This is a genomic window from Chelativorans composti (assembly GCF_039541695.1).
In the GTDB taxonomy this organism is placed as follows: Bacteria; Pseudomonadota; Alphaproteobacteria; order Rhizobiales; family Rhizobiaceae; genus Chelativorans; species Chelativorans composti.
Map to the genome: position 1 here is coordinate 1 of NZ_BAABGS010000069.1, position 54,943 is coordinate 54,943.

Here is a 54,943-nt window from a genome sequence, read left to right on the forward strand (position 1 = left end):
TCGCGCGGGCGGCCCTGCAACCCCAACCAGCGATGCCGCCCGCGCTGGCGCCACCACCATCATTGCACTAACAATCAAATTGGACCCGTCCGTGGGGGCCGATCAGTTCAAGGCCCGGTACAAAAGCTAGTCGCCATTTTCAGGCATAGACCCCGGCGTCAACGGCATCGATATAGTCAAGGACCTCCCCTGCCCTGCCCGAGAGGACGAGCTGCATCGCTGTCTGACCGGAGAACCCGGGGAGCGGCTCGGAGCGATACCAGGCGTAGGCCAGGAGAGCGGACCCGAAACGCGGCTCGACCTTGTTGATGATTTCCATCATCTCTCGCAGGCGCCGCTGGGTTGCATCAGAAAGCACCCGGTCCTTCCGCCGAACGGCATCTTCACTCAGTCCGGCGCTGCGAGCGATCTCGTCGCTCGTCGTGCGAAGGGCGGACGCGATCTTTTCCGGGGCGAAGTGGCCGTCTTCTGCGTACTGGGCAAGTCCCATCGGTTGGACTCCTCGAGGACCAAGTTCTAGTGAAGATATAGCGTTACGGGGCTGCGGCAACAAGGTTGTCGGGGTAAGTTAGGCGGAAAGCGCTTCGGTTGGGGAGGTATCACGTTGGGGCCGCATCGACCTCGCAAGTTGACTGCAGTCAACTCAGGGCCGCGTTAACTTTCTGTTAACCTTAAAGTCCTTGCCCCGCCGAGAGAATCGTGGCTACATGCGGTTCTTGAAGACAATCGCGCTCAAAATCGCATATGCGGAAAAATTCGATGAATGCAGTTGAAGAGGTGAGAGAGCAGATCGCGGAGGTGGATGTCCTGCTGACCCAGCAGGCGCAGGAACTTTCTGCGATGCTGAACGATCATCGCCTCGAAATTTTTCCTCCGAATGCGCAGAAGACTCTTCGTCCATTCCAGCTTAATGAAGTTGCCCATTACCTGGGCGTGTCCCCGGGTTATCTCAAGAATCTTTCCCTTGAAGGCAAGGGGCCTCAACCCCTCGTAACACCGACTGGCCGCCGTTCCTATACGGCGGAACAGATGCTGGAAATGCGCCGGTATCTGGACCGCAATAGCCGCACGCCCAAATATGTGCCGCATCGCCGCCCTGGCGAACATCTCCAGGTCATCTCGGTGGTCAACTTCAAGGGTGGTTCGGCCAAGACTACGACGACCGCGCACCTCGGCCAGCATCTCGCTTTGACCGGGCACCGCGTTCTCGTGATCGATCTCGATCCCCAGGCGTCGCTTTCCGCCCTGCACGGATTCCAGCCGGAAATCGATCACAATGAGTCGCTCTATGAGGCCCTGCGCTATGATGAAGAGCGCAAGCCGATCTCGGCTCTGATCCGGCCGACGAATTTCCCCGGGCTTCATATCATTCCTGCGAATCTCGAGCTGCAGGAGTACGAATACGACACGCCGCTGGCGTTGGCCGCCAAGGACGGCTCGATGGGCAGCCTGTTCTTCGGGCGGCTTGACGAGTCGCTGGGGGAAGTGGCAGACGATTATGATTTCGTTGTGATCGACTGCCCTCCGCAGCTCGGCTACCTCACGCTGACGGCCCTGTCGGCTTCGACCGCGATCCTGATCACGGTCCATCCGCAGATGCTGGACGTGATGTCCATGTGCCAGTTCCTGCTGATGATGGGCGAGGTGCTCGGTACGCTCAAGCGGGCAGGAGCCAACATGCAGCTCGACTGGCTGCGCTATCTCGTGACCCGTTACGAACCGACGGATGGCCCGCAGAGCCAGATGGTGGCGTTCATGCGTTCGATCTTCAAGCAGCACGTTCTGGTGAACGAGATGCTGAAGAGCACCGCCATCTCGGATGCGGGCATCACCAAGCAGACTCTTTATGAGGTCGATCGAAGCCAGTTCAACCGCGCGACCTACGATCGCGCGATGGAGTGCCTGCATCGCGTCAATCAGGAAATCACCGAGCTCGCTTACAAGGCATGGGGTAGATGATGTCGCGCAAGAACCTCCTTACGTCCCTCACGGAGCGGAAGTTGACTGCAGTCAACAATCCGCCGGCGACGCCTGCGCTGACGCCGGCTATGGAGCGCAATCGGACGCGAGGAGCCTTCGGCGCGATCACCCGCTCCATCGATGAATTGGCCGAGCGCGCCCAGGCGGCCAAGGAATACGAGGCGAAACTCCTGGAAGGCGCCGCGGTGGTCGAGCTGGAGCCTGAGAAGATTAATGGCTCTTTCATCGCCGACCGAATTGGCGATGACGAGCAAGCTTTTCAGGAACTGGTGGAAGCCATCCGGGAGAGGGGGCAGGATTCGCCCATTCTCGTGCGGCCGCATCCGCACGAGGAAGGCCGCTACATGGTCGTCTTTGGGCATCGCCGCCTGCGTGCCGCGAAGGCCCTGGGCCGGAAGGTCCGTGCGGTCATCAAGCCCCTCGACGACACCCAGCATGTCATCGCCCAGGGGCAGGAAAATGCGGTCCGCGCCGACCTCTCCTTCATCGAGAAGGCTCTGTTCGCCCACAATCTGGAGAGGTCCGGCTATTCGCGCGACGTGATCATGGCGGCGCTCAGCGTCGACAAGACCGTCGTTTCCAAGATGATCTCCGTCGTGAAGGACGTTCCAGCCGACATCATCACCGCGATCGGCGCGGCCAAGGAAAGCGGACGCGATCGCTGGTACCAGCTCGCCGTCAGGCTGCGTGACCCCAAGGCAGCTGCCTATGCCCGGGAGATCATCGGTACCGAAGCGTTCATCTCCGCTGGCAGCGACCAGCGCCTCAACATGCTGGCGGATGCGCTGCGGACGGAGAAACCACGGACGGCCCGGAAGGTGGAGCCGCTTACCTGGGCGCCCGCGGACCGTTCCGTCAGTGTGACACTCAAGTCTTCCGGCAAGCAGGCAACCCTGTCCCTTAAGGAACGGGATGCCGCTGCCTTCGCAAGGTTCATCGCCGACCGGATTGAAGACCTCTACGAGGACTTCCGGAAGGCACAAACTTAAACAGGAGAGTGAGGAAGAGCGCGCAAAAGAAAAAGGCCCCCAAACGTTCCCGTCGTGGAAGCCCTTCTCGTGTGGTGTAGCGACCCGGAGAATCGCATTTCCACGAATCACTGTCAAGACTCCTGAGCGTCATTTTGGCGGGCGGTTTTCTTTTGCCTGACGAAAGGTGAGAGAAGGAAATGCAAACCCAATTTGGAACGACCCCGTTCGGCGGTCGGCCGATGTCGCTCGCCCTCTTGGCAGCACAGAAGGCGGCTCAGGAAGCGGTGGCCGAGGGAAGGGCGGTCGACAAATGGGCCGTCTATCGCGACCTTTGCGAGGCGAAGTCCGTCATTGGCATTGGCGACCGTTCGCTGGCGGTTCTTGCCGCACTGCTTTCGTTTCATCCGGAGAATGAGCTGTCGGAAGAGACCGGCCTGATCGTCTTCCCATCCAACCATCAGCTGTCGCTGCGCGCGCACGGCATGGCCGGGCCGACGTTGCGCCGCCATCTCGCTGCGCTGGTGGAGGCCGGGCTCATCATCCGGCGTGACAGCCCCAATGGAAAGCGCTACGCGCGCAAGAGCAGGGGAGGGGAGATCGAGGAGGCGTTCGGCTTCTCGCTCGCGCCCTTGGTCGCCCGTGCGGCGGAAATCGCCACCGCGGCCGAACAGATCCGTGCGGAAGCCGCGGAGTTCCGTCTTATGCGCGAGCGCGTGACACTGCTTCGCCGTGACATCGCCAAGCTTATCGATGTCGCCCTGGAAGAGAAGATGGAGGGCGACTGGCACAGCCTCTGGCAGGATTTCCGCCGCATTGTCGAGGCTATCCCGCGCCGGGCGACGCTCCGGGATGTCCGCGCCGCTTTCGATGAATTGCTCGAACTGCGCCGCAGGGTGGACAAGGCTTTGGAAATCAAGAATGATTCCGATTATCTGAGCGGCAAAGATGCTCAATCTGAGCGGCAATACACTGAATCAAACACTGACTCTTATTTTGAACTTGAGCTAGCTCAAGAAAGAGCTCAGGTCACGCCGGTTCAGCCAACTGGAACAGCCAAACCGCCTGCAACATATCCGCTTGGATTTGTCCTGAAGGCTTGTCCGGATATTGCCGAGTACGCCCTGAACGGAATTGAAAACTGGCGCGACTTCAAGGATACCGCGGCGCAGGTGAGGGGCTACCTCGGCATCAGCCCGTCCGCCTACGAGGATGCCCTGGCGGTCATGGGGCCGGAAAACACCGCCATCGTGATCGCGTGTATTCTGCAGCGGGCCTCGCAAATCCAGTCCGCCGGCGGCTATCTGCGGGCGCTGACGGAAAAGGCCCGGGTGGGTGAATTCTCCGTCGGTCCGATGCTGATGGCCGGCCTCAAGGCGCATGGCGGCGGCTCACCGGGGCGGATGGCAGGTTGATCGTGCGATGCGGATGATGCTGCTACGGAAACGGGCCGCTTGGAGCTGGAGAGCGTAAGCGACCGGCTGAAACGGGTTGCCGGCGTTACTCCATTACTCGTAACCCCGGCGCCGTTTTGCGGCCGCGAGCCTGTTCATGGCCTGACGGGCGGCTTCGGCGGTTGCATGAAGATCGAGGCGGCAACGTCCGAGCGTACCGATCCGGCCCCACTGGCGCATGAGAGCATGCTCGCCGAACAGCGTCGGCTGGATGCTGAGGACATAGAAGCGCGCCCGGTTGCGGCTGGGATCAATGGAGGTGAGCACGATTTCCGACGGAGTATCCATGCGGAAAAGCTGGCACAGGCGGGAGCGGCCGACCAATGAAAAGGATGAATCAGTCGCTGCAAACCGATTCATCCCGTAGATGGTATCCGGCAGGAGCGCGTGGTCGCCGAAGGCAAGCCAAAGGTGTCTTTATGCGCTCTAAACCTCGCAAAGCCAGGGGGCTATACGGCCACGCGTCCCAGCATTGTGGCCGGGTGTGTTTCCGCCGGCGCCGGGGCAGTATGGTAGAGAGGTTCGCCGGAAGCCGGGAAAACCTTCCATTTCTTCGGGCGGAAGGCGATCCGGCTCCTCGTGGCGGCGGGATGCTCCACCGGCAACTCGATCTCGACGCGATGCTGTTCAGCGCCAATCTCGATCTCCACGTGCTTCGTGCCGGCCACGCGGCGACTGGCGACAACCGTTCCGGCGATGCAGCCGCCGCATCCATCGACGATCTCAATGTCGTGCGGACGGAAGAAGAGGGTGGCCGGCCCATCGGGGGCGTTGGGTTCCGTGAGCCCGATCGTCCTGTCCTGCAGCCAGACCTGGCCATTGGTGATCTTGACCGGCAGGGAGCTGGACTCGCCAATGAAGCTGAAGACGAAGGGCGAGACCGGATTGTCATAGATCTCGTCGGGTGTGCCGATCTGCTCCAGCCGTCCCTTGTTCATCACCACCACGCGGTCTGCGAGCTCCAGGGCTTCTTCCTGATCGTGGGTGACGAAGATGCTCGTGTGGCCGGTAGCGTCGTGGATTTCGCGCAGCCAGCGGCGCAGTTCGCGACGCACCTGCGCATCGAGCGCACCGAACGGCTCGTCGAGCAGCAGTACGCGCGGCTCGATGCAAAGGGCGCGGGCAAGCGCTACGCGCTGGCGCTGACCGCCGGAAAGCTGGTTCGGATAGCGGTTCTCAAGGCCGGTGAGTTGCACCAGGTCGAGCAACTCAAGGGCGCGGCGGCGAATTTCTGCGGCCGGCGGCCGGCTGCGGGCAGGGCGGATCTTGAGGCCAAAACTGACGTTTTCCAGCACCGTCATGTGCCGGAAGAGCGCGTAATGCTGGAAGACAAAGCCGACATTGCGCTCCTGCACGGACTTGGCCGAGGCATCCTCGTCGCCGAACAGAATCTGCCCGCTGGTGAGGAAGTCCAGGCCCGCGATGAGCCGGAGTAGCGTCGTCTTGCCCGAACCGGAGGGGCCGAGCAGGGCGATCAGCTCGCCCGAGCGGACATTCAGCGAAATATTGTCGAGCGCCGTGAACCCGTCGAAGATCTTCGTAACGTTTCGGATGGCGAGTTCCATGGTCGTCTCCTTAGTGTGTTCGGCCGCCGGGTGCGAGGTGATCGCCGTAGCGCCACTCGAGCCACGACTTGATGATCAGCGTCACCAAGGCCAGTCCGGCCAGCAGCGAAGCGAGGCTGAAGGCGGCGACGGTCGCATACTCGTTGTAGAACAGTTCCACCTGCAGCGGCATGGTCACCGTCTCGCCCCTGAGCTTGCCCGAAAGCACCGCGACTGCTCCGAACTCGCCCATGGCGCGGGCGTTGCAGAGCAGGACGCCGTAGAGCAGGGCCCACTTGACATTGGGCAGGGTGACATACCAGAAGGCCTGCCAACCCGTGGCGCCCAGAGAAATGGCGGCCTCTTCATCTCCGGTGCCCTGGTCCTGCATAAGCGGGATCAGCTCGCGGGCGATGAACGGGAAGGTGACGAAGATGGTTGCGAGCACGATACCCGGGATCGCAAAAATGATGCGAATTCCGAAGTTCTCGTAGAGGAACCCACCGATCGGGGCGTTCGTGCCCAAGAGCAGAATGTAGATCAGACCCGCGACCACCGGCGAGACCGAGAAGGGAAGGTCGATCAGCGAGATCAGGAACGCCCGGCCCGGGAACTTGTGCTTGGCGATGGCCCAGGCGGCCGCGACGCCGAAGACCAGGTTGCAGGGCACAGCGAGGGCCGCGACCAGCAACGTCAGCCAGATGGCCGACCGGGCGTCGGGGTTCTGGAAAGTCTCCAGAAACTTGCCCACGCCTGCCCGGAACGCCTCCCTGAATACGGTGACAAGGGGCAGAACCAGAAACAGGACGAGCAGCAGGATTGTAAGGCCGATCAGGATCAGCCGCGTGCCGCGCCTTTCCGTGACCGGCGAACGGTACGTCGCCGGCCCATAGGTCAGGCCGGGAAGATTGGAGGTAATATCAGCCAAGACCAAACCTCCTCTGCGACCATACCTGGATCAGATTGATGGCAAGCAGGATGGCAAATGAGACCGTGAGCATCACGGCCGCGATGGCCGCCGCCGCGGTATAATTGAACTCTTCGAGCCGGAACACGATCAGCAGCGGCAGGATCTCGGTCTGACGCGGGATGTTGCCGGCGATGAAAATGACCGAGCCGTATTCGCCCACGGCGCGCGCGAAGGCCATGGCGAAGCCCGTCAGGATGCTGGGAAGCAACGTTGGCAGCATGACGCGCAGGATCGTCTGGCGGCGCGAGGCGCCCAGCGTGGCCGCGGCTTCCTCGATCTCCCGGTTGAAATCCTGCAGCACGGGCTGCACGGTGCGGACCACGAAGGGCAGGCCAATGAACACCAGCGCGATCCAGATGCCGATCGTGGTGTAGGCGATACGGATGCCGAAGGGCGCGAACAGGCTGCCGATGATGCCGTTCGGCGCATAGATGGCGGTCAGAGCGATGCCTGCCACCGCAGTCGGCAGAGCGAAAGGCAGGTCGATGATGGCGTCACACACTTTCCGGCCGGGGAATTCATAGCGCACCAGTACCCAGGCGATCAGCAGGCCGATGACCACGTTGAACAGGGCAGCGAGGGCCGAAGTGACGAAGCTGACACGCAGAGCGGAGAGGAAACGGGGGCCCGTGACGATGCTGACGAACGTATTCCAATCCAGCTCGAAGGTCTTCACGAACAGGCCCGCAATCGGAATGATGACGATGATCAGCAGATAAAGGATCGTGAAGCTGAACGTCAGCCGAAAACCGGGTATGATGCTCGGTTGGCGGAAGTGGATACGTCTCATGCGCAACGTTTCCCCGTTGGCCAGTAATTCATGAAAAGATGGAGCATGCCGCGTTCACGGCAATGGTCAGGCCCAGACCCGGGTCCGAACCTGATCGTTTGCTTGCGGGTAGTAGAGCAGCCGGCAACGACCCCCTCAACTAGTTTGGCGAGTAGATCTGGTCAAAAATCCCGCCGTCGGCGAAATGCTCCTTCTGGGCCCTTTCCCAGCCGCCGAAGATTTCGTCGTCGACGGTCACCGTTTTGACCTCCGGGAAGCGTGCCCGGTCTTCCGGATCGGCGTGTTCCATATAGCGCGGCCGGTAATAGTTGGCGGCAATGATCTTCTGGGCCTCCGGGGAGTAGAGATACTGGAGATACTCCGTGGCGAGCTCCCGCGTACCGCGTGCGTCGACGTTCTTGTCGACGATGGCGACCGGCGGCTCAGCCAGGATCGACAGAGGCGGCACGATGATCTCGAACGATCCCGGGCCGAGTTCCTCGAGAGCGAGGAAAGCCTCGTTCTCCCAGGCCAGCAGCACATCGCCGAGGCCCCGCTGGGTGAACGTGTTGGTGGAGCCGCGGGCGCCGCTGTCGAGCACCGGCACGTGCTGGTAAAGCTTCGTCAGGAATTCCTTGGTGGCTTCCTCGTCGCCTCCGTTCTTGTCCATGGCGTAGGCCCAGGCGGCCAGATAGTTCCAGCGCGCGCCGCCGGAAGTCTTCGGATTGGGGGTGATGACCTGCACGTCATCGCGGATCAGGTCGTCCCAGTCCTTGATGTTCTTGGGATTGCCCGCGCGGACGAGGAAGACGATCGTGGAGGTGTAGGGCGTCGAGTTCTCGGGGAACTCCTGCTGCCAGCCGGGCTCGATCAGGCCCGCGTTGACCAACGGGAAGATGTCGCTGGCGAGCGCCAGGCTCACCACATCCGCCGGCAGACCGTCAACGACGGTGCGGGCCTGCGAGCCGGAACCGCCGTGCGTCGCGGTGAGCTTCACGGTCTCTCCCGTCTTTTCCTTCCAGTAGGCGGCGAAGGCCTCGTTGTACTGGCGGTAGAGCTCGCGGGTCGGATCATAGGAGACATTGGTGAGTTCCCGCTGCTGGGCGAAGGCAAAACCGAGCCCACCGAGCTGAACCGACGCTGCGAGGATTGCAGTAAAGAGCATGGAGCGTCTGGAATATCGCATTATCGCCTCCGAACCGTGTTGGACTGGCCCTACAATACCCATGGTAATGCACAATACCGCGACCAGCTGACACTGAATTATCGCAAACCATCAAATATTTTTACCCCTGCGCACATCGATGGGCGAAAGGAATTTCCTTGGAGCACTTCTTTCACGGGGTCCGAAGCGCGGCGAATTGACCCTCGCGATTGTGCGCGGTGAATGGCTTCCCAAAGCCATCCCACCGGGTTGGCGGTTCGCAAGCGGGGCGCGTCGAGGAGCGAGCGTGGAGGGATCCGAGGTCCGGTACGAGGAAAGGCGAAGGCCCGCGCAAGCCCGTACCATCCGTTGGCTCGGTGTCCGCGGTGAGCGCCGCATGTTCGGCACCGGCATGGTCCATGTGTCGATCGGGCAAAGCAATCAACCCGTGATACCAGTCAGACGATGAGCCGGGCGGCCTGCCCCAGCTCGCGTTCCGCGTCGTTGTAGTAGCGGGCCGCTTGCGAAACGGACCGGTGCTGGGACTGCTGCATGGCTTCCGTCAGCGGTATGCCACGTCGTGCCGTTTCGGTAAGGTAGCCGGACCGCAGGCCATGGGCGCTGAAGAGCGCAGGGTCGAGCCCGGCGAGTGCTGCCCTTCTTTTCAGGATCAGGTTCACGGACTGCGGCGTGAGGGCGCGCCGCTCCACATTTCCCCAGCGGTCGATGCGCCGGAAAACCCAGCCTTCCGTGATCTGGGCGCGCTCCAGCCATTGCCGCAGGGCATTCACCGGCTGACCGATCATCAGGACGTAGTTGTCGTCGTCCGCCTGGGTGGTCTTGGTGCGGCCGAGACGCAGCCGCACACAGGGCAAAAGCGGGCTCTCTGGATCCTCGGGATCCCGTGGTACGCTTTCCTGGGGAATGATCTGCTCGCAGCGCAGCGCAGCGACTTCGCTGCGGCGGCGGCCGCCTGAGGCGAAGGCGGTGAGCAGCAGTGCGCAGTCGCGGACGTCGGCAATGCGGTCCGATGCGCAGGTGGCGAGCAGTTGGGCAAGGATGTCGCTGGTGACCGCCCGTTCGCTCTTGCGCCGTCTTGACCGTGCGCTGGCTCTGATCGCGAGTCGCAGCGCGCTTTTCAGGGCGGGCGAGTCGAATCTGCCGGTGAGGCCGCGCCAGCGGGTAAGCGTCGACCAGCTGGACAGCCGGCGCTGGACGGTCGAGGGGGCGTGCGGCCCGTCGCTGCGAAGCAGGCCAAGTGCCCGCAGTTCGTCGCTCACATGCTGCGGCATGCCGTGCTCCGGATCGCTTTCGCGGCGTACCGGATCCCAGAGGTGATGGGCGACGAACTTCAGCAGCAGCGCTTCTGGCGCGGGCCAGGGCAGCGGCTCGCCGGTGGCGGCCGTGCACCATGCTTCGAGATAGCCAAGGTCGGAGACAAGCGCCCGCAGCGTGTTTTCGCCCAGGCCTTCCTTGGCGAGATGGCGCAGCGTCTCGATGTCGTCGGTGGTGAGGATCTCGGCCAGGAAATCCCGCCGGTCGAATGGCAGGATGGATTCCAGCGCATCCAGGGCCTCGGCCTTCTGGATGGTGGACCCTGACATCATTCCGCTACCGCTGATGATTCTGCTCATGGCTTCCACTGTAGCTCCTCTTCCTCTGCAACGGAATCCATCTCCCGGACAGGTTCCCGAGCGGGCAAAGACCCGTTTGGCGCGATTTTGCACCTTCACAGCCGTCACTGTCGATAAGGGGAACTTATCGATAATGAAAGGCGAAATCTCAGAGAACGGATGTGACTCAAGTAAATAGCGGAATAATAGGCATAACGGATGGAAATATAAACAATGTCAATAAGGTGAAGCAATAGAGAGGCGGCTCTTATTCGTCCGATCTGTTGCCTGGCCATCTAGCCGATGAGCGGTTAGGCCGCTCCGCGGGAAGCGCGGCAACCTTCAGTTCCCGGCCGTAACGAATTGGAATGGATGTTGACTGTCAGCGCGGAATCCGCCGCGTGATACCGCGCAAGTTGATCCGATTGGTGTACGCAAGCTTATGCGGTGGCGGCCGGCACATGAGACGGGCCCGGAGAAGGCATCGCCTTTACACCGGCGTGCAACTTCATCTGCGGAGGCTTTCTACTAGCGGCAGTTGTCGCGCCACCACCGCCTACCTGTCTTCCGCCGCCAATGGCGATTCGGTGACTTGCTCTGTTCGACGAGGGGAGGGTCCCTTGAGCAAGACCGTTGCAAGCGGGGCGAGAGGGCCGTCTAATATTGGCGGAACGCCATCCGCAGACGGCGATGGCCGTTCTAGAAGCCGCGTCAGAAGCGTATGACGCAGTCATCACCTAGGCCGATGACGCGAGCGGAAATATTGTCTCGGCGCAGTGGAACAAACGAGACCCCAGGCTGCACAACCAGCTCAAGGGCGGCGGCAAGCTGGCGAAGGACGATCTTCTGCACCGGCTCACAGATCCTCGCGATTCAGAGGCCGTCGAGGAACTAATGCGGCGCATTCCGGCAACCCAATAAGAGGCATTGCCAGAGCATCTTCGATCCTCACCGGCCTCTGCCAGGAAATCAGCAAGATGCTCCGGGCGCGCAGTTTCAAGTGTCAGGCGCCTGCCTCAATCTGTGAGGCTTCTGTCTGTCAGATGAACCAGAAGGCAACGATTGCAATCAGGGTCGGCGGGAGAGCCGACACGAGCAGCCCCAGAGGGTTGACCGTCTCGTCGTCGAAATGCCGGCGCAGAATGGAAAGACCCGCAGGGTTCGGAGCATTGGCGATCACCGTGAGACCACCGCCGGTCACGGCACCCGCGACAAGCGCGTATTTGAATTCGTCCGTCAGGCCCTCGACAAGGGAGCCGAGGTAGGTGAGGGCGGCGTTGTCGGTCACGGCGGTAAGTGCAGCCGCGCCGAAGTAGACCGCATCGGACGACATGCTCATCAGCACTGGCTGCAGCCACCACTGCTGCTGGCCGCCGAGCACCACCAGTCCGCCGAGGAAGAAGGCCACCAGCAGGCCTTCACGCAGAATCAGCCTATCCTGGTAGGAATTGTAGGCCTGGGCGACGCCGAGGAAGAAGAGGAAGATCGCCAGGAAGGTCGCGGGGTGGTGCGAGAACATGACCACCAGCGCGAGAAAGGCGAGGTGAATGGCAATCAGCGTCTTCGGCACGGGTTTGACAGCCGTTTCGGCTGCGGTCGGAAGGGTGGCGAGCTCCTTGCGGAACAGAAAGGCCAGTGCGGCGGCGTTGACTGCCACGGCAAGCGCGGAACGCCAGCCGAAGTGGGTCAGCATGTGGGCGAAGTCCCAGTTCCAGGTGCTTGCGACCATCAGGACGGGCGGCGCCGCGAAAGGCGTCAGTGTGCCACCGATCGAAACGTTGACGAACAGGACGGCGAGCGCGCCATACTTCAGCTTGGCCGAAATCCCGTGCGAAAAAACCGTCCTGGAAAGGATCATCGCGCCCACGGTCATCGCCGCCGGTTCAGTGATGAAGGAGCCGAGCAGCGGCACAAGGAACAGCACCGTGAAGAAATTGGAGATCTGCGTGGGCAGTGGTAGCAGCGATGCGAACAGTCGGACGAGCGCCTGGGCGAACTGCAGAACCGGCCGGGTGGCCGCGATCACCATGATCGCGAAGACAAACATCGATTCGGTGAAATTGCGGGTGTCGAGATAATGGACGGCTGTTTCCCGCCCTTCGATGGCGAACATGAAAAGCATCATCACCATCGCCCAGAACCCGAATACGACCTCGACCTCGGCAAGCAGGTGCCAGACTCCGCCGTGGCGGGGATCGCTATGGGCCAGCTTTTCGAACAACTTGACAGAAAACGTGTGCAGGATGGCGACGGCAAACAACAGCGCAGCGATAAGCTGAATGGTAGTCGGGTTCAATGTCCTGCTCCGTTATTTCAGAAGGCGGGAACGCCACGATCCGGGCGCTAACTGTTCCGCCCAGCGCTTCGTCTAGCGAAGGGGTAACTTCTTAGCGGGCACTTCGCAACGCTTAACCATCGCAAAGTGCACCTCTTCTTTATGTGAGGATGACTGATTGCTTCTCCGTGGGGCGCGCCATGGCCAGGTTGAAGTCCTTCATGAGGAGAAGGTCCTGGCAGTCAGTCAGCCTGTGAGCGCAGGCTGTGAGCGTAGATTGCTGGCGGAAGACGCTCTCCGCCACTGACGGCCGTGACGGAGATCACATATCAGGGAGAGTGCCCCGTTTCCTGCCTGCGCGATCAAACGGGCCGTTGTGGAAAGCGCTGGACCTGAAGTGGAATACCGCTCCCACAACCCCACCGGTCAGGCGCGGCCCGCAGCCCGCAGAATGGCCTTCGTCGCGGCGAGCGCCATCTCGGCCCGCCCCAGGGGATCGATGGTTGCAGCAAGCTTCCGGTGCGGGATCTCCACGCTGATGGTTACACCTTCCGGAACCGCCTTTGCCAGGCCCGTGAGGTCGATGCCACCCAGGCCAGGCATGAGACGTTCGTTGCGCGCGACGCGGATCAGCTCTTCGTCGGAAGGATCATAGGGGTCGGGTCCATCGCAGATCTGGACATAGTTGACCCGGCTGCGGGGCAGGGAAGCGATTTCCTCGAGCGGGGTCTCGGACCGGTCGTAATGAAGCGCATCCACCAGCACGCCACCATTCCCGCAGCCGGCACCCTCGACGATCCGGAGTGCAGCGGCGAGGTTGGGCACGGCCGTCCAGGGCATGAACTCGAGGTCGGCGGTCAGGCCGCGCGCTGCAGCCATCGTACAGAACCGGGCAAAGCTCTCGGTCAGCCGCGCGTGGTCGGGGTCGTCGCCCGCAACGAGGACATGCCGGGCCTCAAGTGCGGCGCACCGGTCGCAGAACCGGTCGTACAGCGCCCAGTCGTTCTCCGGCTTGAGCCGCACGATTTCGACATCGGCGATGCGGACACCCGTATCCGCGAGAGCCGATTGCACTTCCTTCAGAAGACGGTCGTCGGTAAGCAGCGGATAGTCAGGCTCGCCGGAAACTGCCGCCGGCAGGATGCGCACGCCGACAAGGTCATAACCGGCGCGTGAGGCAATTCTCACGGCGTCTACGGGGCCGACGTCGAAGACGGTCAGGAAGGCGAGGGAAAGCGGATGTGCCATGTCCAGCCTCACTGCAGCGGTGAGAAGGGCAGCGGCATGGCGATCTGACTCGTCATGTCGGGGCTCAGCCAGTCTGGTCCGCCCTTGGGCGGCCACTTGCCGTCGACGACGGATTTCATTCGCGCCTCGGTGCGCGCTGCGAGGCTCTCGTAGGGCCAGATCTGGGTGAGCCTCGGCTCTCCATCCAGGCCGTACATGGCGACCGTGAGCTTTGAATATTTTTCCCGCTCCGGCACAGCTTCCCGCCATTTCTCGATGGTCGGGGAGAGGCCGTTGATCTTCGTGCGGTAGGTGCGGAACTCGTAGACCGGACCGAACTTGCCCGCCTCGACCGGCGGCAGGAAATCCAGCGGGCGGTAGCTCTCCATCTTGAGGGATACGAGATGATCGGTGCAGCCCCACGGATCGCTGCTCCGCAACGCGCGCTCGCGCTCCTCCAGTAGTTCGCCCAGGTCGTCGAAGGCGCGCAGCACGAACACCCGGTTCAGGGTGCCGATGTCGGTACCCCAGGCTCCGCACAGCCGTCCCTTGCCCGCCTTCACCCAGGCCTCGATGCCGGGCGCGGCCTTTGCCGCTCCAAATATGACCGTGTCGAGCGTCGTCAGTTCGTAATAGGTCATGCAGCCTCCTCCTTCTGCTTTGAAATGCCCTTCACCGGCTGCCCGGCGAGCACCCTGCCGGCGATGTAGCCAAAGGTCATGCCCGGGCCGAGCGTGATGCCCCCGGACGGATAATTCCCGCCCATGATGGAGGCCATGTCATTGCCAACCGCATGCAGGCCGGGAATTGGATTCCCTTCGGTATCCAGGACGCGGGTGAGGGGATCGGTCTTCAGCCCGGCGAAGGTTCCGAGAGAGCCCGGCACAATCTTGACGGCATAAAAGGGCGGCCGGTCTAGCGGCGCCAGCGACGGATTGGGCCCGTGCTCAGGATCGGCCTGGACGCGATTGTAGGTGCTCTCGCCACGATGGAAGTCCGGATCCTCTCCCCGCACCGCGTAGCTGTTGAACCGGGCGACGGTCGCCTCCAAAGCGTCCGCCGGCAGATCGCAGGCCCGCGCCAGCTCGGCGAGCGTCCGGCCGCGCTTGAGATAGCCGGAACGAATAGCCGGACCGAGCGGGAAGGGGAAAGGCTTCGCCCATCCCAGCCCCCAGCGCCGCTGCGCGCGGTGATCGGCGATCAGCCAGCAGGTGGGAAGCTTGCCCGCGGGTGTCACAGCGATCAGGGCGCGCATGAAGTCGTGGTAGCTGTCGGCTTCCGAGACGAAGCGCTTCCCCTCGGGTGTGACGGCGATGATGCCCGGCTTGGCGCGCTCCACAAGGTGCGGAAAGTTGGCCACGGAGCCATCGCGGCGCGGCACGAGCGACACCGGCGCCAGCGCCACGCTGGAAGCCAGATCCCGTGCGACCGCACCGCCTTCCAGTTCGCCCAGGCGCAGGCCGTCACCCGTGTTCTCCCGCGGTGCGGCCGAATGGTGGCCGGCTCCGCCGCCGGCATGGGCGGCAAGTTCGTCGAGCCGCGGCGTGTCATGCGGAAAGCCGCCCGTTGCCAGCACCACACCCTTCGCGGCCCTGACGACGACAGTCCCGTCGGCCGTCGAAAGCTCGGCCCCGGCGATGCGGTTGCCATCGCGCAGCAGCATGGTCGCCGGGGCGCTCTCGATGAGCGTGACCCCCTTGTCGAGCGCGGAGCGCAATAGACGCGCGACGAGCGCGTTGCCGTTGACGAGCTGCATGCCCCTTCCATGCAGGGCGAGGTCGCGAAGATGCTTCGCAATGCGGCGGGCAGCGTGCAGAGCCGAGCGGAGATTGCGTGTCGCCTTGAAGAAGTGGGCCATGTCCGCACCGCTGGCGATGCCCATGCCCCAGAGGCTCGTCACGTCCAGCGGCGGGCGCAGCTTGTTGATCCACGGACCGAGTTCGCGGCCATCGTAGGGCGCTGCGGAGACGGACCGTCCGCCCTTGAGCGCGCCGGGTCCCTCATGGAAGTCCGGGATGCGGTTTCCGTCGATCCAGCGGACTGCCGTGTGATCGCGGAAGAACGAGACCATCTCCGGGCCGTTGGCGAGGAAAACCGGCAGGCGCGGATCCCGGGCACGCTCGCCTAGCTCGCTCTCGATATAGCGCATTGGTCCCTCCGGGGGCTCCTGGATGCCTGCCTCCACGGCCAGGGGATTGCGCGGAATCCACAGCCACCCGCCCGACCAGGCGGAGGTGCCGCCAAACACCGGGGCCTTTTCCGCCACGATGACCTTCAGGCCGAAATGCGCGGCAGTAACCGCGGCGGCAAGCCCCGAGGCCCCCGATCCAATCACCAGCACGTCGCAATTGAGCTCGCTCATTGACCGCGCGCCCATCGTCTCCTCCCCACGTCGTGCGCTATCGCTTTATGCTGCGGATAGAATATTCACCCGTGCCCGGCAGTTTATGCGGGCTCCAGTTCCCGCACCTTCGATCGAAAATATTGCGAACCGGCCGCGGCATGGCCGATTTCATCCGCGGCCGCCTTGAGCCGCGGGGCAAGCCTCGCCATCCGCTCCGGATCCAGCCGGACAGCGGGTCCGGCAATGGAAAGGCAGCCGAGCACTGGTCCGTCACCGTGAAAGCGGACGGGAACGGCCATGGCCGCCATGCCCGGAATGTAGCTGTCCACCGCCACGGCGTAGCCACGCTCGCGTGCCTCGTTCAGGCGCTGCAGGAGATCGGCGAAGGTATGGGGTGCGTTGGGGCCTGCGTCCTTGGCATTCCGGATGAGCCCCTGCGCGGAGACCCGGGCTATCGCCTCCTCGTCGGACATGGTTGCCAGCCACGCCTGACCGCCGGCGGAACTGGCAAGATGTGCGACGACGCCCTGTTCCTGGCCGGGATCGTAGCGCAGTCCGTGCGTGGTGCCCTGCGCCACGGCCACCCAGGTCAGGTTTTCCCCGTCGATGACGGAAAGGCGGATGAGTTCCCCCGTTTCCGCCGCCAGGGTGTCGAGCACGGGCTGGGTAATGTCGGTAATACCCGCCCGCGCGAGGAAGCTCAGTCCCATCGCCGGCAGCTTGATCGTCAGCATGTAGTCGCCCTGCGCGCGCAGTTGGTGGACGTAGCCGAGCCGGGCGAGTTCCTGAAGCGTGCGGTGGACGCCGGACAGCGGCTGGTCCAGTGTGCTGGCGATGGTGGAAACCGGAAGCCCGGCTGGATGTTCGATCAAAAGCTCGATGATCGCGAGGGATTTCTCTAGGACGCTGCTCATTGTCTGTTTCCGTTAGAGTGAGCCAGTCCCTGGGGGGATAATGATGAAAGATCGATCGCAATCCGGCCGTCGTCGCCCGCGGCCCGCCTGATGGCATCAATGACGATCATGTTCGCGGTTGCGTCCCGCAGGCTGACGCGCGGTGACGTCTCGGCGCCTTCGATCAGATCGGCGAAATGTGACAGCTGCAATGAATAGGGGTTGGCCGGAGCGACCGGGATCGACTCGGGCCGCAGCTTTTTCGTCCAGTCAGGTTCCCCTTCCGGCAGCCACAACGTCAGGTCCGGCAGGCTCAAAGCGCCACGCGTTCCGGCATAGTGGTGCGCGGTCACGTGGTGGGCGGGGAAGCGGGCAAGGTTCTCGCCGGAGGTGAGGTCCCATGCCCAGGGGCCGGAAGCCGAGTCGGAGATGACGAGCGTGGCCAGAGCCCCGTTTGCGAAGGTCAGGCAGACGGCAGCGCCGTCTTCCACCTCAAAGCTTCTCTGGCGGTGGGACGTGATGGCCTTCACCTCGGCGATTTCGCCGAAGAAGTGCCGCAGCAGGTCGATCTCGTGGACGAGATTGATGAGCAGCGGGCCGCCCGCGCCAGGAGTCTTGCGCCACTTGGCGTCGAAATAATCTTCGGGCTTGTAAAGGGAGCAGACCACATTGGCGATCACCAGGTCCCCGATCTGCCCGGACAGGATGATCTCCCGAGCCTTCCGAACGATCGGATTGTGGCGCCGGTGATGGCCGACAAGAACCGGAATGCCCGTGTCGTCGGCGATCCCGATCAGCTTCAGGGCCGAAGCGAGGCTTTCCGCGACGGGCTTTTCCAGCAGAACCGGCAGGCCGGCGCGCAGGAGCGATTCCGTCACGGGCAGGTGTGTCTCGTTAGGAGTGGCGACGATCGCCGCCCGCGCGATGCCGGATGACAAGAGCGCCGGCACATCCGGGAACCATGGCACGCCATATGATTCCGCCAGCTGCGCGGATGTGGGGACTGGATCGACCAGCGCCGCGAGCCGCAGCCGGTCGTGCTGCGCGAGAGTCTCGACGTGCGTGCGTCCGATTACGCCCGCGCCGACTACCGCCACACCAAGCCGTTCCGACATTTGCTGCATCCTTATTTGTATGCGTCTTGGATAAACGGTTTTCCGACAAAACGGAAGCACTTTTTATTCTTGAAACGGTTTCCATTTTTTGTCATGGTTCTCCGGTCCGGAGGAGAGGCCGGCTAAGGAGGAGCTCATGAATCGCGGATTGCGTCATGCCGCGGACAGCTATGATGTTGTTGTGCTGGGAGCCGGCGCGGGCGGCATGTCGGCCGCGGTGTTCGCGGCGCTGGAAGGCGCCAGGGTGCTGCTTGTCGAGCGCACTGAATATCTGGGAGGTACGTCCGCCTTTTCCGCTGCCACGACGTGGATACCGCTGACGCATCACGCCAGGACGGTCGGCGCGGAGGACAGCTACGACAAGGTTCTGGGATACCTCGACAATGCTGTCGGCAACCGAGCGCCACGCGCGATGCGGGAAGCTTTCCTCAAGGCTGGGCCCGGCGTGGTCGCTGAACTCGAGCGACGGACCGAGATGAAGTTCCGCCCGCGACCGCTGCATCCGGATTATCTCTCCGAACTGGAAGGGTCGACCGCTTGCGGTCGTGCGCTGGAGCCGGAGCCGTTCGATGCGCGTTCCCTGGGAGATGCACTCAAGCTGATCCGCCCGCCCATTCCGGAATTCACCATCCTTGGCGGCATGATGATCGACCGTGACGACATTCCCCATCTTCTCAAGATAGGCAAGTCGCTTGAGTCGACCGTTTACTCCGCCAAGCTCATCGGCAAGTACTATATCTCCCGCCTGCGCTACGGGCGCGATACGCGTCTTGTCATGGGCAATGCCCTGATCGGCCGCATGCTCGCGTCGGCGCTGCGCCTGGGCGTGCATATCCTGACGGAGACGGAAACCGTTGCGTTGCGCTCTAAGAATGGGGCCGTCACCGGACTGACCCTCCGCCAGAATGGGGAGTCGCGCGACATCGCCGTGGCGGGCGGAATCGTCCTGGCTTCTGGCGGCTTTGCCCGGCATCCCAGGATGCGGCAGGAAAAGCTGCCCCATCCGGTGCCGGAGTACAGTCCTTCGGCGCCGGGTCACACCGGCGCACTGCACGACCTTGCCTTCGAGCTCGGCGCCCATCACGGCGAGGAAGCCGCACAGCCCTGCTTCTGGGCCCCCTGCTCCATCCGCCGCAGGCCGGACGGAACCATGGCGGTTTTCCCGCACTTCGTTCTGGATCGATCGAAGCCGGGTATCATCGCCGTCGGCCGCGACGGCCGCCGCTTCGTGAACGAATCCACCAGCTACCATCTGTTCGGCGCGGCGCAGTTTGCGGTAAACCGCGACGGCTCGCACATTCCCGTCTACCTGATCGCCGACTCCCGCGCGCTCGCGAAGTACGGCATGGGCATGATCCGGCCGGGCGGTTCGGACATCAGACCGTTCCTCGCCGATGGCTATCTGACGGAGGGCGCGACTCTCGAGGAGCTGGCCGGCAAGCTCGGCATCGACGCCGATGGCCTGAAGGACTCCGTCGCCCGCATGAACCGCTATGCCGAGACCGGCGTGGACGAGGATTTCCAACGCGGCACCACCGTCTACCAAAGGGTCAACGGCGATCCCTCCCACGGGCCGAACCCGACGCTCGGCAAGCTTGAGACGCCTCCGTTCTACGCCGTCCAACTTTGGCCGTGCGACATCGGATCGGCGATGGGTCTTGTCGGGGATGAGAATGCCCGGCTGCTGCGTCGCGACGGTTCGGTCATCGAGGGGCTCTACGCCTGCGGCAACGACCTGCAGTCCATCATGGGAGGCGTCTATCCCGGCCCCGGCATCACCATCGGCCCTGCCATCGTCTTCGGTGCAATCGCAGCGCGCCACGCGGCGGCCCGGGCCGGCGCGTCCCGGCGGAGCGAGGCAGCATGAGCAAGGTTCTCGTCACCGGCGGAAGTGGCTTTGTTGGGCAACCGACCATCGCCCGGCTGATGGCGGCCGGCCACGGGGTCCGCGTCTTCGACCTCAAGCCGCGGCAGGAGGCGCTTCCTGCCGGCGTGGAGGTCGTCGCGGGTGACGTGACCGATGCGAAGGCGGTGTCGGCTGCGGTGGAAGGCTGCGATGCGATCGTGCATCTCGCCGGTCTGATGACGGTCGATTGCGCCCGCGATCCGGTGCTGGGTGCGCAGGTAAACGTGATGGGCAGCGTCAATGTCTTCGAGGCTGCGCGCCAACGCCGACTGCCGGTTGCCTATCTCAGCACGGCGGGCGTGTACGGACCGGACGATGCGGTCCATCCCCTGCCCATGTCCATTTACGGGGTTACCAAGCTCGCCGTCGAAGGTATCGCGCGTGTTTACTGGCTGGACCACCAGGTTCCGAGCCTCGGGCTGCGCCCCTACATCGTCTATGGGCCCGGCATCAGTTCGGGGATCGCGGCTGGTCCGTCGATCGCAATCGCTGCAGCGCTCCGCAGGGAGCCGGCGACCATCCGCTTTTCCGGGCGTGTCGGCTTTGTTTACGTGGGAGATGTTGCCCGCCTACTGGCCGCCGCTGTCAGTGGCGGTCTGTCCGGGGCCCGCGTGCTCACGATGGCCGGGGATACCCATGCCATGGAGGACTTCGTGGCCGAGCTCGCGCGCCAGACGGGGTGGAGCGAGATCACCATCGAGGGCGCTCCGCTTCGCATCCCGGCTGATCTCACCTCTGATCCGGTTCCGCCGGATCTTGGCAGCCATCCCGTGACTCCGATCGCGGACGGAATATCGCAAGCTTTAACCGAGCTCAGGGAGAGAGCCCGTGCACTTTAGCACCCTACCGGCACACTGGCGTCCCGACGGGGCGGCCAGCTCGCACCGTGCCGCCTCCATTCAGGCTGAAGCGGGAGAAAAAGCATGACCGCTCCGCTCAGGATCGACGGGGAAACGAAGGTCTTCCCGATTATCGGCCATCCGATCGGCCAGGTGAAGTCGCCTGCGTCTCTCAGCCAGATCATGGCAGACCGCGGTTTCAACGGCATTGTTGTCCCCGCGCACATCCTGCCGGAAGACCTGAGCGCATGGCTGGACCAGGCCGGTGCCCTGCGCAACTGCGACGGCATCATCGTCACTGTCCCGCACAAGGGACCGTGCTTCAGCCACTGTACACGCGTTACCGCACGGGCCCGCGCCGCGGGAGCGGTCAACATCATGATCCGCGACAGGGACGGATGGCTGGGCGACGCCACCGACGGCCAAGGTTTCATGGATGGTGTTGCGGCGGAAGGCTTCGACGTTTCCGGCAAGCCCGCCCTGCTGGTGGGCGCAGGCGGCGCCGGATCGGCGATCGCCTACGAGATCCTGGCGCGCGGCGCCACGGAACTTGCCATCCACGACATCGACGCGGTCCGTAGGGACACGCTGATCGAGCGTCTCAAGGTCTTTTTCCCGGGCCGCGTGCGGGCAGGGAGCCCGGATCCGAGGGGCGTTGCTCTGGTTGCGAACGCGACACCCCTGGGGATGAGGGAGGGCGATCCGTTCCCGGTAGATGTGGATCTGCTGGTTCCCGAACAGTTCGTCGGCGATGTCGTCACCAAGCCCGCGATCACCCCGCTGATCGCGGCCGCGCGAAAGATCGGTTGCGCAACAATGCCGGGATCTGGAATGTTCAGCGCCCAGGCGGTTCTGCTCGCCGAGCTGCTGATGGGCGTACGGAAACTGGAGATAGCTGATTAGAGAACTGTGATCCCGCAAGGGAGGCGCGTTCTGGCGCAGGCAAGACGATCGGGAGGCCCCGTCACGCGAAGGGCAATGGTCAGTGGTCTGCGGCAGTTTCGGGAGGGCTGAGAAGCCTGCTGCTCGCGGTGTCCGGATGGTCGCGGATGCAGCTCGAGGAATATCCGGGGATATGGGAGGAATGAAATGCTGAAACAATTACTGGCCACCACGGCCGCCGCACTCGCTCTGTCGGCCGCGACCGCTTCTGCTGATGTGAAAATCGGCTCGATCGTCGAGCTTTCCGGCCCCGGCGCTGCCGCGGGTGTCAACTTCCATGACGGCGTGAAGATGGGCTTCGAGGAGATCAACGCTGCCGGGGGCATTCTCGGCGAGAAGGTGGAACTCCTTGAGTATGACAGCCAGACTGATCCGCAGGTCAGCCGCGCGATGGTGCAGCGTGCCATTGACGACGGCGTCTATGCCATCACCGGCACGGTGTTCTCGTCCTCGACCGTGGTGAACATGCTGGTCGCCCAGCAGGCCGGCATTCCGCAGTTCACCGGCTCCGAGGCGCCGTCGATCGTCCAGAAGGGCAATCCGTACATCTTCCGCACCGCGTTCGGCTCCCAGAAGGGCATGCCGAAGGTGGCCAAGTACATGGCTGAGGAGATGGGCATCAAGAAGGTTGCTCTCGTCTGGGCGAACACCGAATTCGGCAAGGGCGGCTATGACGCTTTCATCGAGCAGGCCAAGGTCTATGGCTTCGAGATCGTTGCCGACATTCCCACCGAGCAGGCCCAGACCGACTTTTCGGCCGACGTGGTGAAGGCCAAGAACTCCGGCGCCGACGCCGTCTTCGTCTACCTGACGGAAGAAGAGAGCGCCCGCTTCCTGCGAGAGGCGCAGAAGCAGTCGATTGGCCTGCCGATGATCGGCGAGACGACCCTGATCGGCGCCAAGGTGATCGAACTGGCCGGTGATGCAGCCAATGGTGCGATGGGCCACGTGGGCCTGTCGGCTGATGCCGGCGTTCCGGCCATCACCGAGATGGTGGACCGCTTCAAGATCAAGTACAAGTACACGCCGGATCATAACGCCATCAAGGGCTACACCGCCGCCTGGACCATCAAGTGCGTGACCGAGCAGATCGGCAAGTTCGACCGCGAGGCCTTCGTGGAGAAGATGCACGGGCTCACGTTGTCGGTCGAGGAATGCCCCGGCATCCTGATGACGACCAGCTGGGATGACACCGGCGAGATGTCCCGCGAGAGCTTCTTCGTCGTGGTCGAAGACGGCAAGCAGACCGTCAAGGCTATCCTCCCGCCGAACTAAGGACCGGCAGGCCGGCCGGCGGCCTTGCCGCCGGCCGGTTCCGAAGAACGGCAATCAATATCAACGCCCTCTACGAGGACGCTAATGACTGAGTTCCTTCAGCTCATCCTATCGGGCCTGGCTGCAGGGTCGATCTACGCCCTGGCGGCGGTGGGCTTCACGCTCCTGTGGCAGGCATCCCAGACCATCAACTTCGCGCAGGGCGAGTTTGTCATGCTGCCCGCCTTCTTCGTGCTGGTCGGGATGACCGTTCTGGGAATGCCTATGTGGCCGTCGGTGCTGTTCGCGCTGGTGGTGTCGCTTCTCATTCTCGGCGTATTGTTCAAGAAGCTGATCGTGGAGCCGATGCTGCCCCACGGGACGCTGCCGCTGGTCATCGCCACCATCGCCCTCGGTCTCCTGCTCAAGGAAAGCGTGAAGGAATTCTATGGCGCGACCGCCCAGCCCTTCCCGCCTGTCTTCCCGCAGACCGTGCACCAGATCGCCGGCGTGAGCGTGTCCATGCAGGATGTCGGCAACCTCATCGTGTCGATGCTCGTCATTGGCGGCCTGCAGCTGTTCCTGAACCGCACACGCACGGGGCGCTGCATGCAGGCAACGGCACAGAACCCGCAGGTGGCGGAAATTCTTGGCGTCAACATCAAGCGAATGGTGATGTACACCTTCCTCATCAACGCCGCGCTGGCCACGGTCGCCTCCGTCCTGATCTCTCCGATCTATCTCGCCAAGTTCTCCAATGGCGAGACGCTCGGCGTCGTCGCCTTCACCGCAGCCATCGTGGGCGGCTTCAATCAGATCCGCGGCGCGCTGGTGGGCGGTCTCCTGATCGGGGTGCTGGATAACCTTTCTGCGGTCTACATCTCGGCCCAGTACCGCTCGGCAATTCCTCTGATCCTGCTCATCATGATCCTTCTCCTTCGCCCGCAGGGCCTTCTCGGAACTGCGGAGGGACGCACGGTATGACCCCGCTCAAGCTTTTCCTCATCGCCGCTGGCATTGTCGCCCTCTTCGTGGCTCCGCTGGGCCAGGGCAACTACATCATCTACATCCTGTCATCCTGGCTCATGTTCTCGATCGCCGCGATGGGCCTCAACCTGACGCTCGGATATGCCGGTCAGGTTTCGCTCGCACAAGCTGGCTTCATGGGCATCGGAGCCTATATCACAGCCCTGATGACGCTTGCCGGCATCCACTGGGCAGTCGCCGTGGTGGCTTCCGTCTCGGCCTGCTTCGTCATCGGCCTGCTGCTCGGCTATCCGGCGCTCCGCGTCCAGAACCACTTCCTTGCCTTCGTGACGCTTGCCTTCAACACGCTGCTTTTTCTCGTCTTCCGCAACGAGGAGGAGATTACCGGCGGCTCGTTCGGCCTGGTTGGCATGCCGCGCCCGAGCTTCTTTGGCGTCTCGACCGCCAAGAACCTGCAGTTCTACTATGTCACGCTCGTCTGTTTCCTGATCGCGGCCGGCGCGCTCTGGTGGATCCTGCGCTCGCCCTGGGGACGGGCCTTCAAAGCGCTCCGCGAGAATCCGATCCGAGCAGAGAGCCTCGGCCTGAAGATCCGCCGCCAGACCCTGCTCGCCTTCGCCATCGGCTCCGCCTTCGGCGGTCTGGCGGGCGCCGTGCAGTCGCCGCTGGTGCAGTTCATCGAGCCGGGCAGCTTCGGGCTCATCCACTCGCTGAAGATCCTGCTCATGGTCGTCGTGGGCGGTGCAGGCTACTTCTTCGGGCCCATGCTGGGTGCGGCTATCGTTATCCTGCTTCCCGAGACGCTGCGCTTCACCGAGGGCTACTATCTCATCATCTATGCCACGGCCGTGATCGTCCTCATGGTCTATTCCCCGGGCGGTCTGATCGGACTCGGCCAGAAGATCTACAACCGGCTGAGGCCGGGCTACGAGGCTCGCCGTGATCTGCAGCAGGGGGTGCAGCTGTGACGGAAACCATTCTTTCTGTACGCAACATGTCGAAGCATTTCGGCGGCATCCGCGCCGTGAACAACGTGAGCTTCGACGTGAAAAGGGGCGAAATCCTCGGCCTGATCGGGCCCAACGGCTCCGGCAAGTCCACGCTTTTCAACTGCATCCTCGGGCAGCTCAAGCCCACGAGCGGCCATTGCGAGATCAAGGGCAGGTCTACCGATGGAGTGCGGCCCGCCGATCTTTCGCTGATGGGCGTGGGACGCACGTTCCAGCAGCTCTCCGTCTTCCCGAAGATGACCGTGCTCGACAACGTCATTCTGGCCGGTCAGGAGCACGTGGGAACCATGTTCTCCCGCCTGTTCGGCCCGTCGGATGCAGGTCTCACGGAAAAGGCTGAGCAGCTCATCGAGTTTTTCCGCCTGACGCCCTACCGGGACACCGAGGCGGGATCGCTCTCCTACGGCCAGCAGAAACTGGTCGATGCGGCGATGGCCTTCATGGCCGGGCCGGACATCGTGCTGCTGGACGAGCCAGCGGGCGGCGTCAACCTCACCATGCTCGCCCATCTCAAGGAACGACTGCAAACCTACAACCGCGAGCACGGTACGACCTTCGTGGTCATCGAGCACAACATGGAATTCGTCATGTCGCTTTGCACGCGGATTATCGTGCTGGCGCAGGGCGAGATTATCGCCGAGGGCAAGCCGGAGGAGATCCGGTCAAACCAGACGGTCATCGACGCCTATCTGGGAGGCTGACATGCTGGAACTGCGCGACGTAACCGGCGGATATGGCCGGATCACCATTCTGAACGGGACCAGCTTCACGATCCCGAAGGCGTCGATCACCACGATCATCGGACCGAACGGCGCGGGCAAGTCGACGGTGTTCAAGGCGATCTTCGGCCTGCTGAGCATCCATTCCGGCCAGATCCTGCTGGACGGCGAGGACGTGACGCGCCGCACGCCCGCGGAGATGATCGCGCGCGGTGTCACCTACGTGCCGCAGGGCCGCAACGTGGTGCCGCAGCTGTCGGTCTACCACAATCTGGAGCTGGGCGGCATCACGTCCCGCGACCAGGCCAGGGTCAAGCGCCGCATCGAAGAGGTGATGGACCAGTTCCAGATCCTGCGCGAGTTCAAGGATCGCAAGGCGATCGAACTTTCCGGCGGCCAGCAGAAGCAGCTCGAGGTCGCCCGCGCCCTGCTGCTCGATCCCAAACTGATGCTGATCGACGAACCTTCCATCGGCCTTTCGCCCAATATCGTGCAGGAGGTGTTCCAGACACTGATCCGCCTGCGCGACCTGGGCGTGACGATCCTCATGGTCGAGCAGAACGCCAAGGCAGCGCTCGCCATGTCCGACTACGGGATCGTTCTGGAGCTCGGCCAGACCCGCATGCACGACAGGGCTGACAAGCTGCTCAAGGATCCGCGCGTCGGCCAGCTGTTCCTCGGCGGCCATGTCGAGGAGACAGTCTAGGAGGGGGCTTGCTGAGGTCCATGAGCCGATGAGGCAGGCATTCTAGAGAGTTGCCCAGTCCTGCCTCAGCTCTTCGCCCGTCATGCGCGGAATTCCCAGCCCCTTCAGCGATGCGGCCACCGTCGCCACGAGATCCCCGTTGCCGTCGGCCATGCGGCCATCAGGCAGGAACAGGTTGTTCTCGAAGCCCACCCGAAGGCCTCCGCCGAAAAGGGCCCCCGCAACCGTGCAGTCCGCCTCGAAGCGGCCGAAGGCGCAGACCATGAAGCGGGGGAAGCGTGGCTGTCCCTCTGCCAGGAACGGCAGCAGGTCGCGTGGCAGGGAGGTCTGGTTCACGGTGTAGCGGCCCAGCACATAGAGAACCGGCGGCTCCTCGTAGGGGACCACCCCGCGCTTTCGCAGGTCGTCGAGCAGAAGGGCCTCGGATGGATCATAGAGGATGAACTGGGGGGCGATCCGCTCCATCTTCAGCCATTGCAGGAAGCCGGCCAGCGTCGCTTCCCCCGAGGACGATGGCAGCACCTCCCGCAGGGCAAGTGACACCGCTTCCGGACGGACGGCGCGTACGACCTCCATCTGCTGGTCAGGGCCGTACTGGCCCAGCGCCTCCGTCGTGATCTGAATGACCAGGCGGTCGCGGACCTCGGCGCGAATCGCCCCGATCGCCTGCCTGTAGGCTTCCGCATCCAGAAGATGCTTTCCGTCCCGGTCACGCACATGGACGTGAATCATCGCGGCCCCCGCATCCAGGCATTCGGCAGCGGTCCGCGCCAGCTCCTCAGGTGTCATGGGAAGAGCCGGATGGTCGGCCTTCGTGCGCCGCCCGCCGTTCGGTGCTACAGCGATGGGAACCGGCGGAAGGCTGTCTGGGGTGTGCTGCATCGGGTTTTCCTCAGGTGGACTTCACGCTCATATTTCATGCGATTTGCAATTGCGAAACTGGTATTGCATTGGTCATGCGCGAAGGCTAGCCTCTAGCCATGGAGGACTTGCCCATCAAACCCGTGCAGGACTTTATGTTCGTTAGTGGTCTTGTAAATCGGCGTTGTCCGGGTATGCGCACCGGCTGCCAGCAGCTGGCCGCGGCAGGACGGGAAAAGGCTCGTCCGTGCGGTTCCTCCAGAACCAACAGGATTTGTGCGGTACCGGCAGGCCGCCCGGATATTTCGCGTGGCAGGCTCGGTCGTGACCGGCTGCCGTGGCAGGCAGGAGCCACGGTTTCAATTTTTCCGAATACAGTTTGTGCAAGTAGGAAGGTCTGCGCCGCATGACGCGCTTGATGCATCGTTCTCTCCTTTCAACGCCACCTGTCGCAACCTCTGCCCGTGGCATCGAGATCTTTGATGCGGACGGACGTGCCTACATTGACGCGTCCGGCGGCGCGGCCGTTTCCTGCCTTGGTCATGGTCATCCGGCGGTCCTGGACGCGATGCGCCGGCAGATGGAGGCGGTGGCCTACGCGCACACCTCCTTCTTCACGACCGAAGCGGCCGAGCGGCTCGGCGAGCTGCTGATCGAGGATGCGCCGGAAGGTCTTGAATACGTCTATCTGGTCTCAGGAGGCTCGGAGGCGGTGGAAGCGGCGCTGAAGATGGCGCGGCAGTATTTCGTTGAGATCGGTCAGCCGCAGCGGCGCCATATCATTGCGCGCCGCCAGAGCTATCATGGCAACACGCTTGGCGCTCTCGCCACGGGCGGTAACGAGTGGCGGCGCCAGCAGTTCCGCCCCCTGCTGATCGAGACGCATCACATCGACCCCTGCTTTTCCTACCGCTTCAGGGAGGAGGGCGAGACGGACGAGCAGTATGCAGCCCGTGCTGCCGGCGCGCTCGAGGAAAAGATCCTTGAACTTGGGCCCGACACGGTCCTGGCCTTCGTGGCGGAGACCGTGGTCGGCGCAACGGCGGGCGCGGTACCGCCCGTTGCCGACTATTTCCGGCGGATCCGCGAGATATGCGACCGCTACGGCATCCTGCTGATCCTGGACGAGGTGATGTGCGGCATGGGGCGCACGGGCTCGCTTCACGCCTGCGAGCAGGAGGGCATCGCCCCCGACCTGATGACCATTGCCAAGGGTCTGGGCGGCGGCTACCAGCCGATAGGCGCGGTGATGGTGTCCGGAAAGATCTATGATGCAATCAGGGCCGGTTCGGGCTTCTTCCAGCATGGCCACACCTACATGGGCCATCCGATGGCGGCGGCTGCCGCGGTTGCGGTTCTTGAAACCATCCGGGGCGACAACCTTCTCACCAATGTCAGGGCGATGGGCGACCTGCTGGACGAGCGCCTGCGGGCCCGTTTCGGCAACCACCACCATGTCGGCGACATTCGCGGACGCGGACTGTTCCGGGCCATCGAACTGGTCGAGGATCGGGCGACCAAACGCCCCTTCGCTCCCGCGCGCAAGGTTCATGCGGCGATCAAGAAGGAGGCGATGGCGCGTGGCCTCATGGTCTATCCGATGGGAGGAACCATTGACGGGGCGCGGGGCGATCACGTGCTTCTTGCGCCGCCTTTCATCGTCAAGCCGGAGGATATCGACCGCATCGTGGAGCGGCTTGGCGAGGCCGTCGACGCGGTGATCGGGTAGTCGGACATACGATGAAGCAATCGGGGGGAGTAAGCTTCGCCGATTTGCGTTAATATCAATCATTCGCCAGAAGCGAGCTCTGTGCACGGGAGCTGGCGCTGACGGGAACATTTTCGTACCAAACAGGGAGTGAGTTGCATGAAAAGACACGTACTTCTCGGAGCTGGACTGGCTGCGGCCATGGTTGGGTCGCTGATGACAGGCACGGCCTCGGCTCAGGAGCAGCGCTTCATTTCCGTCGGAACGGGCGGCGTGACCGGCGTGTACTATCCCGTTGGTGGAGCCATCTGCCGTCTGATGAACCAGACCCGCCGCGAGCACGGCATCCGTTGCTCCGTTGAGTCCACGGGCGGTTCGGTCTTCAACGTCAACGCCATCAAGGGCGGTGACCTGGAATTCGGCGTCGTCCAGTCTGACGTGCAGTACAATGCCTATCATGGTGAGGGGGGCTTCGCCGAGGGCGGCCCGCATGAGAAACTCCGCTCGGTCTTCTCGCTTCATCCCGAACCTCTGACGATCGTTGCGCGCGCAGACTCCGGCATCACCGACTTCGACAGCCTCAAGGGCAAGCGCGTCAACATCGGCAACCCTGGTTCCGGCCAGCGCGCGGTGATGGATCTGCTGATCAACGAGAAGGGCTGGTCGTATTCGGATTTCGCGCTGGCAGCCGAGCTGGCTCCGGCCGAGCAGAGCTCGCAGCTTTGCGATAACAACATTGATGCCTTCGCCTATACCGTCGGCCATCCCGCGGGCGCGATCCAGGAGGCCACGACCACCTGTGATTCCAGGATCATCCCGGTTGAGGGCGAACTCATCGACCGTCTGGTCGAGGAGAACCCCTACTACTTCAAGGCGGTCATCCCGGGCGGCATGTACAATGGCAATCCGGACGACGTGAACACGTTCGGCGTGGGCGCCACGGTCGTCACCTCCGCCGATGTGCCGGACGATGTCGTGCGGGCGTTCGTGGATTCGGTGTTCCGGGATTTCGAGGCATTCAAGGGCCTGCATCCGGCGCTTGCCAACCTGACCCCCGAGAGCATGGTCAACCAGGGCAATTCCGCGCCGCTGCATCCCGCTGCTGAGGCCTACTACAAGGAGAAGGGCTGGCTGAAGTAAGCCTGCCGCGGGCGGGAGCAGGGCCCGTTGGGAAACGGTTGTGCTTCTGCCCATCGCGCGCCGCGCGCTTGAGCGCGGCGCCGCCTAGCAGTGAGGGCGTATTCCGGAGCGGTTTGGGCCCGGCGTATTTCCGCCGGCTGCCGGGGCCGGAAAGCCCCGGCTCATTCCCGGTCTGAATTTCGGGATGAGCCTGAGGCGGTGTCCTCGACTTTTTCTCCAATCGAGTACCGGGGAGGGGAACCCGATGGCAGTTGAGAACGGCAAACCTGGCTCGACGGCGCCTCTGAGCGAAGCCGAATTGCAGGATCTTGTGGCGGCGACCGATACTGGAGCAAGAAAGCCGGTTGGATATGCCGCATGGGTGATTTCTGGAGTTGCGCTCTGCTGGTCGCTGTTCCAGCTTTACATCGCGTCTCCCCTGCCGTTCACGCTGAGCAGCCTCACCGGCCTGCCGCTGGTGCTGAACGACACGCAGACGCGGTCGATCCACCTGGCGTTCGGCCTGTTCCTTGCTTTCATGGCCTATCCGGCGCTGGCCAGCAGCCCGCGCGACCGGGTGCCGGTCCAGGACTGGATTTTCGCGATCCTGGCCGCCTGCACCGCGCTCTACATCAGCGTGTTCTACGCCGAACTTGCCCGTAGGCCGGGCCTGCCGATCACGCAGGACCTCGTCGTTGCTGGCCTGGGCATCATCTTCCTGCTGGAAGCGACGCGGCGCGCCCTCGGTCCGCCCCTGTCCGTCGTCGCCCTTGTCTTCCTCGCCTATGTCTTTTTCGGCTCGTCATCCTGGCTGCCTGAGGTGATCCGCTGGGGCGGAGCGTCCTTCGGCCGCGCGATGGACCAGATGTGGCTATCCACCGGCGGTGTATTCGGCGTGCCTCTGGGCGTGTCATCAGCATTCGTCTTCTTGTTCGTGCTGTTCGGCTCCATGCTGGACCGCGCGGGCGCGGGCAACTTCTTCATCAAACTGGCTTTTGCCCTGCTCGGACACCTGCGCGGCGGACCGGCCAAGGCGGCCGTGCTTTCATCGATGATGACCGGCCTGATTTCCGGTTCGTCCATCGCCAACGTGGTCACCACCGGCACCTTTACCATCCCGCTCATGAAGCGCGTGGGCTTCACGCCCGAAAAGGCCGGTTCGGTCGAGGTGGCGAGCTCCGTGAACGGCCAGATCATGCCGCCGGTCATGGGCGCTGCCGCCTTCCTGATGGTGGAATACATCGGTATCCCCTACATCCAGGTTATCAAGCACGCCTTCCTTCCGGCGGTCGTCTCCTACATCGCGCTGCTCTACCTCGTGCACCTGGAGGCGGTTCGCAACGACATGCCCGTGCTGCCGAAGCGCGTGCAGACCACCGGTGTGCAGTCGCTCCTGCGCTTTGGCATCGTCGCAGCCTCGGTCATCATCCTTGCCGGAGCGGCCTATTACTTCATCATGTTCGTGCGGATGCTGATGCCTGACGCGTCGGGACCGGTGCTGATCGTGCTGCTGCTTGGGGTCTATCTGGGCCTCATGTGGTACGCCGCGCGGCAGCCGGATCTCGAACTGGACGATCCGAATGCCCCCGTCGTGGAGCTGCCGCTCGTCAAGGACGTCATCAAGACGGGCTTGCACTATCTCTTGCCGCTGTTTGTGCTGGTCTGGTTCCTCATGGTCGAACGCCGCTCGCCGGGACAGTCCGCCTTCTACGCGGTGCTGCTGCTCATCGTGGTGGTCCTCACGCAGAAACCCCTCAAGGCGCTGTTCCGCGGTCTTCAGAGCTCGCAGCAGATGGCTGCGCTGCGCGAGGGCTTTGATGATCTCGTGGCCGGTCTCATCGCCGGCGCCCGCAACATGATCGGCATCGCCTGTGCCACGGCGGCCGCCGGCATCATTGTCGGCACGGTCACCCTCACCGGCATCGGCCAGGTGATGGCGGAGTTCGTGGAACTCCTGTCCGGCGGCAACATCTTCCTCATCCTTGTGTTCACGGCGATCATCAGCCTGATCCTTGGCATGGGCCTGCCGACGACGGCGAACTACATCGTCGTGTCGTCGCTGATGGCGCCTGTGATCGTTGAGGTGAGTACCGCGAACGGCGTGCTGATCCCGCTGATTGCAGCGCACATGTTCGTCTTCTACTTCGGCATCATGGCGGACGTGACGCCACCCGTCGGCCTTGCCTCCTTTGCGGCGGCGGCCGTCTCCGGCGGCGATCCGATCCGGACCGGTTTCGTGGCCTTCTTCTACTCGCTGCGCACGGTCCTGCTGCCCTTCATCTTCGTGTTCAACACGGATCTTCTGCTCATTGACGTGAGCTTCCTGGGCGGCATCTGGATCTTCTGCCTGGCAACGGTGGCGATGCTGATCTTCGCAGCGGCAACGCAGGGCTTTTTCATGGCGCGCAACCGCATCTGGGAGACGGTGGCACTGCTGCTCGTCACCTTCCTGCTTCTGCGCCCCGGATTCTTCCTCGATCTGGTCCAGCCGCCGTTCCAGATGGTGGAGCCGCGAAATCTGTATGAGACGGTGGCAGCCGAGCCGGACAATGCGGAGATCCGCCTCAAGGTCGTGGGACAGTCGTTCAGCAATCCGGACCTGACCCGCGAGCGGACCATGTCCTTCAGCCTCGGACCTGCGGGCGAGCCCGGTGACATTCGTCTGGAAAAGTCCACCGGCCTCGTCATGCAGATCGAAGGTGACACCATCACGCTCGAGGAGCCGATGGACCTCAACAGCCTCGCCGGCCGGGCGCTCTCGGACTTCGACTTCTATGCCGACGAACCGGTGCGGGTGTCAGAGGTGGAGGTGAGCGCGGATCGCATGCCCCGCGAGGTCTTCTACATCCCCGCCGTGCTGCTTCTGGCGCTGGTGGTTTGGTCGCAGCGTCGGCGTGGTGGAACGCTTGCCGGCAATCCAAAGGCCGTCTAGGAGCCCAGGGAGTGATGCCATGTACAAGAACATTCTGGTTTCGGTGGACTTGGGCAAGGCGGAGGCGGAAACGAAAGCCATCAACACCGCCGTCGAACTCGCGAGAATGACCGGCGCCAACCTTCACGTGCTGACGGTGGTGCCGGACTTCGGCTTCTCGCTCGTCGGAGGCTTCTTCCCGAAGGATCATGAGAAACAGGCTCTGGAGCGCGCGAATGTCGCGCTCCACGAGTTCACCAAGCAACATGTTCCGAAGGAGGTTCGGCATCGCCACATCGTGGCCCACGGCTCGATCTACCGCGAGATCCTGCACTATGGCGACGTCTGCAAGGCGGATCTGATCGTGATGTCCGCGGCAACGCCTGGACCCGAGGATTATCTGCTGGGCCCGAACGCCGCCCGTGTCGCCCGCCACGCCAAGGTGTCGGTTTACGTTGTAAGATAGACCCTCGGAAAGAAAAGCGGCCTGAAGCGCGGGCGCTCAGGCCGCTGGATCAGTGCCGGGCCTGCCGGAATGGCGGGCCGGCGGCGAGGATGACTGACCTCAGGCGATGGCCGCTCCGCTTTCCTTCATGATTTCCTGCCAGGCCTCATAGGCGGCAAGAACCGTCTCGCACTGGGCGGTGTGGCCGGCAATGAAGGCCTCGCCGTAGATGGTCTCGTCCGGATACTCGGTGATGAGCGTCACCGGCACGATGCCGCGCTCGTCCTCTGAAATGAGGCACGGGAAGCCGTTGACCATCTCGAAGCCTGTCTCTCCCGCGTGTGTTTCGAACAGGGCGATCTGCTTCGCATTCATCTCGATGAGGCCCGGAATTTGAGCCAGACGGCGGGTGACGGCATCCGTCAGCGCGCGCGCCGGCTTGTCCCAGCCATTGTGATAGCGGACCACCAGGAAAAAGCCCTTCGGCACCATCCACATGGAGAAATTGCGCGGAATATAGCCGGAAAGCGGGCGCGTCCACTCGTGCGAGGGATAGCCATGAAGGTTGACGTGCAGCGCCGCGCCGGTCTTGGCCTTCGCCTCGAGGCGGATTGCCTTCTCGAACAGGAAAGGTCCGGCATTCTCGGCGCTGCGGTACTCGAGATCGTCGCCGAGCGCGGTGTAGCGGGCAGCATGCGACATGTGCCGCGGATTGTCCTGTCGCAGGCGCTGGTGCAGCGCATAGCCGTCCGGATTTTCGCTCGGCGCGACGGTGAAGTGCGCGCGGGGGCGCTTGGCCAGGATCTGCGCGGCCCTGAGAGCGCCGACCACACCGGTTGTCTCGTTGGCGTGCTGGCCGCCGCTGATCATCACCGGAATATCGGTCCCCTCGACGTAGGTGGCCCGGATTTGCCGGCCGGAGCGGGCGGAGGCATTGAAGCTGCTGCCGCCGATGGCGGCGAGCTCGGCCGCGATCTGCTCGGCCGAGAGCGGGGCGGTGGCCTTCTCGAGCTGCTGGTCGGGTGAGGGGATGAAATCGGTGGTGAAATCCCGCAGTTCGATCCTGAGCGTCACCTCACCGGAACCCTGGACCACTTCCGGCACGATCTGGCCGGGCCGCAACGTGCGGTCGGTGAAGGCACGGCCGGTCTTGCGGGTGAAGAATTCGATGCCGGAGAAGTAAAGGTCCTCGTGCAGGGCCTCGCGCAGGCTCATCACCTCGTCACCCACCGGGAGGGGCTCGTCCTCCGCCGGGTATTCGATGCGGATGTTGAGCTCCTGGAAGAAGGGCTCCGTTTCTCCCCAGTCATGGGCGGCGATCGCCTCCATGGCGGCGGCGTAGACCTGCTCGTAGTCCGTCACCAGCCGCTCGCCTTCAGCCTCGCCGGCGGGGCGGATCCAGCCCGTCGGCGACACGGCAGGTTCGCCCGCCGGATCCTCGTGGACGCGGTTCGGGGCGAAGACTCGCACCTCGCGCACCGAGCTGTCGGTGCCGGTGAGCAGCACGTCGTAGTGGAAGTCACCGTCCTCGCGCTGGACGAAGCAGATCCTGCGCTCACCGACCATGGCCGCGAGCGGATAGCACTCGAGCCGGAAGCGGTTCTTCGGCGCGTGCTTGTGGACCGGATAGCGCACTTCGATCGCGGCAATGCCATCAAGGTCGATCTCCTCGAGGAATGCGTGCAGTAGCGGCTTGTATGCCGAGCGGATGCGCGCCTTCACGCTCTTGGCAGCTAGCGCCTCTTCGGCCGTCTTGCGGGTCTTGCGGTCGTCGAAGACCCAGGCCTCGAACTCGTCGCCGGCCCGTGCCTCGGCGATGATGCGGTCGAGTGTGCGTTCAAACGTGCGTTCAGCAAGCAATGAAAGGGTCATGGTCTGGAGCTTCGTCCTGTCGGATCGAGGGTGTCGCGGAGCCAATCACCGAGAAGGTTGAGGCCCAGGACGGTGAGAAGGATGGCAAGGCCCGGGAAGACGCTGACCCACCAGGCGGTCTGCAGGTAGGTACGGCCGTCGGCCAACATGCCTCCCCAGCTGGGTGTCGACGGGTCGATGCCGAGACCGAGGAATGTCAGGCTGCTTTCGAGCAAGATGTTGTTGGCGACGTTCAGCGTCATCAGCACGATCACCGGGCCGACCAGATTGGGCAGCAGGTGCTGGAAAATGATCTTGGCGTTGCTGACGCCGATTGCCTTGGCCGAGAGAATGAACTCGCGTTCGCGCAGCGACAGCATCTGGCCGCGCACGAGGCGGGCGTATTTCACCCACTCGGAGACGATGAGTAGGAAGATGGTGTTGGTGAGGCTCGGGCCGACAATGGCGACAAAGGTCATCGCCAGCAGGATGAACGGCATGGCGAGCTGCACGTCGGCAAAGCGCATCAGCAGCATGTCCCAGAAACCGCGAAAATAGCCGGCCACGAGGACGAGTACGGTGCCGAGGATCACGGCTCCGATCACCGAGACGACGCCGACGAGCAGCGAGACCTTACCGCCGGCGAGAACACGCGCCAGCACGTCACGGCCGAGCGGATCGGTGCCGAAGGGATGCGCCAGGCTGGTGAAAGGCTTGGTCAGGCGCGCCATGAGGTCGACCTTGGCCGCACCACCCGGGAACAGGACATCGGAGAAGAGCACGCCCAGGACGATCAACGCGGTGAGCGAGGCGCCGAAGATGAACTCGAAATTGTTGAAGCGGGCCCGGCGGGCGGTGGCTGTTGCCATAGGTACTACTCCAACCGGATGCGCGGATCGACAAGGCTGTAAGCGATGTCGACGATGAGATTGACGCCGACGATCAGCAGCGCCAGCACGGTTATGACCGCCTGCAGGACCGGATAGTCACGGGCGTTGACCGCGTCGAAGGCGAGGGTGCCGAGGCCCGGCCAGCTGAACACCTTCTCGATGACCACGAGGCCGCCGAGCATGCCGCCGAATTGCAGGCCGAAATAGGTGATCAATGGAATGGCGCAGTTGCGCAGCGCGTGCTTGTAGAGCACGCGCCGCTCGCTCAAGCCCTTGGCACGCGCGACCATGACATATTGCGACTGCAACGTTTCCAGCATGGCGGTGCGCACGAGGCGGACATTGGTGGCCGTCAGGATCACGCCCATGGTGAGCGTGGGCATGATGTAGCTCTCGAAGCCGGTCATGCCGCTCGGCGGCAGCAAACCGAGGAAGATCGAGAACAGCAGCACCAGCATCGTGGCGAGCCAGAAGTTCGGAAAGGAAACGCCGATCAGCGAGAAAATGCGGATCACCTGGTCGGCCACCTTGCCCTTGGAGACTGCCGCCCAGATGCCGAGCGGGATGGACATGACGATCGAGATCAGCAGTGAGACAAAGGCGAGCTTCAGCGTCGACGGGGCCGCCTGGGCAATCAGGGTGGAGACCGGCGTGCCGCCCACGAAGCTGCGGCCGAGGTCGAGGGTGACCAGTCCCTTCAGGAAACCGAAATACTGCTGGTAGAAGGGCTTGTCTGTCCCGAGCGCGGCTCGGATGCGTTCGAGATCGGCTTCCGACATGGAGCCACCGCCGCCTGCAAACATCATCACTGCCGGATCGCCCGTCAGCCGCACGGCATAGGACACGAACAGCGTAATGACGATGACGACGAAGACGGCCTGCAATATTCGCTTGAGCAGATAGCTTGCCACGGTCCCAATCCTCGGGTGAGGGAGCGCCGCCAAAAAGCGGCGCTCCGATTGACGTTACTCGACGGTGATTTCGTTGAGCTTCAGGCGGTTGTCGGGGGCCGCCTGGAAGTTCTTCACACGCTTGTTCACGCCGTAGATCGCGTTGGTGTTGTAGAGCGGCAGCTCAAGCGCCTCGTCAGCGACGTACTTGGCGATCGCCTGCAGCATCTTCTCGCGCTCGGCGCGGTCGGTGACCGGGCGCTGGTCTTCCAGCATCTTGTCGAGCACCGGATCGTTGCCATACGGGTTCCACTGCTCGCCGCTGTGGTACATGGCGTAAGCCGTGTTGTCGTAGTCGAACGTCCAGCCGCCCCACTTCTGCTGGAACATCGCGCCGGTCTTGCCCTGCGGGATGATGTCGGAGATCAGCGTGCTGGTCTCGTAGGGCTTGATCGTCGCCTTGAGGCCGACGGCCTCCAGATAGGCCACGATGGCCTGGGCGACCTCGTTCATGGCCGCGTCGTTGCTGCGGATGTCGATCTGCAACTCCGTGCCCGGCGCAACGCCCGCTTCCTCGAGAAGCTTCTTGGCGCCTTCCGGATCATAGGGCAGGCCCTTCAGCTCCGGATCGTAGCCGAACGACAGCGAGCTCTGGAAGCTCACGATCTCCGACGCCTGACCGGAGAGGATCGCGTCGACGATGGTCTTGCGGTCGACGGCCATGATGATCGCCTTGCGCACGCGCACGTCGGCGGTGATGCCGTCACGGGTGTTGAAGCGCAGCGCGTCAACCGTCGGTCCGGGGATGCTGATGACCTCGAGCTTCGAATCGCTCTCGATGACCGGGATCATGGAGATCGGGATGGTCGGCGGGACCACGATGTCGACGCGGCCGGCCTGCAGCTCAGCGACTGCGGTCGACGGCTCGGAGATGAAGCGGTACTCAAGCTCGGAGATCTTCGGCGCGCCGCCCCGTTAGTCCGGGTTGGCCTCGAGCTTGATGCCGACCTTCGGCTCATAGGAGACGAATTTGAACGGGCCGGTGCCGACCGGGTTCAGGTTGAACTCCTCGCCCTTCTCCTGAACGTACTTCGGCGGAACGATCATCGCGCCGTAGCCGGCGAGCTTGGTGAGCAGCACCGGATCCGGAGCCTTCAGCTTGAAGTCGACGGTGTAGGGATCGATGATCTCGACGCTGTCGATCGAGACGTAGTTCGAGCGCTGCGGACCCTTGGCGCCTTCCTCGCCGAGCAGGCGGTCAAAGGTGAACTTCACGGCCTCGGCGTTGAAGTCCTCGCCATTGTGGAACTTGACGCCCTCGCGCAGCTTGAAGCGGATGCGCGTGCCGTTGTCCAGCTCTTCCCAGGACTCGGCAAGGCCGGGAACGATCTTCATGTCCGGACCGCGGTAGGTCAGCCCGTCATAGATGTTGGTGGCGACAGCCGCCCAAGCGACCAGGAAGGTGTCGATCGGATCCCAGCTGCCGGCGTCCTGCGGCGCGGAAACCGTCACCTTGCCTTCGGCATATGCAGGCAGTGCGGAGAACGACACGGCGCCCAGTGCGAGCGCGGACAGTCCCGCCAGAATTCCCCGTCTGATGATTTTCATGTGTTCACTCCTCTGTGAGCTGTTAAGCGGGCACTCTCGCGACGAGGTGGCCGGGGGCTATCTCGTCGTGCATGACAATTGCAGGCTCGTCCCCCACGCGCCGCACCGGGTTCGGGATCTCGCCCTCGATCTGGACCGGTGGACGCTCGCGCGTCGGGTCGGCGATCGGAACGGCTGAGAGCAGCCGCCGCGTGTAGGGGTGAGACGGGTTCTCGAAGATCTGCTGGCGGCTTCCCATCTCCATGATCTGGCCCAGATAAAGCACCGCGACGCGGTGGCTCATCTGCTCGACAACAGCGAGGTCGTGGCTGATGAAGAGGTAGGAGAGGCCGAGATCAGCCTGCAATTCCATGAAAAGGTTGATGATCTGCGCCTGGATCGACACGTCGAGGGCCGACAGCGCCTCATGGGCGATGATCAGCTTCGGGTTCGAGGCGAGCGCGCGCGCAATGCAGATGCGCTGGCGCTGGCCGCCTGAGAACTTGTGCGGATAGCGCGAGGCCACCGAGGGGGAGAGGCCCACGCGCTCCAGCAGCTCGTGCACGCGCTTCCTGACCGCGTTGCGATCGGTGATGAGCTTGTGGGTGTGGATCGGCTCGGCGATCGAGAAACCCACGGTCTTGCGCGGATCGAGCGACGCGTAGGGGTCCTGGAAGATGTACTGCACTTCCTGGCGCAGGCGGAACAGCTCGGCCGGAGTCATGTCGGCGAAACTCTTGCCGCGGAAACTGATCGTGCCCGACTGCGCCCTCTGCAGCTGCTGGATCGTGCGGCCAATGGTCGATTTGCCCGAACCGGACTCGCCGACCAGCGCCAGCGTCTCACCGGGATAGATGTCGAAGCTCACCTTCGACACGGCGCTCAGCCGGTGCGTAACCTTGCCGAGGAACGTCTTCTTGATGTCGAAACGCACCACCAGGTCGCGAACGGACAGCAACGGCTCATCGCTTCGCACGGTGTCCTGCGCGCGCTCGTCGCCTATGATTTTGGGTTGACCATCCTCGATGACGGTGAGCGCGCGGCGCTTGGGCAACGGCTCGCCCGTCATGCTACCGAGGCGCGGCACCGCCGAAAGCAGTGCGCGGGTATAGGGATGTTTCGGATTGGCGAAGATCTCGCGGACCGGGCCTTCCTCGACCTTCTTGCCCTTCCACATGACGACCACGTGGTCGGCCATCTCGGCCACCACGCCCATGTCATGGGTGATGAAGATCAGGCCCATGCCAAGCTCTTTCTTGAGATCTCGCATGATGTTGAGAATCTGCGCCTGGATCGTCACGTCGAGCGCGGTGGTGGGCTCGTCGGCAATCAGCAGCTTCGGCCGGCAGGCGAGCGCCATGGCGATCATCGCGCGCTGGCGCATACCGCCCGAGAGCTGGTGCGGGTAACGGTCCATCAGGTTCGCCGCATCCGGTAGGCGAACCTTTTCCAGGAGCTGACGCACCTTCTCCCGCGCCTCGGCGCGTGAAATGTTCTGGTGCAGCAGGATCGCCTCGGTGATCTGGTCGCCCACGGTGAAGACCGGGTTGAGCGAGGTCATCGGCTCCTGAAAGATCATCGCGATGTCGTTGCCCCGGATCGAGCGCATCTCGCGCTGCGTGGCCTGCGCGAGATCGCGGCCCTCGAACATTATCCTGCCGCTCTCGAAATGCGCGCCGAGATGGTCGGTCAGCCGCATGATCGAAAGAGAGGTGATCGACTTGCCGGAGCCGGACTCGCCGACGACGGCGACGGTCTGCCCGGCCTCCACGGTGAAGCTCAGGTTCTCCACGACCCGGGACTGGCCGAAGGCGACGGTCAGGTTCTCGATCGACAGGAGTGGCGTCGAAGTCGTCATGCTGGTGTCGGCTCCTGGGTGCTGTGTGAAACGATACGGCCGAGTTCGTCGCCCGCGCCAACAGGACTGCCCGCGGCGACCGTCGCGGTGAAGATGCCGTCGCAACCAGCCAGGATCGGGGTTTCCATCTTCATGGCTTCCATTACGCCCAGAACGTCGTTCTCCCGCACAGCCGTCCCGCTTTCCACGCGCCAGGCGACGAGCGTGCCCGCCATGGGCGCCAGTACGCGGCCGGGATCTTCGGACGCAGCCTCGGGCGTTGCCGCGAGGCCGTCATCCGCGCCGGCGCCAAACACCGACCAATAGGCGCGCGGCACCTCGACCTCGATCATCCTGCCGTCGATCTCGACTCTGGCACGCCGGGTCTGCGGTTTGCGCGCAGGTTTCGGACGGGCCTCGGCCTCAAGCTTAGCCGCGAAATCGGTCTCGATCCATCGGGTATGAACGCGGAACTCCGGTCCGACGAAATCGGCCTCTTCGAGCACCTGCCGGTGGAATGGCAGCACGGTCGGTACGCCTTCCATCCGGAACTCGGCGAGTGCACGGCGGGCACGGGCAATGGCCTGCTTGCGCGTTTGCCCTGTCACGATCAGCTTGGCGACGAGGGAGTCGAAGGTGCTCGGCACGATTGAACCGGCTTCTACTCCGCTGTCGAGGCGGATGCCGGGGCCTGCGGGCGGGTCAAAGCGCGTGATCTCGCCGGAGGCAGGCAGAAAGCCGCGGCCCGCATCTTCTGCGTTGATACGGAATTCGATGGCATGGCCGTGCGGGGCGGGCGTCTCGCTGATCGAAAGCGGCAAGCCATCGGCGATCCGAAGCTGCTCGACCACGAGGTCGATGCCTGCGGTTTCCTCCGTCACCGGATGCTCGACCTGCAGACGGGTGTTCACCTCGAGGAAGGAGAGCACGCCTGAGGCGCCGAGAAGGTATTCCACAGTTCCCGCGCCCACATAGCCGACCTCGCGGCAGATCGCGGCGGCGGACTCGTGAATCGCGGCGCGCTGCGCCTCGGTGATGAACGGGGCGGGGGCCTCCTCGACCAGCTTCTGGTTGCGCCGCTGCAGCGAGCAGTCGCGCGTGCCGACCACGACCACATTGCCGCAGGTGTCGGCGATCACCTGCGCCTCGATGTGGCGCGGCCGGTCCAGATATTGCTCGATGAAGCATTCGCCGCGGCCGAAGGCGGCGAGCGCCTCGCGGCGGGCGGATTCGAACAGCTCTTCGACTTCCGCAAGGTCATGGGCAATTTTCAAACCCCGTCCGCCGCCGCCGTGGGCTGCCTTGATCGCGACCGGCACGCCGATCTCGCGGGCAAAGGCAAGAGCCTCCGCCGCGCTGTCGATGGCGTTCTCGCTGCCACGGGCGAGCGGCGCGCCGATCCTGGCGGCAATGCGCCGGGCCTCGAGCTTGTCGCCCAGCGCGCGGATGACGTCGGCGGGAGGTCCGATCCAGGTCAGGCCTGCGGCAGTCACTGCTTCCGCGAACTCGGCACGCTCGGACAGGAAACCATAGCCCGGATGCACGGCATCCGCGCCGCTGCGCTTCGCAATGTCGATGAGCTTGCCAATGTTGAGATAGGTGTCCTTCGGTGTCGATCCGCCAAGCGCGAAGGCCTCGTCGGCATGGCGAACGAACAGGGCGTTGACGTCCCCGTCGGCATAGACGGCCACTGATTTCACGCCATAGTCACGGCAGGCGCGGACGACGCGCAGCGCAATCTCGCCGCGGTTTGCGATCAGGACCTTTTTCATGGTCTGCCGCCCTTTCTCATGCAGTCTATGGCGTTGAAGCGGATGCGCGCTCCTGGCGGAATCTGGCTGGCAAGACCGAGTCGGTCTTCGCTTAGCGTTGCAATCACCGGGTATCCACCCGTCACCGGATGATCCGCCAGGAAAAGTACCGGCTGGCCGTTGGGCGGCACCTGGATGGAGCCTGGCAGAGTTGCCTCGCTCGGCAACTCTCCCTGCCGCCGCCGTTCAAGCGGCGTGCCCTCAAGGCGCATGCCGACGCGGTTGCTCTGCCGGCCGACCGTCCATTCCTGGGAGAGGAACAGGTTGACGGCCTCGTCGGTGAACCAGTCGTCGCGGGGACCGAGGTAAACGTCGAGCGTCACGGTCTCGCCCGCCCCCGGCATGGCAAAGGGCCGCTCCGCGGAAGGCTGCACGGCAACCTTCATTTCTGCTGACCTCACGAAAACCCGGTCGCCCGCGCGGATCGGATCGGGTCCGAGCTGGGCCAGCGTGTCGGTCGAGCAGCTGCCAAGCACCGGCTCGAAGGCAAATCCGTCGCGCACGGCAAGATAGGAGCGCACGCCCCGCCGCGGCGCCTCGACGGTGACCATGTCGCCATCGTTGAGGGCGAGCGCGGTCCACGGGGTGAGGCGTACCGTCTCGCCGTCGGTATCGCGGATGACGATTGCTTCCGCTGCTCCCGTCACGGCGGCAACGAGATTGCCCGTCACCCGGAACGTGAACGGTGCCGGGGGAATTTCCAGTGCGGCGGTGGATGGCGGGTTCCCCACGATGCGGTTGGCTGCGGCAAGCGCGCCGCGGTCGGCCGCACCGGACAGGCTGATGCCCTGGGATGCAAGGCCGGGCCGCCCGAAGTCCTGCGCAAGGGCAGGGAGCGGCGCGCTTACCACTTCGATCCACTGGTCCGAGGACGTTGACGTGTTCGCCGGTTTCGTTGGCTTCGACGGTGTTTTGCCCGATAGCGTCTCGACGCGGCGGAAACGGACACCCATGCCTGGGCGCAGCAGCGCGGCAGGTTCACGGTTGATGTCGAACATGGCGACATCGGTGCGGCCGATGAGCTGCCAACCGCCGGGGCTTGCCTTCGGATAGACGCCGGTGAACTCGCCCGCCAGTCCCACCGAGCCGGCAGGCACTACCGTGCGCGGTGAAGGCCGCCGCGGAACGTGCAGGGCGGAGTCCTTTGCGGCAAGGTAGGCAAAGCCCGGTGCGAAGCCGGTGAAGGCGACCGAGAACAGTGTGCTCGTATGCCGGCGGATGACTTCCTCGGGGTCGCAGCCGAGGAACCGCGCGACGTCCTCCAGGTCCTCGCCGTCATACAGAACAGGAATTTCGACGACGCTGCCCGGCTCTGCGGCCGAAGCCTCCCGGCTGCGCTCGATGATCTGGCCGAGCAATTGCTTGGGGCTCGTCTCGCGCGGATTGTGGCGCACCAGCAGGGTGCGGGCGCCGGGGACAAGTTCGCGAATGCCTTCGACGGGATGATCGGCCAGGCCAGTGCTCGTAGCCATTACGTCTTCGAGCGTGTCGAACTCGACAAGAAACGCGCCCGGCCGCATGGCGCGGATCCTCGGCGCAGATGGTGGCTGCGATAGGTTGGTCATTTCAGGGGCGGGCCGGAGCAAAGGGCGCGACTTCGATGCCGGCTTCGTCCAGCGCCTTGCGGACTGCCCGGGCCATCGCCACCGCATTGGGGGAGTCTCCGTGCACGCAGATCGACTGCGCGGTGATCTTCACGGTCGAACCGTCGATCGCCTGGACCACGCCGTCGCGCGCCATGACCAGCACGCGCTGGGCGACTGTCTCAGGGTCATGGATCACCGCGCCCGGCTGGCGGCGGGAGACGAGCTGCCCGTCGGGCATGTAGGCGCGGTCGGCAAACACTTCCTCCACGACCGTGAGGCCCGCGGCGCGCGCCTGTTCCACCACCGGCGCGCCGGCCAGCGCCAGCAGCACCAGCCCGGGATCGATGGCAAGGATGGCGCGGATGACGTCGGCCGCCTGCCGCTCATCATGGGCGATGGTGTTGTAGAGCGCGCCGTGCGGCTTGACGTAGGTGACCCTGCCTCCGGCAGCCTTCGCAATGCCCTGCAGTGCGCCGATCTGGTAGATCACGTCGCCAAACAGCTCTTCGCGGGTCGGCTCCATGTTGCGGCGGCCGAAGCCCACCAGGTCCCGGTAACCGACATGCGCGCCGATGGCGATGCCGCGCTCGACCGCTGCCTTCACGGTGCGAAAGATTCCGGCCGGATCGCCGGCGTGGAAACCGCAGGCGATGTTGGCGCTGCTGACGACGTCGAGCATGGCGACGTCGTCGCCCATGGGCCACGGGCCAAAGCTTTCGCCCAGGTCGCTGTTCAGATCACAAGCCAATTGAGCCCCTCACAAACTAGAGCCGTACTTGAGGATTGGAGGCTTATTGTTATCAAACCCTAACAATCTCCCACAACCTTGTCCAGACTGTTCAACAATCTTGTAAATGGAATTGGGGTAGCGACACGCCGCATCTGATTTTGCTAGATAATCCCGATGAGTCGGAGGCGGTCTGTTGAGCACCGTCCGTATCCGGCTCTTTTCGGAAGGGCCCAGCGGCAGCGTGAGAGTAACATGCCAGCACCAGCAAAGATCGTGACACCGATCGCCAGCGCCGGCCACCAACCGCTGGCTGAAACCGTTGCCGCGAGGATCCGCGAAAAGGTCATCTCGGGCGAGCTGCAGCCGGGGGAACACCTGTCCGAAGTGGCTCTGGCAGAGGAACTGCAGGTTTCGCGCAACACGCTGCGGGAGGTGTTCCGTCTTCTCACCAAGGAAGGCATCCTGCGGCACGAGGCGAACCGCGGCGTGTTCGTCACGACGCCCAGCATCTCGACGATCATCGACATCTACCGTATCCGCCGGCTGATCGAGTGCCAGGCGCTTGCCGAGGCATATCCGCGTCATCCGGCCATCCGGAAGATGCGTGAGGCGGTCGAGGCGGCGAAGGCCTCCCGCGAGGCGGGACGTTGGCTCGCGGTCGGCAGCGCTGACATCGCTTTCCACAGCGCGATCGTGGAGCTGGCCGACAGCCCGCGCCTGTCCGCCTTCTATTCACACATTTCGCTGGAGCTGCGCCTGGTCTTCGGTTTGCTCAAGGATCCGGAGTACATTCACGCGCCATTCGTCGACCAGAACGAGAAGCTGATCGAGCAGGTTGAGGCGGGCAATTTCAAGGAAGCGGCGAAGATGCTGGAGGCCTACCTGTTGCAGGCCGAGCGCTTCATCCTTGCGGCCTACGCCAAGGCGATCGAAAGCTGAGGCCGGCGTCCTGCGTCTGTTGAAAGTGTATACGTCCGGCAGCCTTCGTATGGATAGCGTGAGGTGCTGGCGTGGTAACGGATACCTGAATACATATTCAAGCGGATGCCTTGAACTTTGTTGCAAGCAGTACCGGGGCTTCACCAGTATCCTATGGTCACACCGGTAAACTCCGGAAAGCATACCTCTTCATAGCGCTACACTTCGGGCGGCTGGCCGATTGCCTGACCTGACTCCGCGTCTTTCAACAGGCCTGCATCCGCATGCCTTGATTGCCAGACAGCGCGGGATGGCGGATTACCGCACTCCTCTTCATCTGTTAACTGCAGCCGGGAAAACATCTGGCTCGGGTTGCGAGGATCATGTCTGTGCAGCTTCGGCCATAGTCGCAGCCGAGGCTCGGAGTATGGCCGGTTGTGTAAACAGGAGGTGTTTACATTATCCTTATCTTAGATAACTATTGCTAATTGTTAAGATCTGAATGAAGGCATCGGGGGGTATCGCGATACGTGCACGCAGGCGCCGTATACGGTCGTTTGATCTTCTTCTCGGGACGACCGCTCTTTCCGTTCCTGTAAGCCTGCCGGCGTATGCTGCCTGTACTGTGATGCAGGATGCCAGCACCATCTATTGCGATGGCGGCGCGCCGGCTGTCTATGCCAATCAGTATCAGACCATGGAGGTCGGAAAGGTCTCGGGCAAGGTCCAGGGGCCGTTCATCATTTCCTGGCAGGGGAACAGTCCGGGCGGAGACGGCAATCCAGGCGGTACAACGCCGGCCATGACGCTGGACTATGACGGAAGGGGCGGCACCATCACGGGTCTGTCCGATGCTTATGGCGCGCGAAACACAGCCCTTGGTGTCAGCGCCCAGGGCGGCAACGGATCGGCCGGCGACGGCGATATGTGGGACTTCAATGCCCGGGGCCATGATGGTGGGGCAGGCGGAAAGGCGGGTACCGTAACGCTGGACTATGCCGGCGGAACGATCAGCATTTCGGACGCCTACGCGTCCGACAAGATGGACTCGCTCGTTCTGCTGCGGGCGACCGCCATCGGTGGCCACGGCGGCAAGAGCGGTGGGGCCCGTTCGAGTTTGGCCGGTTCGGCTCATGGTGGGACAGGCGGTTCCGGTGGTGACGGCAGCCGCGTGGCAGTGAAGATCGATTCAGGAGACCTGTCCCTGTGCGGTTCGGTGGCGGGTCGAACCTATTCCGTGGTTACCGCGACCTCGCGTGGTGGGTCGGGTGGTGACGCCGGAAGAGCATCTGCCATTTTCGGTAACGCATGGGGCGGTGACGCCGGCGGCGGCGGCAGAGGTGGAGACGCCAGTGTCGAGATCGGCAATGCGGCTCTGTCGCTTAATGCTCGGCAAGGTGTTGTGGTCCATGTGGGGTCCTACGGCGGCGATGGCGGCACCGGTGGCTATGCGAAAACCGAGACCGCTGCGGCCCATGGTGGCAGCGGCGGGAGCGGCGGCAATGCCCACGGTGGCGCGGGGCAGAGGGGTGGCAATGGCGGCACGGCGTCCCTGTCGCTTGGATCGGGCTCCATCACGGTGGATGCGGGCACGAGCGGAATTCTCGTGCAAAGCCTTGGTGGCAGGGGCGGCACGGGCAGCAATGCCGATAGCAACATGGGCGCAGCCTGGGGCGGCGATGGCGGCCGCGGCGGCGATGCTGGCGCGGTGAGCGTCACCCGCGGCAGCGGCATGATCTCCATTTCGATGACGTCGACCACGCAGAGCCAGCAGGCGATCCGGCTCGAGAGCATCGGTGGGACGGGTGGCAATGGCGGCAATGCGCGGTCCGGCTTCGCAGGAAATTCGTATGGCGGCGATGGCGGGCAGGGCGGTAGTGGAGGCGACGTGACGGCCGACATTGCCGCCAACATCACCACCGCAGGCCACCGCAGCCAAGGCATTGTGGTGCGCAGCTATGGCGGTGCCGGCGGCGACGGTGGTAACGCGGATTCATTTGCCGGCAAGGGCAAGGGTGGCGCCGGTGCGGGGCCCGGCCCGTCGGGCAACTCGACGCTGACCTTTACGGGCAGCATAACGACGACCGGCAGCGAGTCGAATGCGATTCTCGTGCAGGCAGTTGGCGGCTTCGCGGGTGACGGCGGTGGCGCTGGGGGCTTTGTGGCCTTTGGCGGCAGCAGTGAGAGTGCCGGTGATGGCGGCACGGTTCTCGTAACCTTGACAAGTGGCACGAGGCTGCAGACCGCGGGCGACCACGCCTATGCGCTTCAGGCGCAGTCGGTCGGTGGCGGCGGCGGCCGGGGGGGGCTTCGGCGGTGCCATCTGGGGCTTGGGCGGTGACGGTTCTGCCGGTGGCTCTGGCGGCGCGGTCAGCGTGACGGTCGAGCGTGATACCCGCCTTCTGACAACGGGCGCGCGTGCGATTGCACTTCATGCTGCCAGTATCGGCGGTGGTGGCGGTGACGGCGGCAGCGTGCCTGGCATTGTCAGCTTCGGGGGCGAGGGTGGCACCGGTGGCCATGGTGGCGCGGTGACGGTGACGAACGATGGCACGATCAGCACGTCGGGCGAGGGGGCCGCTGGACTCGTTGCCATGAGTGTGGGCGGCGGTGGCGGTTCGGCCCATACTTCCGCCGCATCGGTCCTGGCGGTCGGCGGCAAGGGCGGCAAGGGTGGCAACGGCGGCGCGGTGACGGTCAGCAACTCTGGCGTGGTGACCACGGCAGGGCATTTTGCCGATGCCATCACGGTTCAGTCGATCGGCGGCGGTGGCGGCGGCGTTGGCGGGTACGCAGCAAGCGCCGGCGTAACCCCGGTGGTCAACGTCAACCTTGGCGGAGAGGGAGGAGCAGGTGGCAATGGCGGTACCGTGCAGTATCTGAACGGCACTGCCAATATCAGCACCAAGGGCCATCTTGCCGGGGCCATCGTGGCGCAGTCCGTTGGCGGTGGTGGTGGCAGCGGCGGTATCGCAATCGCGATGGCATTGGCCAGCCCCGTGACGGGAGAAGCCTCCGTTGGTGGCAAAGGCGGGGATGGCGGCAATGGTGCGGCTGTGACAGTCTCGGGTTACGGGGCGCTGTCGGCCGAAGGGCACCTCTCTTCCGGCATTGTGGCTCAGTCGGTCGGCGGCGGCGGTGGCTCCGGTGGCTGGGCTGTCAGCGCATCCGAAGCGACCTACTACGCCAGCATCGACTTGTCGCTCGGCGGTTCGGGCGGTCGCGGGGGCAAGGGTGGTGAAGTTACCGTTAACTGGGGCAGCGTGATCACGACCGCTGGCGACCTTTCCGCGGGCATTCTTGCCCAGAGCGTTGGTGGTGGTGGTGGTACGGCCGGAGCGGGGCTCTCTGAAAGCAGCGTGACCGTGTACGGCTCCGCGAACATTGCCGTCGGTGGCACGGGTGGCTCTGGCGGCTCCGCCGGAAAGGTATCGGTTCGTCAGGCGGCGGATATCGTTACCACTGGCCGCGGTTCGGCGGGCATTGTTGCCCAGTCGATTGGCGGCGGGGGTGGATGGGGCGGCATGGCGATGGCTGGCTCGTTTATCAGTGCCCACGGCGCCCTGCAGATTGCGATCGGTGGCAACGGCGGTGGGGGCGGTTCGGCAAGCGACGTATCCGTGCAGCAGACCGGGGTGGTCGCGGCGTCGGGTGATTACTCCGCCGGTATCGTTGCCCAGTCGATCGGCGGTGGCGGTGGTGCGTCCGGAATGGTGCTCACGGGTACCGGCTATACGGAACAGAGCGATATCAATCTCGGTATCAGCTTGAAGGGTGGGGCCGGCGGTTCTGCGGGACGGGTGTTCGTGCAACAGACAGGAAGCGTCTCCACAACGGGCAAGAGCGCGGCGGGCATTGTTGCCCAGTCAATCGGCGGTGGTGGCGGTCATTCCGGACTGGTTCTCGCCGTCGCGGGCGCACAAAGAGTACAGTGGTTGGGCGGGTCGCTCACGATGGCGGTCGGAGGCTCGGGCGGCAGGGGCAGCAATGCTGATGCCGTCCACGTGATTGCGGGTGATGTTTCAACCCGCGGAGATGCCTCGACAGCGATTGAAGCCATGAGCGTTGGCGGAGGCGGCGGTGCAGCCAGTGCCACCGCTGCGGTGGACATCGTCTCCAAGTGGAACGTGAATATGGCCCTCTCCGCAGGGGGCGCGGATGGCGGCAACGGAGGTGACGTCACCGTCTCGCTCAACGGTGCTGTGAACACCGCCGGCGTCGAATCCAAGGGTATCAAGGCCATGAGCGTCGGCGGCGGCGGTGGCTCCGGAACGCTGGTGCTCGCGGGCACGGTGAAAAGTGCTGGATCCGCCAACATCAATGTTGGTGACTACCGCACCGGCAATGGTGGCTCGGCCGGTACTGTCACAGTGTCCACGGCCGCTGGAAGCAGCATTCGAACTGCCGGCAATCTTTCCGAGGGCATCCAAGCTATCAGCGTTGCCGGGTCAGGCGGCACGGTTGGCCTCGCGATTTCGGGTGAGGTTTATACGGCCATTGATCTTAGTGTAACGCTTGGCCGCGGCGATGAGGTTGGCAGCGGCGGTACGGCCGGTGCGGTGAGCGTCACCAACCTCGCGACGATCGTCACCCTGGGCAAATATTCGAGCGGCATCGAGGCATCATCGATCGGCGGTAGCGGTGGCACCGGCAAGGGTGCAATCCACGTAGCCGCGCTGACGGCCATGGCCAATGGCTCCGTCATCGTGGGTAGCGATGGCGGACGCGGCGGCAAGGGCGGGGATGTCGCAGTTGTAAGCGATGCCACTATCCAGACATTTGGCTACCAGGCGCACGGCATCTTGGCCCAGTCTGTCGGTGGCGCAGGCGGCAATGGCGGCCTGATGGCGAACGGAAGCTTTACGAGCAGTCTCGACGGCGCAAAGGAAATCAGCGTCGTGGTTGGCCGCTCGGGCGGGGATGGCGGAAGTGCCGGAAATGTAACGGTGGGCGCCTACGGGAGCATTTCGACAGCCGACTATGGTGCGCACGGCATTTTTGCCCAGTCTGTGGGCGGGTCTGGCGGTTCCGGCAGTTATTCGTACCTGGCCACGTTGTCGGATGACCATCACCAGGAGAAATACTTCGACATCAACGTGGCGGTTGGCGGCAGTGGCGGCAGCGGAGCCCGCGGCGGCATGGTCATGGTGTACAACGCTGCCGCGATTACCACTGACGGGTACGATTCCAACGGCATTTTCGCCCAGTCCGTCGGCGGCGACGGGGGCAAGGGTGGCACCACCCACTCCCTCATTATGACCAGGCATCAGGAATTCGGCTGGAACGTGAACACCACCGTTGGAGGCTCGGGTGGCGATGCAGCCGACGCCGATCAGGTGAGGGTCGAAAACGCGGGCAACATCACAACCAGGAAGAGCGGTTCCAGCGGCATCTATGCCCAATCGGTGGGAGGCACTGGCGGCAAGGGCGGCAATTCCGCCAACCTGATCGCCACCCCGATGCCTGCCAGCCCGGCTCCTGGAGAGTGGAACGAGCCGAATGCAACGGAAAGACGCAGCATCGACGGCAACATAACCGTTTCCGTCGGAGGCAGCGGCGGCAAGGGGGCGGACGGAGATGTGGTGACCGTGCGCAACACGGGCACGATCACGACAGTCGGTGATCATTCGACCGGCATTTTCGCCCAGTCGGTTGGTGGCGGAGGTGGTGACGGCGGCACGGCCTCGGCCGACACCATTTCCTTCAATGGCGTCTGCACGGCTCTCAGCGGTGGTAGATACCAGTGCCGGAACCTGTTCTACGATGAAGACGAAACCTACATCACCGCAACGCTTGACGTTTCCATCGGCGGCAGCGGCAACGCCGCCGGCAACGGCGACGACGTAATTGTCATGCACGACGGAGACATCATTACCTATGGCATCCAGAGCCATGGCATCTACGCCCAGTCGGTCGGTGGCGGTGGCGGTATCGGCGGTGTCGGTTCGCTTGGCATTCGCGGTTGGTGGGACAACGATACCGCGGATGCGATCAGCAGGGCCTGGCATGATATGACGTTTATCCCGACCTTCACCGAGGTGACCGTCACTGTCGGCGGCTCGGGAGGGGCTGGCGGCGATGGCGGCAACCTCCTGGTGGCGGGAACTGGCAGGATCACCACCTATGGCAAGCAGGCCTTTGGTGTGAGAGCCCAGTCGGTTGGCGGCGGCGGCGGCGATGGCGGCATAGGTGCAAACGGCCTCTGGGGCGCTGTCACTGTTGGAGGTCGCGGCGGCAGCGGTGGTCACGGCGGTGACATCACGATCGATCTGCCGGGTGCGATCCAGACCTATGGGGAGGGCGCCCTTGGCATCTTCGCCCAGTCGGTCGGCGGCGGCGGTGGTGCTGCCGGCGATGTCGAGCTGGGCTGGTCCGCTTCCTGGATCCATTTGAACATCGGCGCCGGTATCGGAGTCCAGCAATCCGCGGGTAAGGGCGGCAACGGCGGCAAGCTGAACATCACCGCGGGCGCGGTCACGACGGTTGGCGCCCGCGCCCATGGCATCCTTGCCCAGTCGGTGGGTGGCTCCGGCGGCATCGCCCAAATATCCGGCGACACCTCGAGGCCCAGCATCTTTACCTTCGCGGGCAGCGCGGGTGACCCGGGCAAGGGCGGAGACATCACCGTCACCAACAACGGCGCCATCCGTGTGTCCGGCGAAGGCGCCCACGGCATCATCGCCCAGAGCGTGGCCGGCAGCAAGGACAAGGGTGATGCCAGCGGCAAGGTCACCATCAACGTCAATGCCAACGTGATCGCCTCGGGCAAGGGTGGCCGCGCCATTCTCGCCCAGAGCGACGGCGACAATGACAGGATCGATCCCGATCCCAAACCGGAGCCTGTGGCCCAGGTCTCGGATGACAACGCCAAGGGTGTCATCACCATCAAGGTGGCGAAGACCGCGACCGTGGCGACGGCCGCGGATGGTGCCGAGACGATTGCCCTGTTTGATGGCGCTGGAAAGGCCAGCAAGGCCACGAATTACATCATCAACGATGGTGTCATCCGCCATCTGGGCACGGGCGAAGAAAACTACGTGATCCGCACCAACGGGTCTGCCCTGTCAGTTCAGAACAACGGCATCATCGAAGGGTCGGTGCTGACCCAGGCGGCCGAGGGCGAATCCGGTCCGATCACCTTCACCAATGCCGCCGGAGCGATCTTCGGCATGGGTGGGACGGTCAACCTCGGCAATGGCGGTACACTCTACAATTCCGGCCTGATTTCGGCCGGACAGGGCGACCGGATCGGCACGACCAAGATCAGCGGTTCGCTCGTCCAGACGGATCCGGGCTCGATCATGGTCGACTTCTCCGTTGGCGGCGAACATGACCTCATCACGGTGACCAACGGCTCGCCCGCACCGCGGCTGGCCGGCACGGTCAAACCGGTGACCCAAGGCAGGGTCAACGGAACGACCGGTACCTTCACCTTCTTTGTCTCAGAGCCTGGCATCGCGTCGAACACGCTGACCGTTCAGGATATGGCGGTGGTTCATTACCGGCTTTCGCAACACACGCTGCCGGAGGGCGGAGAAGCGATCGATCTCTCCTATGAGATCGACTACACGCCGTGGGACAATCCGAACCGCCAGGCGGTTTCGGTTCCCGGCAACCCGGCGGTTTTCGGCGCCCATCTGGAGAACCTGTACTCGCTTCGGCTGGGTCTGCTCGGTGAAAGCCACAGCTTCATCGACGGCCTGCTGAACACGGCGCACCAGATCGAGACGATGGATGGCCTGCTCGCCTACTACGCGGGCTTCGTGCCGGTGGAGCTGTTTGCCCCGGGTGAAGCGACGGTCCATTCGGCTGTACGCTTTGCCGGTCGCCTGCAGGACTGCCCGGCGTGGAGCGTTGCCGGTCTGCGCGTGAGCGGCCCCGACGGCTGCGGCTGGTTCGAGGCCGAGGGCATTTACAACCGGCGCGATTCCGGTGCGTTTGAATTGGGCTACAGGTCCCGGGAGATCGGTTTCCACGGCGGTGCCCGGTTCGATTTCGCTGAAGACTGGTCGGCTAGCGTGGCGCTCGGTTACGACTGGTCGTCGCTCAGCGCGGGCAACCTCTCCGGCGACGGCCATCGTTTCCACGCCGGACTCGGCCTGAAGGGCGAATTCGGTGCGACGGCGGTGGGAGCGACCGTCTCCGGCGGCCTGGGCAGCTTCGACCAGGAGCGCTGGGTGTTCACCCCAGAGGGCTTGAACATGCACACTGCAGACCCGGATCTGCGGTGGATCTCGGCCCAGGCGCATCTCTCGCACAAGTTCGCATTGGGCGAGACAGCCTGGCTGCGACCGCAGCTGGACGCCGGCGTCCTGCACCTGCGTCAGGATGCCTATGGCGAGCGTGGCAGCGATCATTACGGCCTGAATGTCGGAGCGATCGACTACACAGTCGGAACGATCCGTCCATCGGTCGAGCTGGGTGGATCCTTCGAACTGGGCGGCAAGCCGGTCACCGGTGCGGTGCGGGCCGGTGTTCTCGCCCTGGTGGGCGATACCGACTGGTCCACGCGGCTCGGATTGAACGGCATGTCGGGGGATGGCTGGACCTACCCGCTCGAGGCGAAGGGGCAGAACCTGTTCGGCACCCTCGATGCTTCGCTGAAGTTCGGCCTGTCGGAGAAGGCATCGCTTGAGCTTGGGGCGTCGACGCTGTTCAATGGCGAACAGCAGCAGGTCATCGGACGGGCGACGCTGGCGGTCAGGTTCTAATTCGTCCCCGGCTCGCATCCGGCAGCTCATCACAGGGACCGGGCGTTGGCTTTCCGGCCCCGGTTGCGGACTGGTGGAGCGTTCCGGAGTTCCTGCGGAAACCTTTACCAAACGAAAGCGGGGAGTGGCTTCCACTCCCCGCTTCCACTACTGATTGGCAGGTTTGATGGGGCACGTCCATCGCCGGTCCGGACCAGTCTCGGGCAGGGTTACCCGAACGGCTCTCAACCGGTGGGCGTGCGCGAAAGTCAAAGCGCCTTTTCGAGCTCGGGGAGGATCTGGAAGAGGTCGCCGACGAGGCCGTAGTCGGCGACCTGGAAGATGGGCGCCTCCTCGTCCTTGTTGATCGCCACGATCACCTTCGAGTCCTTCATGCCCGCAAGGTGCTGGATCGCACCGGAGATGCCAACCGCGATGTAAAGCTCCGGC

General features: G+C 63.8%; 40 protein-coding genes and 1 pseudogene. 18 read left to right on the forward strand and 23 right to left on the reverse strand.

All coding sequences use genetic code 11. The features are described from left to right. Nucleotides 1–139 precede the first annotated feature (139 nt). Nucleotides 140–490 (reverse strand): antitoxin Xre/MbcA/ParS toxin-binding domain-containing protein, encoded by a 351-nt coding sequence (locus ABD906_RS12170; RefSeq protein WP_345099675.1) that lies wholly within the window; start codon nt 488–490, stop codon nt 140–142. A gap of 269 nt (nt 491–759) precedes the next feature. Here ABD906_RS12170 and repA point away from each other — a divergent pair, with 269 nt between their 5' ends. The 3 genes from repA to repC all read left to right on the forward strand — a co-directional run bounded on the left by repA (nt 760) and on the right by repC (nt 4,363). Beyond that, nucleotides 760–1,959, forward strand: coding sequence for a plasmid partitioning protein RepA (repA, locus tag ABD906_RS12175; protein ID WP_345099676.1), 1,200 nt, complete (start codon nt 760–762; stop codon nt 1,957–1,959). Continuing rightward, nucleotides 1,956–2,969: a plasmid partitioning protein RepB gene (gene repB, locus ABD906_RS12180; protein WP_345099677.1), complete on the forward strand. Its 1,014-nt coding sequence runs from the start codon at nt 1,956–1,958 to the stop codon at nt 2,967–2,969. The genes repA and repB overlap by 4 nt, the downstream gene beginning before the upstream one ends. A gap of 179 nt (nt 2,970–3,148) precedes the next feature. Continuing rightward, nucleotides 3,149–4,363, forward strand: a complete 1,215-nt coding sequence (gene repC / locus ABD906_RS12185; protein WP_345099678.1) for a plasmid replication protein RepC — start codon at nt 3,149–3,151, stop codon at nt 4,361–4,363. 93 nt (nt 4,364–4,456) lie between these two features. Here the strand turns inward: repC and ABD906_RS12190 are convergent, their stop codons facing one another. From ABD906_RS12190 to ABD906_RS12245, 12 genes are all read right to left on the reverse strand, one after another. Beyond that, nucleotides 4,457–4,690: a WGR domain-containing protein gene (locus tag ABD906_RS12190; RefSeq protein ID WP_345099679.1), complete on the reverse strand. Its 234-nt coding sequence runs from the start codon at nt 4,688–4,690 to the stop codon at nt 4,457–4,459. Nucleotides 4,691–4,851: 161 nt separating this feature from the next. Continuing rightward, nucleotides 4,852–5,967, reverse strand: coding sequence for a sulfate/molybdate ABC transporter ATP-binding protein (locus ABD906_RS12195; RefSeq protein WP_345099680.1), 1,116 nt, complete (start codon nt 5,965–5,967; stop codon nt 4,852–4,854). Between the two features lie 10 nt (nt 5,968–5,977). Next, entirely contained in the window at nt 5,978–6,874 is an 897-nt protein-coding gene (gene cysW, locus ABD906_RS12200; RefSeq protein ID WP_378188513.1) for a sulfate ABC transporter permease subunit CysW, read from the reverse strand. After that, nucleotides 6,867–7,706 carry a sulfate ABC transporter permease subunit CysT gene (cysT, locus tag ABD906_RS12205; protein ID WP_345099681.1) on the reverse strand — a complete coding sequence of 280 codons (840 nt, stop codon included), beginning with the start codon at nt 7,704–7,706 and terminating at the stop codon, nt 6,867–6,869. Before cysT ends, cysW begins: the two co-directional genes overlap by 8 nt. A 139-nt stretch (nt 7,707–7,845) precedes the next feature. Continuing rightward, nucleotides 7,846–8,871, reverse strand: coding sequence for a sulfate ABC transporter substrate-binding protein (locus tag ABD906_RS12210; RefSeq protein ID WP_345099682.1), 1,026 nt, complete (start codon nt 8,869–8,871; stop codon nt 7,846–7,848). Nucleotides 8,872–9,287: 416 nt separating this feature from the next. Beyond that, complete coding sequence (locus ABD906_RS12215) at nt 9,288–10,463, reverse strand: site-specific integrase (protein WP_345099683.1); 1,176 nt, start codon at nt 10,461–10,463, stop codon at nt 9,288–9,290. A gap of 1,018 nt (nt 10,464–11,481) precedes the next feature. Beyond that, nucleotides 11,482–12,738 (reverse strand): putative Na+/H+ antiporter, encoded by a 1,257-nt coding sequence (locus ABD906_RS12220; RefSeq protein WP_345099684.1) that lies wholly within the window; start codon nt 12,736–12,738, stop codon nt 11,482–11,484. Nucleotides 12,739–13,143: 405 nt separating this feature from the next. Further along, a complete protein-coding gene (locus tag ABD906_RS12225) occupies nt 13,144–13,965 on the reverse strand; it encodes a sugar phosphate isomerase/epimerase family protein (protein WP_345099685.1) in 822 nt (273 codons plus the stop codon). An 8-nt stretch (nt 13,966–13,973) separates the two neighbouring features. Beyond that, nucleotides 13,974–14,585 (reverse strand): NIPSNAP family protein, encoded by a 612-nt coding sequence (locus tag ABD906_RS12230; protein ID WP_345099686.1) that lies wholly within the window; start codon nt 14,583–14,585, stop codon nt 13,974–13,976. Continuing rightward, nucleotides 14,582–16,306: an FAD-dependent oxidoreductase gene (locus tag ABD906_RS12235; protein ID WP_345099687.1), complete on the reverse strand. Its 1,725-nt coding sequence runs from the start codon at nt 16,304–16,306 to the stop codon at nt 14,582–14,584. Before ABD906_RS12235 ends, ABD906_RS12230 begins: the two co-directional genes overlap by 4 nt. 83 nt (nt 16,307–16,389) lie before the next feature. Further along, entirely contained in the window at nt 16,390–17,202 is an 813-nt protein-coding gene (locus tag ABD906_RS12240) for an IclR family transcriptional regulator (RefSeq protein ID WP_345099688.1), read from the reverse strand. Beyond that, nucleotides 17,199–18,296 carry a Gfo/Idh/MocA family protein gene (locus tag ABD906_RS12245; RefSeq protein WP_345099689.1) on the reverse strand — a complete coding sequence of 366 codons (1,098 nt, stop codon included), beginning with the start codon at nt 18,294–18,296 and terminating at the stop codon, nt 17,199–17,201. The genes ABD906_RS12240 and ABD906_RS12245 overlap by 4 nt, the downstream gene beginning before the upstream one ends. Before the next feature lie 136 nt (nt 18,297–18,432). On the opposite strand from ABD906_RS12245, the gene ABD906_RS12250 reads away from it, so the two are divergent. The 8 genes from ABD906_RS12250 to ABD906_RS12285 all read left to right on the forward strand — a co-directional run bounded on the left by ABD906_RS12250 (nt 18,433) and on the right by ABD906_RS12285 (nt 26,659). Continuing rightward, entirely contained in the window at nt 18,433–20,163 is a 1,731-nt protein-coding gene (locus ABD906_RS12250; RefSeq protein WP_345099690.1) for an FAD-dependent oxidoreductase, read from the forward strand. Then, nucleotides 20,160–21,041, forward strand: coding sequence for an NAD-dependent epimerase/dehydratase family protein (locus ABD906_RS12255; protein ID WP_345099691.1), 882 nt, complete (start codon nt 20,160–20,162; stop codon nt 21,039–21,041). Before ABD906_RS12250 ends, ABD906_RS12255 begins: the two co-directional genes overlap by 4 nt. An 84-nt stretch (nt 21,042–21,125) precedes the next feature. Then, nucleotides 21,126–21,944: a shikimate dehydrogenase family protein gene (locus ABD906_RS12260; protein WP_345099692.1), complete on the forward strand. Its 819-nt coding sequence runs from the start codon at nt 21,126–21,128 to the stop codon at nt 21,942–21,944. A gap of 186 nt (nt 21,945–22,130) precedes the next feature. Further along, nucleotides 22,131–23,258 (forward strand): ABC transporter substrate-binding protein, encoded by a 1,128-nt coding sequence (locus tag ABD906_RS12265; RefSeq protein ID WP_345099693.1) that lies wholly within the window; start codon nt 22,131–22,133, stop codon nt 23,256–23,258. Between the two features lie 84 nt (nt 23,259–23,342). Next, entirely contained in the window at nt 23,343–24,221 is an 879-nt protein-coding gene (locus tag ABD906_RS12270) for a branched-chain amino acid ABC transporter permease (protein ID WP_345099694.1), read from the forward strand. Further along, on the forward strand, nt 24,218–25,192 hold the full coding sequence (locus tag ABD906_RS12275) for a branched-chain amino acid ABC transporter permease (RefSeq protein WP_345099695.1): 975 nt from the start codon (nt 24,218–24,220) through the stop codon (nt 25,190–25,192). Before ABD906_RS12270 ends, ABD906_RS12275 begins: the two co-directional genes overlap by 4 nt. Before the next feature lie 26 nt (nt 25,193–25,218). Then, nucleotides 25,219–25,935, forward strand: coding sequence for an ABC transporter ATP-binding protein (locus ABD906_RS12280; RefSeq protein WP_345099714.1), 717 nt, complete (start codon nt 25,219–25,221; stop codon nt 25,933–25,935). Between the two features lies 1 nt (nt 25,936). Beyond that, the gene (locus tag ABD906_RS12285; RefSeq protein ID WP_345099696.1) at nt 25,937–26,659 is read left to right on the forward strand and encodes an ABC transporter ATP-binding protein; all 723 of its coding nucleotides are present in this window, start codon (nt 25,937–25,939) and stop codon (nt 26,657–26,659) included. Nucleotides 26,660–26,701: 42 nt separating this feature from the next. Here the strand turns inward: ABD906_RS12285 and ABD906_RS12290 are convergent, their stop codons facing one another. Beyond that, nucleotides 26,702–27,541 (reverse strand): beta-keto acid cleavage family enzyme, encoded by an 840-nt coding sequence (locus ABD906_RS12290; protein WP_345099697.1) that lies wholly within the window; start codon nt 27,539–27,541, stop codon nt 26,702–26,704. Nucleotides 27,542–27,926: 385 nt separating this feature from the next. On the opposite strand from ABD906_RS12290, the gene ABD906_RS12295 reads away from it, so the two are divergent. From ABD906_RS12295 to ABD906_RS12310, 4 genes are all read left to right on the forward strand, one after another. Beyond that, nucleotides 27,927–29,249 (forward strand): aspartate aminotransferase family protein, encoded by a 1,323-nt coding sequence (locus ABD906_RS12295; protein ID WP_345099698.1) that lies wholly within the window; start codon nt 27,927–27,929, stop codon nt 29,247–29,249. 138 nt (nt 29,250–29,387) lie between these two features. Then, nucleotides 29,388–30,368 carry a TAXI family TRAP transporter solute-binding subunit gene (locus tag ABD906_RS12300; RefSeq protein WP_345099699.1) on the forward strand — a complete coding sequence of 327 codons (981 nt, stop codon included), beginning with the start codon at nt 29,388–29,390 and terminating at the stop codon, nt 30,366–30,368. Between the two features lie 244 nt (nt 30,369–30,612). Further along, on the forward strand, nt 30,613–33,279 hold the full coding sequence (locus tag ABD906_RS12305) for a TRAP transporter permease (RefSeq protein WP_345099700.1): 2,667 nt from the start codon (nt 30,613–30,615) through the stop codon (nt 33,277–33,279). A gap of 19 nt (nt 33,280–33,298) precedes the next feature. After that, complete coding sequence (locus tag ABD906_RS12310) at nt 33,299–33,724, forward strand: universal stress protein (protein ID WP_345099701.1); 426 nt, start codon at nt 33,299–33,301, stop codon at nt 33,722–33,724. Nucleotides 33,725–33,823: 99 nt separating this feature from the next. Here ABD906_RS12310 and ABD906_RS12315 read toward each other — a convergent pair whose 3' ends face one another. The 8 genes and pseudogenes from ABD906_RS12315 to ABD906_RS12350 all read right to left on the reverse strand — a co-directional run bounded on the left by ABD906_RS12315 (nt 33,824) and on the right by ABD906_RS12350 (nt 44,903). Continuing rightward, nucleotides 33,824–35,575 carry a M14 family metallopeptidase gene (locus ABD906_RS12315; RefSeq protein WP_345099702.1) on the reverse strand — a complete coding sequence of 584 codons (1,752 nt, stop codon included), beginning with the start codon at nt 35,573–35,575 and terminating at the stop codon, nt 33,824–33,826. Further along, nucleotides 35,572–36,423: an ABC transporter permease gene (locus ABD906_RS12320; RefSeq protein WP_345099703.1), complete on the reverse strand. Its 852-nt coding sequence runs from the start codon at nt 36,421–36,423 to the stop codon at nt 35,572–35,574. Before ABD906_RS12320 ends, ABD906_RS12315 begins: the two co-directional genes overlap by 4 nt. A gap of 5 nt (nt 36,424–36,428) precedes the next feature. After that, nucleotides 36,429–37,355 carry an ABC transporter permease gene (locus ABD906_RS12325; protein ID WP_345099704.1) on the reverse strand — a complete coding sequence of 309 codons (927 nt, stop codon included), beginning with the start codon at nt 37,353–37,355 and terminating at the stop codon, nt 36,429–36,431. Nucleotides 37,356–37,409: 54 nt separating this feature from the next. Continuing rightward, nucleotides 37,410–38,942: pseudogene (locus ABD906_RS12330) on the reverse strand (ABC transporter substrate-binding protein). Between the two features lie 22 nt (nt 38,943–38,964). Further along, a complete protein-coding gene (locus tag ABD906_RS12335) occupies nt 38,965–40,779 on the reverse strand; it encodes an ABC transporter ATP-binding protein (RefSeq protein WP_345099705.1) in 1,815 nt (604 codons plus the stop codon). Beyond that, nucleotides 40,776–42,530 (reverse strand): acetyl/propionyl/methylcrotonyl-CoA carboxylase subunit alpha, encoded by a 1,755-nt coding sequence (locus ABD906_RS12340; protein ID WP_345099706.1) that lies wholly within the window; start codon nt 42,528–42,530, stop codon nt 40,776–40,778. Before ABD906_RS12340 ends, ABD906_RS12335 begins: the two co-directional genes overlap by 4 nt. Further along, nucleotides 42,527–44,089 (reverse strand): 5-oxoprolinase subunit PxpB, encoded by a 1,563-nt coding sequence (gene pxpB / locus ABD906_RS12345; RefSeq protein WP_345099707.1) that lies wholly within the window; start codon nt 44,087–44,089, stop codon nt 42,527–42,529. The genes ABD906_RS12340 and pxpB overlap by 4 nt, the downstream gene beginning before the upstream one ends. Nucleotides 44,090–44,135: 46 nt before the next feature. Beyond that, nucleotides 44,136–44,903, reverse strand: coding sequence for a LamB/YcsF family protein (locus ABD906_RS12350; protein ID WP_345099708.1), 768 nt, complete (start codon nt 44,901–44,903; stop codon nt 44,136–44,138). A gap of 234 nt (nt 44,904–45,137) precedes the next feature. Between ABD906_RS12350 and ABD906_RS12355 the strand changes: the two genes are divergently transcribed. The 3 genes from ABD906_RS12355 to ABD906_RS12365 all read left to right on the forward strand — a co-directional run bounded on the left by ABD906_RS12355 (nt 45,138) and on the right by ABD906_RS12365 (nt 54,514). After that, on the forward strand, nt 45,138–45,824 hold the full coding sequence (locus tag ABD906_RS12355; protein ID WP_345099709.1) for a GntR family transcriptional regulator: 687 nt from the start codon (nt 45,138–45,140) through the stop codon (nt 45,822–45,824). Between the two features lie 607 nt (nt 45,825–46,431). Next, nucleotides 46,432–48,144, forward strand: coding sequence for a hypothetical protein (locus ABD906_RS12360; RefSeq protein WP_345099710.1), 1,713 nt, complete (start codon nt 46,432–46,434; stop codon nt 48,142–48,144). Then, on the forward strand, nt 48,065–54,514 hold the full coding sequence (locus ABD906_RS12365; RefSeq protein ID WP_345099711.1) for an autotransporter outer membrane beta-barrel domain-containing protein: 6,450 nt from the start codon (nt 48,065–48,067) through the stop codon (nt 54,512–54,514). Before ABD906_RS12360 ends, ABD906_RS12365 begins: the two co-directional genes overlap by 80 nt. Before the next feature lie 248 nt (nt 54,515–54,762). Here the strand turns inward: ABD906_RS12365 and ABD906_RS12370 are convergent. Continuing rightward, a partial coding sequence (locus ABD906_RS12370) for an electron transfer flavoprotein subunit alpha/FixB family protein (protein WP_345099712.1) occupies nt 54,763–54,943 on the reverse strand: 181 nt, incomplete at its 5' end.

Coding starts and splice junctions, on each gene's coding strand:
- ABD906_RS12170 (WP_345099675.1), bottom strand. CDS start 490: ATGGGACTTGCCCAGTACGCAGAAGACGGCCACTTCGCCCCGGAAAAG.
- repA (WP_345099676.1), top strand. CDS start 760: ATGAATGCAGTTGAAGAGGTGAGAGAGCAGATCGCGGAGGTGGATGTC.
- repB (WP_345099677.1), top strand. CDS start 1,956: ATGATGTCGCGCAAGAACCTCCTTACGTCCCTCACGGAGCGGAAGTTG.
- repC (WP_345099678.1), top strand. CDS start 3,149: ATGCAAACCCAATTTGGAACGACCCCGTTCGGCGGTCGGCCGATGTCG.
- ABD906_RS12190 (WP_345099679.1), bottom strand. CDS start 4,690: ATGGATACTCCGTCGGAAATCGTGCTCACCTCCATTGATCCCAGCCGC.
- ABD906_RS12195 (WP_345099680.1), bottom strand. CDS start 5,967: ATGGAACTCGCCATCCGAAACGTTACGAAGATCTTCGACGGGTTCACG.
- cysT (WP_345099681.1), bottom strand. CDS start 7,706: ATGAGACGTATCCACTTCCGCCAACCGAGCATCATACCCGGTTTTCGG.
- ABD906_RS12210 (WP_345099682.1), bottom strand. CDS start 8,871: ATGCGATATTCCAGACGCTCCATGCTCTTTACTGCAATCCTCGCAGCG.
- ABD906_RS12215 (WP_345099683.1), bottom strand. CDS start 10,463: ATGAGCAGAATCATCAGCGGTAGCGGAATGATGTCAGGGTCCACCATC.
- ABD906_RS12225 (WP_345099685.1), bottom strand. CDS start 13,965: ATGGCACATCCGCTTTCCCTCGCCTTCCTGACCGTCTTCGACGTCGGC.
- ABD906_RS12230 (WP_345099686.1), bottom strand. CDS start 14,585: ATGACCTATTACGAACTGACGACGCTCGACACGGTCATATTTGGAGCG.
- ABD906_RS12235 (WP_345099687.1), bottom strand. CDS start 16,306: ATGAGCGAGCTCAATTGCGACGTGCTGGTGATTGGATCGGGGGCCTCG.
- ABD906_RS12240 (WP_345099688.1), bottom strand. CDS start 17,202: ATGAGCAGCGTCCTAGAGAAATCCCTCGCGATCATCGAGCTTTTGATC.
- ABD906_RS12245 (WP_345099689.1), bottom strand. CDS start 18,296: ATGTCGGAACGGCTTGGTGTGGCGGTAGTCGGCGCGGGCGTAATCGGA.
- ABD906_RS12250 (WP_345099690.1), top strand. CDS start 18,433: ATGAATCGCGGATTGCGTCATGCCGCGGACAGCTATGATGTTGTTGTG.
- ABD906_RS12255 (WP_345099691.1), top strand. CDS start 20,160: ATGAGCAAGGTTCTCGTCACCGGCGGAAGTGGCTTTGTTGGGCAACCG.
- ABD906_RS12260 (WP_345099692.1), top strand. CDS start 21,126: ATGACCGCTCCGCTCAGGATCGACGGGGAAACGAAGGTCTTCCCGATT.
- ABD906_RS12265 (WP_345099693.1), top strand. CDS start 22,131: ATGCTGAAACAATTACTGGCCACCACGGCCGCCGCACTCGCTCTGTCG.
- ABD906_RS12270 (WP_345099694.1), top strand. CDS start 23,343: ATGACTGAGTTCCTTCAGCTCATCCTATCGGGCCTGGCTGCAGGGTCG.
- ABD906_RS12275 (WP_345099695.1), top strand. CDS start 24,218: ATGACCCCGCTCAAGCTTTTCCTCATCGCCGCTGGCATTGTCGCCCTC.
- ABD906_RS12280 (WP_345099714.1), top strand. CDS start 25,219: ATGTCGAAGCATTTCGGCGGCATCCGCGCCGTGAACAACGTGAGCTTC.
- ABD906_RS12285 (WP_345099696.1), top strand. CDS start 25,937: ATGCTGGAACTGCGCGACGTAACCGGCGGATATGGCCGGATCACCATT.
- ABD906_RS12290 (WP_345099697.1), bottom strand. CDS start 27,541: ATGCAGCACACCCCAGACAGCCTTCCGCCGGTTCCCATCGCTGTAGCA.
- ABD906_RS12295 (WP_345099698.1), top strand. CDS start 27,927: ATGACGCGCTTGATGCATCGTTCTCTCCTTTCAACGCCACCTGTCGCA.
- ABD906_RS12300 (WP_345099699.1), top strand. CDS start 29,388: ATGAAAAGACACGTACTTCTCGGAGCTGGACTGGCTGCGGCCATGGTT.
- ABD906_RS12305 (WP_345099700.1), top strand. CDS start 30,613: ATGGCAGTTGAGAACGGCAAACCTGGCTCGACGGCGCCTCTGAGCGAA.
- ABD906_RS12310 (WP_345099701.1), top strand. CDS start 33,299: ATGTACAAGAACATTCTGGTTTCGGTGGACTTGGGCAAGGCGGAGGCG.
- ABD906_RS12315 (WP_345099702.1), bottom strand. CDS start 35,575: ATGACCCTTTCATTGCTTGCTGAACGCACGTTTGAACGCACACTCGAC.
- ABD906_RS12320 (WP_345099703.1), bottom strand. CDS start 36,423: ATGGCAACAGCCACCGCCCGCCGGGCCCGCTTCAACAATTTCGAGTTC.
- ABD906_RS12335 (WP_345099705.1), bottom strand. CDS start 40,779: ATGACGACTTCGACGCCACTCCTGTCGATCGAGAACCTGACCGTCGCC.
- ABD906_RS12340 (WP_345099706.1), bottom strand. CDS start 42,530: ATGAAAAAGGTCCTGATCGCAAACCGCGGCGAGATTGCGCTGCGCGTC.
- pxpB (WP_345099707.1), bottom strand. CDS start 44,089: ATGCGGCCGGGCGCGTTTCTTGTCGAGTTCGACACGCTCGAAGACGTA.
- ABD906_RS12355 (WP_345099709.1), top strand. CDS start 45,138: ATGCCAGCACCAGCAAAGATCGTGACACCGATCGCCAGCGCCGGCCAC.
- ABD906_RS12360 (WP_345099710.1), top strand. CDS start 46,432: ATGCAGGATGCCAGCACCATCTATTGCGATGGCGGCGCGCCGGCTGTC.
- ABD906_RS12365 (WP_345099711.1), top strand. CDS start 48,065: ATGCGCTTCAGGCGCAGTCGGTCGGTGGCGGCGGCGGCCGGGGGGGGC.